General features: G+C 39.5%; 53 protein-coding genes and 1 riboswitch (2 of these 54 cut by a window edge). Of the genes, 27 read left to right on the forward strand and 26 right to left on the reverse strand.

The genetic code is table 11. The features are described from left to right. A protein-coding gene (locus tag RMA94_RS01555; protein ID WP_311081558.1) for a protein adenylyltransferase SelO family protein crosses the window boundary here: on the reverse strand, positions 1–577 show its 5' portion. It extends 866 nt beyond the left edge of the window; the window shows 577 of its 1,443 coding nt (coding positions 1–577); it begins with the start codon at positions 575–577; the stop codon falls past the left edge of the window. A gap of 99 nt (positions 578–676) precedes the next feature. Then, positions 677–1,849 carry an acyl-CoA desaturase gene (locus RMA94_RS01560; RefSeq protein WP_002116208.1) on the reverse strand — a complete coding sequence of 391 codons (1,173 nt, stop codon included), beginning with the start codon at positions 1,847–1,849 and terminating at the stop codon, positions 677–679. Between the two features lie 208 nt (positions 1,850–2,057). Between RMA94_RS01560 and RMA94_RS01565 the strand changes: the two genes are divergently transcribed. Continuing rightward, entirely contained in the window at positions 2,058–2,591 is a 534-nt protein-coding gene (locus RMA94_RS01565) for an META domain-containing protein (RefSeq protein WP_005064230.1), read from the forward strand. 27 nt (positions 2,592–2,618) lie between these two features. Here the strand turns inward: RMA94_RS01565 and RMA94_RS01570 are convergent, their stop codons facing one another. From RMA94_RS01570 to RMA94_RS01580, 3 genes are all read right to left on the reverse strand, one after another. Beyond that, positions 2,619–3,332 (reverse strand): glycerophosphodiester phosphodiesterase, encoded by a 714-nt coding sequence (locus RMA94_RS01570; protein ID WP_311081561.1) that lies wholly within the window; start codon positions 3,330–3,332, stop codon positions 2,619–2,621. Between the two features lie 75 nt (positions 3,333–3,407). Further along, positions 3,408–3,986 (reverse strand): cob(I)yrinic acid a,c-diamide adenosyltransferase, encoded by a 579-nt coding sequence (locus tag RMA94_RS01575; protein WP_311081563.1) that lies wholly within the window; start codon positions 3,984–3,986, stop codon positions 3,408–3,410. Between the two features lie 95 nt (positions 3,987–4,081). Further along, complete coding sequence (locus RMA94_RS01580; protein ID WP_086393585.1) at positions 4,082–5,953, reverse strand: TonB-dependent siderophore receptor; 1,872 nt, start codon at positions 5,951–5,953, stop codon at positions 4,082–4,084. A 35-nt stretch (positions 5,954–5,988) separates the two neighbouring features. Then, positions 5,989–6,196: riboswitch (cobalamin riboswitch) on the reverse strand. Positions 6,197–6,322: 126 nt separating this feature from the next. Here RMA94_RS01580 and RMA94_RS01585 point away from each other — a divergent pair. Genes RMA94_RS01585 through RMA94_RS01600 form a run of 4 tightly spaced genes read left to right on the forward strand, consistent with a single transcriptional unit; the run spans position 6,323 to position 9,753 of the window. Further along, on the forward strand, positions 6,323–6,991 hold the full coding sequence (locus RMA94_RS01585) for a phosphoribosylanthranilate isomerase (protein ID WP_311081565.1): 669 nt from the start codon (positions 6,323–6,325) through the stop codon (positions 6,989–6,991). Next, positions 6,966–8,195 carry a tryptophan synthase subunit beta gene (gene trpB, locus RMA94_RS01590; RefSeq protein WP_003655197.1) on the forward strand — a complete coding sequence of 410 codons (1,230 nt, stop codon included), beginning with the start codon at positions 6,966–6,968 and terminating at the stop codon, positions 8,193–8,195. The genes RMA94_RS01585 and trpB overlap by 26 nt, the downstream gene beginning before the upstream one ends. A 12-nt stretch (positions 8,196–8,207) precedes the next feature. Then, positions 8,208–8,720 carry a DUF1543 domain-containing protein gene (locus RMA94_RS01595; protein ID WP_311081566.1) on the forward strand — a complete coding sequence of 171 codons (513 nt, stop codon included), beginning with the start codon at positions 8,208–8,210 and terminating at the stop codon, positions 8,718–8,720. 37 nt (positions 8,721–8,757) lie between these two features. Then, complete coding sequence (locus RMA94_RS01600) at positions 8,758–9,753, forward strand: DUF2804 domain-containing protein (RefSeq protein WP_311081568.1); 996 nt, start codon at positions 8,758–8,760, stop codon at positions 9,751–9,753. Positions 9,754–9,761: 8 nt separating this feature from the next. On the opposite strand, the gene RMA94_RS01605 is transcribed toward RMA94_RS01600, so the two are convergent. After that, positions 9,762–10,637, reverse strand: coding sequence for a metal-dependent hydrolase (locus tag RMA94_RS01605; protein ID WP_005050101.1), 876 nt, complete (start codon positions 10,635–10,637; stop codon positions 9,762–9,764). 121 nt (positions 10,638–10,758) lie between these two features. Here RMA94_RS01605 and RMA94_RS01610 point away from each other — a divergent pair, with 121 nt between their 5' ends. The 5 genes from RMA94_RS01610 (at position 10,759) to RMA94_RS01630 (ending at position 16,083) form a co-directional block, all read left to right on the forward strand. Then, entirely contained in the window at positions 10,759–11,808 is a 1,050-nt protein-coding gene (locus tag RMA94_RS01610; protein WP_311081569.1) for an AraC family transcriptional regulator ligand-binding domain-containing protein, read from the forward strand. 246 nt (positions 11,809–12,054) lie between these two features. Further along, positions 12,055–12,858 (forward strand): tryptophan synthase subunit alpha, encoded by an 804-nt coding sequence (gene trpA, locus RMA94_RS01615; protein ID WP_174723105.1) that lies wholly within the window; start codon positions 12,055–12,057, stop codon positions 12,856–12,858. Continuing rightward, the gene (gene accD, locus RMA94_RS01620; RefSeq protein ID WP_005804699.1) at positions 12,855–13,751 is read left to right on the forward strand and encodes an acetyl-CoA carboxylase, carboxyltransferase subunit beta; all 897 of its coding nucleotides are present in this window, start codon (positions 12,855–12,857) and stop codon (positions 13,749–13,751) included. Before trpA ends, accD begins: the two co-directional genes overlap by 4 nt. Next, a complete protein-coding gene (gene folC, locus RMA94_RS01625; RefSeq protein ID WP_002116034.1) occupies positions 13,748–15,034 on the forward strand; it encodes a bifunctional tetrahydrofolate synthase/dihydrofolate synthase in 1,287 nt (428 codons plus the stop codon). Before accD ends, folC begins: the two co-directional genes overlap by 4 nt. Beyond that, on the forward strand, positions 15,025–16,083 hold the full coding sequence (locus tag RMA94_RS01630) for an SPOR domain-containing protein (protein WP_270907481.1): 1,059 nt from the start codon (positions 15,025–15,027) through the stop codon (positions 16,081–16,083). Before folC ends, RMA94_RS01630 begins: the two co-directional genes overlap by 10 nt. Positions 16,084–16,112: 29 nt before the next feature. Here the strand turns inward: RMA94_RS01630 and RMA94_RS01635 are convergent, their stop codons facing one another. The 3 genes from RMA94_RS01635 to RMA94_RS01645 form a co-directional block, all read right to left on the reverse strand. Next, on the reverse strand, positions 16,113–16,691 hold the full coding sequence (locus RMA94_RS01635) for a dual specificity protein phosphatase family protein (protein WP_063099579.1): 579 nt from the start codon (positions 16,689–16,691) through the stop codon (positions 16,113–16,115). Next, positions 16,688–17,500, reverse strand: coding sequence for an MBL fold metallo-hydrolase (locus RMA94_RS01640; protein ID WP_311081632.1), 813 nt, complete (start codon positions 17,498–17,500; stop codon positions 16,688–16,690). The genes RMA94_RS01635 and RMA94_RS01640 overlap by 4 nt, the downstream gene beginning before the upstream one ends. A 215-nt stretch (positions 17,501–17,715) precedes the next feature. Beyond that, positions 17,716–18,366 (reverse strand): peroxiredoxin, encoded by a 651-nt coding sequence (locus RMA94_RS01645; RefSeq protein ID WP_005050084.1) that lies wholly within the window; start codon positions 18,364–18,366, stop codon positions 17,716–17,718. Positions 18,367–18,772: 406 nt separating this feature from the next. Here RMA94_RS01645 and secA point away from each other — a divergent pair, with 406 nt between their 5' ends. Continuing rightward, complete coding sequence (secA, locus tag RMA94_RS01650; RefSeq protein ID WP_262442249.1) at positions 18,773–21,493, forward strand: preprotein translocase subunit SecA; 2,721 nt, start codon at positions 18,773–18,775, stop codon at positions 21,491–21,493. A gap of 131 nt (positions 21,494–21,624) precedes the next feature. Further along, positions 21,625–22,068 (forward strand): hypothetical protein, encoded by a 444-nt coding sequence (locus RMA94_RS01655; protein WP_311081576.1) that lies wholly within the window; start codon positions 21,625–21,627, stop codon positions 22,066–22,068. A gap of 67 nt (positions 22,069–22,135) precedes the next feature. Here RMA94_RS01655 and RMA94_RS01660 read toward each other — a convergent pair whose 3' ends face one another. Next, a complete protein-coding gene (locus tag RMA94_RS01660; protein ID WP_016143091.1) occupies positions 22,136–23,446 on the reverse strand; it encodes an MFS transporter in 1,311 nt (436 codons plus the stop codon). 132 nt (positions 23,447–23,578) lie between these two features. Beyond that, positions 23,579–24,220: a hemolysin III family protein gene (locus RMA94_RS01665; RefSeq protein ID WP_031944657.1), complete on the reverse strand. Its 642-nt coding sequence runs from the start codon at positions 24,218–24,220 to the stop codon at positions 23,579–23,581. A gap of 128 nt (positions 24,221–24,348) precedes the next feature. Between RMA94_RS01665 and RMA94_RS01670 the strand changes: the two genes are divergently transcribed. Together RMA94_RS01670 and RMA94_RS01675 are read left to right on the forward strand one after the other, a co-directional pair. Next, the gene (locus RMA94_RS01670) at positions 24,349–25,560 is read left to right on the forward strand and encodes an SAM-dependent methyltransferase (protein WP_167563063.1); all 1,212 of its coding nucleotides are present in this window, start codon (positions 24,349–24,351) and stop codon (positions 25,558–25,560) included. 12 nt (positions 25,561–25,572) lie between these two features. Then, entirely contained in the window at positions 25,573–25,992 is a 420-nt protein-coding gene (locus tag RMA94_RS01675) for a GNAT family N-acetyltransferase (RefSeq protein ID WP_005804690.1), read from the forward strand. Positions 25,993–26,021: 29 nt separating this feature from the next. Here RMA94_RS01675 and RMA94_RS01680 read toward each other — a convergent pair whose 3' ends face one another. From RMA94_RS01680 to RMA94_RS01700, 5 genes are all read right to left on the reverse strand, one after another. Continuing rightward, on the reverse strand, positions 26,022–26,882 hold the full coding sequence (locus tag RMA94_RS01680) for a patatin family protein (RefSeq protein WP_044100268.1): 861 nt from the start codon (positions 26,880–26,882) through the stop codon (positions 26,022–26,024). Between the two features lie 15 nt (positions 26,883–26,897). Continuing rightward, on the reverse strand, positions 26,898–27,155 hold the full coding sequence (locus RMA94_RS01685; RefSeq protein ID WP_001280981.1) for a hypothetical protein: 258 nt from the start codon (positions 27,153–27,155) through the stop codon (positions 26,898–26,900). 165 nt (positions 27,156–27,320) lie between these two features. After that, positions 27,321–29,456 (reverse strand): 3-hydroxyacyl-CoA dehydrogenase NAD-binding domain-containing protein, encoded by a 2,136-nt coding sequence (locus RMA94_RS01690; RefSeq protein WP_311081585.1) that lies wholly within the window; start codon positions 29,454–29,456, stop codon positions 27,321–27,323. Positions 29,457–29,474: 18 nt separating this feature from the next. After that, positions 29,475–30,680, reverse strand: coding sequence for an acetyl-CoA C-acetyltransferase (locus tag RMA94_RS01695; protein ID WP_311081587.1), 1,206 nt, complete (start codon positions 30,678–30,680; stop codon positions 29,475–29,477). Positions 30,681–30,849: 169 nt separating this feature from the next. After that, positions 30,850–31,860: an AraC family transcriptional regulator gene (locus tag RMA94_RS01700; protein ID WP_311081589.1), complete on the reverse strand. Its 1,011-nt coding sequence runs from the start codon at positions 31,858–31,860 to the stop codon at positions 30,850–30,852. A gap of 210 nt (positions 31,861–32,070) precedes the next feature. Between RMA94_RS01700 and RMA94_RS01705 the strand changes: the two genes are divergently transcribed. From RMA94_RS01705 to RMA94_RS01730, 6 genes are all read left to right on the forward strand, one after another. Further along, positions 32,071–33,189: a CaiB/BaiF CoA-transferase family protein gene (locus tag RMA94_RS01705; protein ID WP_032006043.1), complete on the forward strand. Its 1,119-nt coding sequence runs from the start codon at positions 32,071–32,073 to the stop codon at positions 33,187–33,189. A gap of 155 nt (positions 33,190–33,344) precedes the next feature. Continuing rightward, entirely contained in the window at positions 33,345–34,577 is a 1,233-nt protein-coding gene (locus RMA94_RS01710; RefSeq protein ID WP_081035415.1) for a carbohydrate porin, read from the forward strand. A gap of 174 nt (positions 34,578–34,751) precedes the next feature. Then, positions 34,752–37,157, forward strand: a complete 2,406-nt coding sequence (locus RMA94_RS01715; protein ID WP_005064285.1) for a glucose/quinate/shikimate family membrane-bound PQQ-dependent dehydrogenase — start codon at positions 34,752–34,754, stop codon at positions 37,155–37,157. Positions 37,158–37,323: 166 nt separating this feature from the next. Then, the gene (locus tag RMA94_RS01720; protein WP_004789205.1) at positions 37,324–38,967 is read left to right on the forward strand and encodes a nitrite/sulfite reductase; all 1,644 of its coding nucleotides are present in this window, start codon (positions 37,324–37,326) and stop codon (positions 38,965–38,967) included. After that, positions 38,960–39,445, forward strand: a complete 486-nt coding sequence (locus RMA94_RS01725) for a DUF934 domain-containing protein (RefSeq protein ID WP_017385604.1) — start codon at positions 38,960–38,962, stop codon at positions 39,443–39,445. Before RMA94_RS01720 ends, RMA94_RS01725 begins: the two co-directional genes overlap by 8 nt. An 81-nt stretch (positions 39,446–39,526) precedes the next feature. Further along, positions 39,527–39,880 carry a multidrug efflux SMR transporter gene (locus tag RMA94_RS01730; RefSeq protein ID WP_086265202.1) on the forward strand — a complete coding sequence of 118 codons (354 nt, stop codon included), beginning with the start codon at positions 39,527–39,529 and terminating at the stop codon, positions 39,878–39,880. A gap of 51 nt (positions 39,881–39,931) precedes the next feature. Here RMA94_RS01730 and RMA94_RS01735 read toward each other — a convergent pair whose 3' ends face one another. The 3 genes from RMA94_RS01735 to RMA94_RS01745 all read right to left on the reverse strand — a co-directional run bounded on the left by RMA94_RS01735 (position 39,932) and on the right by RMA94_RS01745 (position 42,297). Beyond that, positions 39,932–40,375: a VOC family protein gene (locus tag RMA94_RS01735; protein WP_311081593.1), complete on the reverse strand. Its 444-nt coding sequence runs from the start codon at positions 40,373–40,375 to the stop codon at positions 39,932–39,934. A 122-nt stretch (positions 40,376–40,497) separates the two neighbouring features. Further along, on the reverse strand, positions 40,498–41,673 hold the full coding sequence (locus RMA94_RS01740; RefSeq protein WP_130173374.1) for a thiolase family protein: 1,176 nt from the start codon (positions 41,671–41,673) through the stop codon (positions 40,498–40,500). Between the two features lie 108 nt (positions 41,674–41,781). Next, complete coding sequence (locus RMA94_RS01745) at positions 41,782–42,297, reverse strand: GspH/FimT family pseudopilin (RefSeq protein ID WP_311081594.1); 516 nt, start codon at positions 42,295–42,297, stop codon at positions 41,782–41,784. A gap of 379 nt (positions 42,298–42,676) precedes the next feature. Here RMA94_RS01745 and omp38 point away from each other — a divergent pair, with 379 nt between their 5' ends. After that, positions 42,677–43,702, forward strand: coding sequence for an outer membrane protein Omp38 (gene omp38, locus RMA94_RS01750; protein WP_017385600.1), 1,026 nt, complete (start codon positions 42,677–42,679; stop codon positions 43,700–43,702). Between the two features lie 121 nt (positions 43,703–43,823). On the opposite strand, the gene RMA94_RS01755 is transcribed toward omp38, so the two are convergent. The 5 genes from RMA94_RS01755 to RMA94_RS01775 form a co-directional block, all read right to left on the reverse strand. Next, on the reverse strand, positions 43,824–43,982 hold the full coding sequence (locus RMA94_RS01755) for a hypothetical protein (protein ID WP_165382233.1): 159 nt from the start codon (positions 43,980–43,982) through the stop codon (positions 43,824–43,826). A gap of 3 nt (positions 43,983–43,985) precedes the next feature. Beyond that, complete coding sequence (locus tag RMA94_RS01760) at positions 43,986–45,191, reverse strand: RtcB family protein (RefSeq protein ID WP_130173372.1); 1,206 nt, start codon at positions 45,189–45,191, stop codon at positions 43,986–43,988. A gap of 266 nt (positions 45,192–45,457) precedes the next feature. Beyond that, positions 45,458–46,918, reverse strand: a complete 1,461-nt coding sequence (locus tag RMA94_RS01765; RefSeq protein ID WP_311081598.1) for an amino acid permease — start codon at positions 46,916–46,918, stop codon at positions 45,458–45,460. Between the two features lie 21 nt (positions 46,919–46,939). Continuing rightward, positions 46,940–47,953: a methyltransferase gene (locus tag RMA94_RS01770; RefSeq protein WP_130173371.1), complete on the reverse strand. Its 1,014-nt coding sequence runs from the start codon at positions 47,951–47,953 to the stop codon at positions 46,940–46,942. A gap of 63 nt (positions 47,954–48,016) precedes the next feature. Beyond that, positions 48,017–49,375 (reverse strand): uracil-xanthine permease family protein, encoded by a 1,359-nt coding sequence (locus tag RMA94_RS01775; protein ID WP_130173370.1) that lies wholly within the window; start codon positions 49,373–49,375, stop codon positions 48,017–48,019. A gap of 178 nt (positions 49,376–49,553) precedes the next feature. On the opposite strand from RMA94_RS01775, the gene typA reads away from it, so the two are divergent. From typA to RMA94_RS01795, 4 genes are all read left to right on the forward strand, one after another. Further along, entirely contained in the window at positions 49,554–51,389 is a 1,836-nt protein-coding gene (gene typA, locus RMA94_RS01780) for a translational GTPase TypA (protein WP_002116501.1), read from the forward strand. Positions 51,390–51,644: 255 nt separating this feature from the next. Then, positions 51,645–52,076 (forward strand): large conductance mechanosensitive channel protein MscL, encoded by a 432-nt coding sequence (gene mscL, locus RMA94_RS01785; protein WP_002116334.1) that lies wholly within the window; start codon positions 51,645–51,647, stop codon positions 52,074–52,076. Positions 52,077–52,211: 135 nt separating this feature from the next. After that, positions 52,212–52,553 (forward strand): gamma-glutamylcyclotransferase family protein, encoded by a 342-nt coding sequence (locus RMA94_RS01790; protein ID WP_130173369.1) that lies wholly within the window; start codon positions 52,212–52,214, stop codon positions 52,551–52,553. A gap of 199 nt (positions 52,554–52,752) precedes the next feature. Continuing rightward, positions 52,753–53,934: a carbohydrate porin gene (locus RMA94_RS01795; RefSeq protein ID WP_130173368.1), complete on the forward strand. Its 1,182-nt coding sequence runs from the start codon at positions 52,753–52,755 to the stop codon at positions 53,932–53,934. A gap of 88 nt (positions 53,935–54,022) precedes the next feature. Here RMA94_RS01795 and RMA94_RS01800 read toward each other — a convergent pair whose 3' ends face one another. Beyond that, positions 54,023–54,313 (reverse strand): peptidylprolyl isomerase, encoded by a 291-nt coding sequence (locus RMA94_RS01800; RefSeq protein ID WP_002051379.1) that lies wholly within the window; start codon positions 54,311–54,313, stop codon positions 54,023–54,025. A 19-nt stretch (positions 54,314–54,332) separates the two neighbouring features. Continuing rightward, a complete protein-coding gene (mutM, locus tag RMA94_RS01805; protein ID WP_311081602.1) occupies positions 54,333–55,157 on the reverse strand; it encodes a bifunctional DNA-formamidopyrimidine glycosylase/DNA-(apurinic or apyrimidinic site) lyase in 825 nt (274 codons plus the stop codon). A gap of 75 nt (positions 55,158–55,232) precedes the next feature. Between mutM and RMA94_RS01810 the strand changes: the two genes are divergently transcribed. Both RMA94_RS01810 and RMA94_RS01815 read left to right on the forward strand, forming a co-directional pair. Next, the gene (locus RMA94_RS01810; protein ID WP_311081604.1) at positions 55,233–55,799 is read left to right on the forward strand and encodes a DNA-3-methyladenine glycosylase; all 567 of its coding nucleotides are present in this window, start codon (positions 55,233–55,235) and stop codon (positions 55,797–55,799) included. A 134-nt stretch (positions 55,800–55,933) separates the two neighbouring features. Beyond that, positions 55,934–57,671, forward strand: the 5' portion of a protein-coding gene (locus RMA94_RS01815) for a TonB-dependent receptor (RefSeq protein ID WP_311081606.1). Its footprint extends 467 nt past the window's final position; the window shows 1,738 of its 2,205 coding nt (coding positions 1–1,738); its start codon is at positions 55,934–55,936; its stop codon lies beyond the right edge, outside the window.

Here is a 57,671-nt window from a genome sequence, read left to right on the forward strand (position 1 = left end):
ATTCTGGTAGCAATTCAGGCGCATATTGATTAATCCATTCGAAGTGTCCTAAACGAATATGACATTCAGATGTTCTAAGTAGCATTGCGCCTAACTCTAATTTTTCACGCTGTACGCCTTGAGTCGAGGTTGTAAAACCGACTGCATGACTAGATGCGACGCCTAAAGCATTTAAAGCATGTCCTGCTAAATATTCACGGACCACAGAACGTAATACTGCTCGCCCATCTCCCATTCTTGAATAAGGCGTAGGACCTGCACCTTTGAGATGAAGGTCGATGGTTTGGCCCTTTGTATTTAGTATTTGCGCAATGAGTAAGCCACGTCCATCGCCGAGTTGTCCTGCCCATTGTCCGAATTGGTGGCCAGCATAGACCATCGCAAGAGACGGAAATTCAGGGAATGTACGCTGTCCACTACAGATCTCAACCCATGCATTTTTATCGTCTTCTGACCATTGCAGTTCATCAGCCAAAGCACTGTTAAAATGTCCTGCTTTTGCACCACGTAAGGGTGATGGCTGCTGAACATGAAATAATTTAGACGGAAGTGAAGGGTAGAGCGGATTAAACTGCATAGGCTTAGCAAAATAGAGAGAGCGAATTTCACTATAACACAGTTAAAAAGCAGGCATAAAAATAGCTCCCGAAAGAGCTATTTTAGATCAGAATTTATTTTAGTCTGACACCACGTTGGTATTCTTTTTAACACTACGCATAAGTGTTTCTAAGCATTCGCGGTGATGACTTAAACGGTGTTCAAGCAATTGGAAATCAACTTTAAGCTTATGATCCATTCTATGAATCTTTTCAGCCATTGCTGCTTTTTTCGCTTGTAACTCTTGTTCTTTAAGTTTTGCCCAATCATTTAATGTGTGTGTAAATGCTTCGTACTCTTGTGCAATACGTTGCTTCATTTGAGTAATGTCTGCATTTACATCATGACCATAAATAGCGAGGTCTTGTTCAGCGTATTTAAATTTCATCGCCAGTTCTGCTTTTTTAATATTAAAGCTTGGAATACGACGTAAATTTTTAGCTAAACCAATTTTAGAACATGACCAGATTAACCATTTTGTTGGGTCATATTGCCACCATTTCACACCATTACGATAGTCGTATTGGAAGATATGGTGATAGTTGTGGTAACCCTCGCCCCAAGTGGCAATGGCTAACCAGAAATTATCACGTGCTGAGTTTTCGTCTGTATAAGGACGTTTACCAAACATATGGCAAAGCGAGTTAATAAAGAATGTAACTTGATGGCTAATGATTAAACGTAACAAACCACCTAAAAGGACTACACCCCATAGGTCGCCAGTTGCCCAACCGATTAAACCTAAAATACCAACATGAACTGCAACTACAAGTAGCGCGTAATATTTATGCTGGAACATGACCAATTTATCATTGAGTAGGTCTGGTGCATTTTTAAAGTCTGGCTCAGATGGTGAATGATCGCGGATCATCCAACCCATATGGGCATACCAAAAACCACGCTCAATCGAATACGGATCTTCATCAACATCATCAACATGTCGATGGTGAGTACGGTGACCAGATGCCCAGAACAAAATACTATTTTGCACGGCAAATGTTCCACCGATCATTAAAAGAATTTTAAGCGGTAACGACGCTTCATAAGCTCGGTGAGCCCAAAGGCGATGGTAACCAGCAGTAATCCCCATACTACTTAGAGCTAAAAGAAAAAATAAGCTTACCCATGCGCTTACACTAAAATCATAATAATACGCATAAATCGGGATTATGATTGCGGCAAGAATTGGTAAACCAATTAAGGTAATGCTAGCGGTCCAGTTAATTGGGGCTTTGAGTGGGGCGGAAGTCATATCCGGCAGCGCTCCTAGAATCCTTGTGAAACAAGGTACAAAGACAAAACGACATAGCAAAACCAATCATCAAGATATATTGCTATTCTATCCTTCATATTAGCACGTGCTTAGTGAGAATCACTAGCATTATTGTACAGATGTATTGAAAGAACCGTAACAGAATTAAACTATGTCAAAGAGTTTTTCAAGCAGGAGAAGTTGTTTAATGAACGTACAACGATTGAAAAAAAAGAACAGCATTGATATTTCAAGAAAATTATCATTGAAGTGTGTCTTGGTCACAATCAGTCTTGTATTAGCCGCATGTCAAAGTGCACCCGAACAAACTACGAAAAAAGTTCAAACAAAAAGAACAGTTCATCAGACTCAAACCCCTATTGTAAAAAAGCGAGTGAGTCCAGATGGCATTCAAGATATTGATTGGCAGATCACTCAGATCAGTGGTCATAAGGCAAAATTTTTTAACCAATGGCCAACCCTTTCACTGAACTCAGCAGTCAAAACAGTATCGGGACATACTGGCTGTAATGCTGTTTTTGGCCGTTACACCTTTAATTTCAGCCAGCAAAAACTTGATATGCAAGTAAATGCAGGTCATTCAAGTTGTGATGGTGCTTTGGCTCAAGAAGCAGAGCTGGTAGATGCTTTGCAACGTATTCAACGCTTCCAACTCGTAGGTAATACGCTATATCTACTTGACCAGAGTGGTCAGCGCCTCATTCAGGCACAAAAGAAATAAAAGGTGGTTTTACCACCTTTTTTATATTTATAGGGCTTCTAACATCGTAGTTGGAATATCTGTAATTAAGCCCTGAATCTCTAAATCACGCAGCCTTTTTGCTCTTTCTACATCATTGACTGTCCACACACTAATGTTCAAACCAGCTTGAAGTGATAATTGAATCATTTCATCTGTTGCCAGTTGGTCGTGCCAACCAATATGACCGCAACCATATTGATGCGCGAGTTCAATTGCCGTTGCTCCAACAGGAAGTTCAACTAACAATCCGCGTTTAAATTGAGAGTTGATATCGCGTAAGGCTGTTAGAATTTGAAGGTCAAAACTTGTGATGGTGACGACTTTTTCAAAGCCCTGTAATTCCGTCTCAAGCTTTTGAACGAGTTTTTCGGCCAACGCCATATCTCTTACAGCTTTAACTTCAACTTCAATATGATCGAAGTTATCAAGTAAGTTTAAAACGGCTGTGAGTGTAGGTGTTGGCTCTGAATTTGGCCAGTCAGGCCAGTTTTGACGATGGTCAAATGATAACGCTTGAGCCAAAGTCGATTGCTCTACAATTTGATCGACTCCGGCTGTACGCAAAAAATTGTCATCATGAATAACAACTAACTCTTGGTCTTGAAGCTGACGAATATCGAATTCGACACCACGAATACCTAAATTTTTTATGTGCTGAAACCCACCAAGTGTATTTTCAGGAGCTTCTCGGCGTGCACCACGATGACCAATAATGCGCATAATTTTCTTCTATGAAATCTTTTGATTATGGTCTCTTTAAAAAAGAGCAGAGACCATGTTTAATCTAATCTATTTTTAAATAATCTCATTAATATTTTTTTGCCAAAGCACTTCTTGCCCGCCTTCGGCACGCTGTAAAGCACGCGATGCGACAAATAACCAGTCAGATAGACGGTTTAAAAGTTGGAGTGCTGTAGCTTGAATATTTTGATCACGAGTTTGTACTGACATGAGCGATCGTTCTGCACGACGACAAACGGCACGAGCTTGATGAGCGTAACTGCACGATAAAGTGCCAGACGGTAGAATGAATTCTTTCAACATAGGCAAATCTTCATTCATACGGTCAATTTCTTTTTCAAGAAATTCAATACAAACGGGCTGGAGTAGATGGTAATTTGGAATACAAACTTCTCCACCTAAGTCGAATAGCCAATGTTGAATCAAACTTAAGCTTTTATCCCAAGTGGCCTTATCAGTTACTTGGCTATCTGTGATTTGAGCACGAAGTACCCCAATAATGGCATTGAGTTCATCAACATCACCAAGCGCGGCTACTCGTAAGTCATCCTTGGCAACACGAGAACCATCGCCTAAACCAGTGGTGCCTGAGTCGCCTGTACGTGTATAGATCTTGCTTAAACGGTGTCCCATGATGGATATCCTGAACATAAAAAAGGGATAATGTCGGTCAGAACATTACCCCGAAACTGGAGTTAAGAAAATATTTTTATAGTTGGAGTGAGAAATTAATAACGGAAAGTGACTCCAACAGAAGCTTGGCGGCCACCATTAATGTAATAGTAACCGCTACCATAAGCTGTAGTCTCATATTGAACATCACCAATATTTTGGATGTTTGTAAATAGTTTTATATTGGGATTCACATTCCAAAATGCATTCACATCGACAGTAGCATAGCCTGAGATTGCACTATTTTTAGGTCTAGATTTTGCAGAAAGTGACGTGCTTATGCCATAAACTTCGTTTTGTAAACCAGCAGTCAGCGTCAGACTTTGACGTGAACGACGACTTAAATCTTGATCTGTCTCTTTATCTTTAGGCTGAACGTATGCATAAGACAGGTGAGTAAATAATTCATCATTTACCCAATTTAGATTGAATTCACCACCTGTAAAGGTTGCTTTTTTGACATTGTATAATCTGCCTTCATATGTAATTGGATCTGTAACAAATGTAATTAAATCATCAACTTCATTACGATATGCAGATAATCCTAAACTTAACTGATCAGTAATTTTTTGATCTAAACCAATTTCATAAGAAACACTTTCTTCAGGCTTTAAATTAGGATTTCCCCCCCAATTAAGTGCATAAAGATCATTGTTGGTTGGTGCACGAAATGCTGTACCGATATTAGTATAAATACTTGTAGTAGGTAAAACTTGATAGCGAACAGCGGCTTGTCCAACAGTATGAGTGCCAAATGTTTCGTGATCCTCTACACGTAAACCTAATTGGGTGTGGAGTTTATTGGATTGATATTGATGCTGTACGAAATAGCCCGTACTGTCGACCTCTTTATTATAATCAACTTCATAGGGAGCAGTACCTGAAAGGACATCAGACTTTATATTTTTAGTTGCAACGCCTGCTAAAATATTCTGATTTGGTGTAAATTGCCACTTGCTATAAAGTTCAGCTTCTTTTGTTGTGTTATAGATAGCATCGTGTGAGTCATTTTGTTTTAAGTCATCTTTAAATTGTGATAAGCGCGCATTCACTGATACGTTATCATTAATGTTTACACGACCTTTAATATTAATGATCTCATTCTTAAAATCTTGAGATACATTCTTTAATCCTAGTAAAGTATAATTGGCGTCTTGAATGGATTGGACATATACAGAATTACCTTGGTTTTGTGAATAGTCTACAGAGGCAGCATACTGTTCTTTTTCAACACCAATTTTTGTACTAAATCCTTTTTGATCATAAGATCCAGTTTTTACATTAGCATTTTTAAAGTCTGTAACTTGAGTACCATCAGATTCTAAACGTTGTCCACGAATTTGTGCATAGAATCCATTTTCAGCGAGATCAGCACCGACCACAGATTTATAAGTATTTTGTTCACCTATTTCACCAGTGATGAAAGCACCAGTTTTCTCAGGGGTTTTTGAAATTAGTTGTACTACCCCTCCAATAGCATCTGTACCATATAAAACAGATGCTGGCCCTTTTAATACTTCAATTTGTTTAATATCTGTTGTGTCAATAAAAGCCAATGATGCAGAGCCAGCAGAACCTGTATTTAAACGAACACCATCACGAAGTACTAGTGTATGGGTTGAATTTGTACCACGTGTAAAGATAGATGCCGCTTGCCCGTAACCACCATATTGCATCATATCAATAGAGGCATCACTCATAAGTAAGTGTGGTAGCTCTGCGATTGGTGATTGTTCAAGTATCTGTGGCTCAATAATTGAGATACGAGCGGGTACATTTTTAATTTTTTCTTCTGAACGAGTGGCAGTCACTACAATTGGATCAAGCTGAGTTACATTCGTTGTATCTTCAGCAAAAATAACAGGTGAAAACCCCATCGCAATAGCGATAGCCCCTACCAGACGAGTAGGTTGAAAAGACTTAGACATAACATGCTCCATACATTCACCCCACGTGAATGATCGGGTAGATAGATGAAACAAGTAGGTCTCCGGACTTCAGCGCCATATGTATGTTATGGACATATTCACCTTCCCACATTACTGCAGTGGTGTAAGTCGAGAACGACTTAAAAAATATGCTTTACATTGTTACCGTTGCGGGGGCAGTGCCGGACTTTCACCAGCTTCCCTAAAGCATGAATTGCTTACACTTGCTTCCAATTTTACGCAGTATAAAGTGGCGATTTACTTCATACAATGTCATTTGGAGCAATTCCCAGAGAACTTTTACGCAAGGGACAAAAATTGCATTACAATGGCGCTTATTTTAAGAAATGGTTGTAGTTTAGGCAGATCATGAGCCAATCAAACCAAAAACGTACACGAGCAAAAATCTGTGGAATTACTCGCATTCAAGATGTTCAGTCAGTAGTTGTGGCTGGAGCTGATGCAATTGGTTTTGTATTTTTTCCACCAAGTCCAAGACATGTCACACTCGAGCAGGCACAAGAACTAGTTAAACTTATTCCTCCTTATGTACAACTTGTTGGTTTGTTTGTGAATGCAAGTGCTACTGAGATTCAGTCAGTACTTGATTGTGTTCCCCTAGATGTATTACAACTACATGGCGACGAAACTCCAGCACAATGTCAGGAGATAGCTCGCCATTGTAAGCGTCGCTGGTATAAAGCGATTCAGGTTAAGCCTGACCTTGATGTTATTGCTGAAATTCAAAAATATCAGGCGGCTGGAGCCAGTGCTGTCTTGCTCGATGCGTGGCATCCTGAGCTTAAAGGAGGCACAGGACATCAGTTTGACTGGTCTAAATTTCCAAAACTTGATATTCCACTAATCTTGGCAGGTGGTTTAACCCCTGACAATGTCATTGACGCTATTCATACTACCGGTGCTTTTGCAGTAGATGTGAGCGGAGGCGTAGAGTCCGCAAAAGGTATAAAAGACCAACAACTCATTGAACGATTTATGCAAGGAGTCCAACGTGGATCAGCAAAACAATGTGATTGACTATACACAGTACCCAGATGCTGCAGGGCATTTCGGTATCCATGGCGGACGTTTTGTGTCAGAAACTCTAATGGCGGCATTAGAAGATTTAGAAAATCTCTATTCCCGCATGAAAAATGATGAACAGTTTCTGGCAGAATTCGACCGCGATCTCGCCTACTATGTAGGTCGTCCTAGTCCACTTTATTATGCTGAGCGATGGTCAAAAGAGTTAGGTGGTGCACAAATTTACCTTAAACGTGAAGACTTGAACCATACAGGCTCACATAAGGTAAACAACACGATTGGTCAGGCGCTATTGGCAAAGCTTTCTGGTAAAAAACGTATTATTGCCGAGACTGGTGCAGGGCAGCATGGTGTGGCAACTGCAACAATTGCAGCGCGTTTGGGCCTTGAATGTGTTGTTTACATGGGTGCTGAAGACGTTAAGCGTCAAGCGATGAACGTTTATCGTATGCGTTTATTGGGCGCGACTGTTGTGCCGGTGCAAAGTGGCTCAAAAACGCTTAAAGATGCCATGAACGAAGCGATGCGTGACTGGGTAACCAATGTTGATAGTACTTACTATGTGATTGGTACGGTGGCAGGTCCTCACCCATACCCACAACTTGTACGTGATTTCCAGTCAATTATTGGGCGTGAAGCGCGTAAACAGATTTTGGAACAAGCGGGTCGCTTACCAGATGCATTGGTTGCTTGTGTCGGTGGCGGTTCAAATGCAATGGGCTTGTTCTATCCGTTTTTAAACGATGCCAATGTAAAAATGTATGGTGTTGAAGCTGCTGGTTTTGGTATTGAAACTGGTAAACACTCTGCGCCGTTAAATGCAGGTCACGTTGGCGTGTTACATGGTAACCGTACTTACTTGATGAGTGATGAACAAGGTCAGATTATCGAAACACATAGTATCTCAGCAGGCTTAGATTATCCGGGTGTTGGTCCTGAACACAGCTTCTTGAAAGATATGAAGCGTGTTGAGTATGTGCCGATTAACGATACAGAGGCTCTACAAGGTTTCCGTGATTTAACCAAAATTGAAGGAATTATTCCTGCTCTTGAAAGCTCACATGCCATGGCTTATGTCTCTAAGCTTGCACCAACGATGTCTAAAGATCAGATTATTATTGCGACTGTTTCAGGCCGTGGTGATAAAGATTTAATGACTGTTGCACGCATTGATGGCGTAGAAATGGTTGAGATGTAAGCGGGAATAAAAATGCCAAGTCTGTTTATGGTAATGTTGGGTGGGCGTCATGCACGCGCAAATACAGAAGTTCATGATGTTGTCATGGCTGTAGGAGATACTTTGGAAGAAGTTTATCCTCAACTTAAACAGGTTTGGTTTGGTGAGGCTCAAGGATTACATATTGATGCTTGGGCCAAGCTCTCTGGTGTTTACTCTCAAGGGAAAAATTATCAAATTCATTTTACAGATGCAGCACCCAAACCAGATGATTTAAAATTATATTTAATTAATCTGGGCGGATATAATGCTCATGAGTTCGGTGAGTTCCATCGGTATGAGTTTGTTGTTGCACCCAATGCCGTTATTGCAAAACAATTGGGTAAACAATTTATAGATCAACAGTGGCAAAAAGCGCATACAGATCGAGTCATTGATATTGATGACTGCTTAGCGATAGATTGTGTAGCAGGGCGCTATATTCATTTAATAAAAGGCGATTTTGCTGCAACAGTTTGGGAAAATACGTATTTGACTGTGGTATAGGTCATTTGAAATCTAATATTCATATGGAAGTGGGTAAATGGATTTAATTCAAGAAAATGGACAGCCTCGTTATGGGCGTTTTGAATCTGTACCGTCAACCATTCATGTACAACATTATATTTATAAAACCCCTTATGGTAAGGTCTTAAAAGGCTGGCGTAAGCAATTAAAATACAAGAAATTTAAATTCTGTGGCATTCAACATAAACACTATAGTATTGGTCTAGCAATTGCAGATATCGGCTGGGTCGGTCATGGTTTTTTCTATATTTATGATCATGAAACCCAGCAGGTCATTGAATGGAATGCGATTCGGCCTTTAGGGCATAAAACCTATCTTGATGAACAGCCGTTGTTTAATCAAAGCTATTTTTCTAAATCGCCTTATCAATTTGATATTCAGCATGCGAATGGTGTGCGGTACATTCGAGTCACTAAATATGGTGAGATTAAACTCAGTGCTCGGATTTTTTGTGCTGGCACCGATATATTAAGTTTGTGTACACCGACAGGAATTAATGGTTGGACCTATACTCAAAAGCAGACGACGCTGGGTGTAGAAGGGATGTTTATTAATAAACAAAACCAAGTTGTACAATTTGATGAAAAGACTTTTGCATCTTTAGACGATACTTGTGGTTTTTTGCGACCTGAAACGGCTTGGTTCTGGCTTTCATGTAATTTCTGGGATGAGCAAGGGCGGCGTATTGGTTTAAATTTAGCTTCTGGTGTTAATGAAAGTTTTGGTAATGAAAACTGTTTATGGATTAATGGGGTTTTATTTCCATTAACTGATGTTTTATTTGAAAAAGTAAATGATGAACTTTGGCAAATTAGTTCTCTAGATCAAAAGCTTAATCTGCAAATCCATATTGGTTGGTGTAGATACGAAAATATTAATTTAAGAATGATTGGAAGCCAGTTCAATCAGTGGCAAGCTAAAATTAGTGGCACGATTGAGCATGAGGCAACCGATATAATCACTTGCAATGAGCAATATGGTTTACTAGAACAACATTATGCAAAATGGTAACAAGCAGGTTATAAACCTGCTTGCCAAAATGCTTCGCCAGCTGCAATTGGGTCATTTGTCTTTTCGAGTGTTTCAATCCAAACAGGATATTGACGAATTACCGGATGCTGACTTGGATGAAAATCTTTTTTAAACCAGTCTAGATATTGGCTTTTCATGGCTGTTAATGTGCCATTTTTACCGAAAAACCAAGGCAAACCTTTAAGTGTCATCAACAGTCTTTCTCTAGAACTAAAACCATCACATTTCAACATGACATTGGTGCGATAAAGCGTAAAACCAAACATCAATACTGTTGTAGCAACTAATACAAAGCGACGTGTTGACTCTGGTACTTCACCGACTTGTTTCATTACATCAAATGCAACATCTCGATGCTCCATCTCTTCAATGGCATGCCATGCAAACAGCGCTCGAACATACGGATGCGCATTTTCCAATGTTTTTTTGTTGCTATAAAACGTTTCTGCCATTAAAGCTGTTAAATGTTCGGCAGCAGCAGTCATGGCAATGTTGTATTGAGGTGAGCGTTTTGTCAGTTCAAAACGGAAAATCCTTTTGAGGGTGGTTGTGAACTGGTCAACGGGCATGCCTTGCTCTTTCATGATCTGATTCATTTTGTCATGAGCAATACCGTGTTGGGCTTCTTGTTTAATAAAGTCCACAACTCGTCTTTGTAGTTCTGGATCATCAATTTTGTCACGGAACATACGAACACATTCGATAAAATAACGCTCTCCATCTGGAAAGGTTAAGCTGAGTGCATCGAACATACGAGTCAAAAAAGGATCATTATTAAACCAAAAGCGAGGTGCTTCGTTTAAATGAAAATCTAGATCTTTACGAACCACTGGATCGACCTGATAAGAAACATGTGCGTTCATATTTTTATTTCTCGCATCTAACTTGTTCACTAGTATGTCGCGACTGGTCGGCTTTGTTTTGACAGTTATTGCCAATTTTTATACAGTTTACGACAAGGTGGCAGTAAAAAAAGGATGCGCCATGCAGGAATTTACGATTTCAAATGGTTATTTTTACCTTTGGAATACTTACTTAAAAGAAAAGGGGATGGACTGGCAGGCATTAAATCTAACAGATGTTCAAGTTCGCCAAGTTCAAAACATTTTATCTGCATCTATCGATGCTCAATCACCTTTAACTTTTTTTCTTGAGCTTTTAGAGCTGACCGAATCTCGACTACAAGTTTCCAATTTAGCTTTGGAAATGGCAACTTGTATTACACCTGCCAATTTTGGTGTATTGGGCTATATGGCATCCCGAAGTGGTAGCTTTGCAGAGGTTCTTGAATATATCATGAAGTTTCACCGTCTGGTGATTGACGGTGAGCAAGTCGTGCCTATGCAAATCGAGCAAGATGCTTCTAAAATTCGTTTGTATTGGCCGTTGGTTGATGACAGTAATATCATACTTTGTGAATTGACCTTGGCAGCTATGGTACAACTTGCTAAACAAATAGCCCCACTGCATGATTTTCTCTTGCAACAAGTTGAGTTTGTGCACAGCGCACGTGGTCCGTTAGTGCACTATCAGCGTTTCTTTCAATGCAAATTATCATTTGGAAAACCTTACTATGCATTAACTTTTGCAAGTGAGGGACTAAGTATTCGCCCTCAACATGCAGACCCGACCTTAATGCAACTTTTGGTGAAACAGGCAGAAGAGGCGTTAGCTCAGCGTAAAATACAAACAGATTTAGCTCAGCAAATACATTGGATCGTGCATGAATATTTTAAGCAAAGACAGCAAGCGCCAAAAATAGAAGATATTGCTATTGAGTTGAATATTTCAGTAAGAAGCTTACAACGCCAGCTACAGTCATTAAACACTTCATTTAAATTAATTTTAGATGCAGAGCGTATGAGACGTTGTGAGATATTACTCAACCAAAATGCAAGCCTCACTTTAATTGCTGAACAGCTGGGATATTCGGATCAGTCGGCACTTGCACGGGCTCATAAAAATTTGACAGGACAAACTTTACTCATGCGGAAAAGGGAATTACAACTCGCCAATAAAAATATTGAGAAATAAGTTTTGCGTGATTGTTTTTTGATCTGATGGCGATCTAATAATGGCTCGAAAATAGGAAGCTTTGATCATTGAGAAAAGTTTCAAAATATTGATAAATGTACACCATGGGTTGTATGAATCATACAATCGAATATCGCCATAACGTTAGACCTGTTCAATGGACAAAAAATAGCGTTAAAATGCGATGTTCTTGTATTTCTACAAACAACTCCTCAATTTTAAATAATTCAAGGAAAGCACAACCCTATGTCACGTCTTGCCACCCGTTTTGAAAAGCTTAAGTCCCAACAACGTAAAGCGCTTGTATCTTATGTTATGGCGGGTGATCCACAGCCACAAGTAACGGTTCCGTTACTGCATAAAATGGTTGCAGCAGGAGTAGATGTCATTGAGCTTGGTTTACCATTTTCAGATCCAATGGCTGATGGTCCGGTAATTGCGCTTGCAGCTGAACGTGCGCTTGCAGCAGGGACTAACACGTTGGATGCACTCAACATGGTAAAAGAGTTCCGTGAGCAGGATCAGGAAACACCTGTTGTTTTAATGGGTTATCTGAATCCGGTTGAAGTGATTGGTTACGAGAAGTTTGTTTCTCATGCGAAACAATGTGGTGTAGATGGCTTATTACTTGTGGATTTACCACCAGAAGAGTCAAAAGAGTTTGGTGCTGTGTTGAAACAACATGATATGGACCAAATTTTCTTACTTGCGCCAACTTCTACAGATCAACGCATTCAACATGTGACTAATCAGGCAGGTGGTTTTATCTACTATGTTTCACTGAAAGGTGTAACTGGAGCAGCAACACTTGATACGGCAGAAGCTGCTGCACGTATTCAAAAAATCAAAAATGCCACTGATATTCCAGTGGGTGTTGGTTTTGGTATTAGTGATGCCGCTTCAGCAAAAGCAATGGGTAATGTTGCTGATGCCGTGATTGTAGGTAGTGCTTTCGTTAAAAATTTTGCAACGTTGGCAGCGGATGACGCTGTTGAACAGACGGTGAGTAAAGTCAAGGAGCTTCGAGCAGCGCTCGATGAGTTAGTATGAATCAAGAAGTGAAACCAGGGAAAGTTCTTAGCCCTTCGACACCATGGACAAAACGTCCGGTTCCAGGTATTGAAGTCGCAGATGAGCAACAAATTCTCAAAGCAACATTTACTGAGCCAACGATTGAATGTCCTGAATGTCATGCACTAGTGACACGTACAGCAATATCTTTCAATGCATATGTTTGTCCGCAATGTGATGAACACTTACGAATGAAAGCTCGTGACCGCTTGAACTGGTTCTTCGATAATGTTGTAACTGAATTGGGTCAAGAATTTACTGCAAAAGATCCATTAAAGTTTGTTGACTCTAAACCGTATCCAGATCGTATGCGTGAAGCGCAAAGCAAAACTGGTGAAACGGAAGCGTTAATTGCCATGCAAGGTAACTTAAATGGCGTAGATATGATTGCATGTGCTTTTGAGTTCGACTTTATGGGCGGCTCAATGGGTACAGTTGTAGGTGACCGTTTTGTACAGGCTGCCGAGCTTGCAATTGCAAAACGTCAGCCATTAATCTGTTTCGCAGCTTCTGGCGGCGCGCGTATGCAAGAAGGTATGTTATCGCTTATGCAAATGGCGCGCACTTCTGCTGCGATTCAAAAATTAAAAGATGCTGGCTTACCATATATCGTTGTGTTAACACATCCTGTGTATGGTGGTGTAACAGCTTCTTTAGCAATGTTGGGTGATATTCATATTGCTGAACCTAAAGCAATGATTGGCTTTGCTGGTAAACGTGTAATTGAGCAGACTGTACGTGAAACTCTTGAAGAACCGTTCCAACGTGCTGAATATTTGCTTGATCATGGTGTAATCGATCAGATTGTTCATCGTCATGCTTTACGTGATACTGTATCTCGACTTGTATCGAAATTGATGAACTTACCTTGAACCAACAAGCTCCACTTTCAATAGACTCTTTAGATACATGGCTCAATTATTGGAGCCATGTTCACGTTACAGGGATAGATCTTGGTCTGGAACGTGTAATTCCTGTTGCAGAAAAGCTGGGTGTAACTCAGCCTAATGCTAAAGTTTTTACAGTAGCCGGAACGAATGGTAAAGGCTCAACCACAACCACACTGGCTGCGATATTAAACGCACAGGGTTATAAAGTTGGGTTATATCAGTCACCGCATATCTATCGCTTTAATGAGCGAGTTAAACTAGGTGGAGTTGAAGTCGATGATCAAAGTCTGATTGATGCTTTTGTTCAAGTCGATCAGGCTCGTCGCGATTGTGATTTAAGCTTATCTTTTTTTGAAGCAACCACTTTGGCTGCTTTTGTTATTTTTAAACAACAACAATGTGATGTATGGGTGCTCGAAGTCGGTTTGGGCGGGCGTTTAGATGTCGTCAATGTGATTGATCCCGACATTGCAGTGATTACTAATATTGGCCTAGATCACATAGACTGGTTAGGCGATACCATTGAAAAAATTGCTTTTGAAAAAGCAGGCATTATTCGTCCACATATTCCGGTTATCTTCGCTGGTGAGCAACAATTACCGCAAGCAATTCAAGATAAAGCACAAAGTTCACAAGCAGACTTATATACCGTTAATCGTGATTATTTTTATAAGCTCGCAGAAGATGGACAAAACTGGTACTTTGCTTCAGAAGGAACCACTTTAAAACTTCCTTTAGGTACATTAGCGATTGAAAATATTGCAGGAGCAGTTGCGGCCATTTTAAATAGCGGACTTGAGATTTCTCAGTCAGCATTAGAAAAAGGTATTCAATCTGCTCGCTTAGCAGGGCGTTTTGAACAGCGTCAAGTAGATGGGAAGACGGTCATTTTTGATGCTGGGCACAATCCACATGGTGTTGAATTTTTGTTAAAGCAATTGCGAAATTTCTTAGAATACAATAAACAGTACACAGAAGTTGTCGCAGTATTTTCAATGCTGGCAGATAAAGATATAAAATCAGTAGTCGATTTATTGAAACCTACTGTTTTACATTGGAAAATTGCTGAATTGAATGTGCCGCGTGCTGCACCGATTCAGCAACTCAATGATGCCTTGCAAGGCCAGACAGTACAACAATATGGCAATATCAAAGAGGCTTTTAAATCAGCGCTTGAGCAAACAAATAACAATCAGCTGATTTTGGCCTGTGGTTCGTTTCATACTTTAGAAGCGATTTGGGAGTATTTGGAAGAATGTCAATGAATAACAAACAACGCTGGATGGGTGGCGTTGTTTTACTAGGAGGTGGTGTTTTATTGGCAGCATTACTTCTAAAAGGAAATGAGGAAATAAAACAGGTTGAAGCTCAACCATCCGCATCCACATCGCCAAAAACTCAAACTAAACCAAAACAGACAACTGAAGGGCAAATGGTACAACTACAACCTCTTGCGGTTGATGTTGAAACTGAAAAACGTTTGCTAGAAGAACAGCGTCGTGCACGTGAAAAGGCCGTTGCTGAACAAGAAGCACGTGCAGCTGAGTTCTTAGCAATGCAGCAGCAAGCTGAAGCTGATGCTGCTCGTAAAGCTGCAGCAGAGTACGCTGCGATTAATGCGCGCCGTACAGCGGCTCAAGAAAGTTCAGATAATATTCCACCGGAGTTAGTGGGTGAGGCGAAAGCTAAAAACCAGCAAGCTAATACGGTGAATAAAACAACTGATACTTCAAAAATAGATACAGACAAAAAAGCTGCTGAAGCAAAACGCCAAGCAGAAGCAGACAAGAAAGCGACTGATGCTAAGCGTCAAGCAGAAGCAGACAAAAAAGCAACTGAAGCAAAACGTCAAGCAGAAGCAGACAGGAAAGCAGCTGAAGCTAAACGACAGGCAGAAGCTGATAAAAAGGCTGCAGAAGCGAAACGCCAAGCAGAAGCAGACAAAAAAGCTGCTGAAGCCAAACGACAAGCAGAAGCTGATAAAAAAGCCTCTGATGCTAAACGAAAAGCTGAAGCTGAGAAAAAAGCTGAAGCTGAAAAAGCACGTGAACTGCTTGAAAATGGCGATAAAAAGTGGATGGTTCAAGTCGCTTTGGCTGCTAACCAAGCAAATGCAGATGCCGTTGTTTCTAAATTACGAGCTAAAGGCTACAAGGTCACTACAAGCCCAACCAGTAAGGGAATTCGTATTATGGTTGGTCCTGCAAAAGACCGTGATACCGCAGATGCTGCTCGTAAGAAAATTACTTCTGATTCAAGCTTAAATATGAAATCAGCTTGGGTAATTGACTGGGTACCGTTAGACCAACGTTAACCAGAGTAAAAATTCTACTCAAGATGTCATTAAGATGGATTCGACAGTTGTTGTTGAATCCATCTTACATTTTCAGGGGTAAATAATCGGTCAATGTTCTTCCAAATAATATGATAACCGTAACCCCCTTGTTTCATTTCCTTAACCGCATCATTAATTGCCCAATTTTCAAAAATAATGCGATACATGGCAACGCTGGCCCCTGTACGATCTGAACCATGGTAGCAGTGCAATAAAACGCGCTGATCATTCTGCTTGGCAATTTTGATTTGTTGCATGACTTCTAAAAGATCTTGTCGGTCAATTGCCCAAGTGTTGATAGGAATATGTACAAGATTAAAATTTTCATTTTTAAAAACTAAACTATCTGCGTCTTTGGCTCTTAAATTAATGATCGTTCCAATTTGATGATTCTTTAATTCAGAAATCATTGCTGTATCAGGTTGTTCACTGCGATAAACATCATTACTAATTTGATAAAAGTTATGAGTCTGAGAAACTAAGCTTCCCCAATCTTGTGGTCGATGCTCATGGGCGATACTTTCGTGCTGCATACATCCTTGTAAACTTATACAGATGACAAGTGTAAGGAGCGATAATTTCTTCATGTTTGATACCGTTTAAGCTCATCAGGGTCGTGAGCACAAATTATTTCAATCGTGGGTTCATGTTGAGCTAAATGCTGTAAACGCTTGAGATTAAAAAGACGCTTTTGATTGTCTTCTGCAAATGTTTTTTCCACCAGATCAAGTGATCTTAATTTATTTTTAGGGTTTAACTCTAGGTGTGAGTAGTAGGCATCTCCACAAAATAATACCCATTGATTTTGTTGCTTTATGGCAATCCCGCAATGTCCAGCTGTATGTCCTAACAGCGGTATCATTAAAATTTCATCTTGAAACAGCGGAAAACCTTTAACTTTTTCGAGGTTGAACCATGCTTCACCTTTTTGATATTCAACGAAGTTCCAATACCGATGATCTTTATATTGATTGGTTCTATAGCGAAGTTTGCCTTTAAAATTTGGAAGTTGGGCAGCGTTGTATTCTGCTGCTAAAACATGAACTGTGGCATGAGGAAAATCTGAGATACCACCAGCATGGTCGAAATCAAGATGAGTGACAAAAATATGCTGTATATCTTTGGGACTAAACCCGAGCTTTTGGATTTGTTGGATCGCACTAAATTCAAGATTATGCTCAATATTGCCTAAGCGTTTAACTAATGAGCCTAGGCGTTGCTTCATATGTAAGTAATCTTGCAAGCCAAAGCCAGTATCGATAAGCACTAAGCCTCGATCAGTTTCAACTAAAAGACAATGACAGATTACTTCAGCTCGGAAGCCTTTTTGTCCAAATAAGGGGGCACAGACCGGGCACATGCTGCCACACTTTAAATGATGAATTTTATAGATCATGATTTTTATTTTTTTACCAAATCGTTTCGAGTTATAACTGATCTGAGCAATAAAAACCATGAGTATTCAATACATAAATAAAAAAGCCATCACTATGGATGACTTTTTCGGGTGTGATATTTAATCTAAGTGTTCCTACGCGCTTCGCTTATCTTGTAGTCAACTTTTCAAATGTTTGCCTACGCACTGCGTTTGTCTTGCAAGCAATAAAACCTTTAGTCGGTTTTATTGCTTTCAGGCTGTGGCGTGAGGCGTAAATAAGGTTTAACAGCCGTATAACCTTTAGGGAAACGTTGTTTAATTTCTTCTTCATCTTTAAGTGATGGCACAATAACGACATCTTCACCTTGCTGCCAGTTCGCAGGCGTAGCGACTTTATGCTTATCTGTTAATTGTAATGAATCCACAACACGTAAGACTTCATTAAAATTTCGGCCCGTCGAAGCAGGGTAGGTAATGATTAAGCGAACTTTTTTGTTAGGATCAATAATCACTAATGAGCGTACCGTCAGTGTTTCGCTGGCATTAGGGTGAATGAAGCCATAGAGCTCAGATACTTTACGATCTTTATCTGCAATGATTGGAAAGTTTACAGTTGTGTTTTGTGTTTCATTAATATCGTTGATCCAGCCCTTGTGCGACTCTACATCGTCTACAGATAAAGCAATCGCTTTAACATTACGCTTCGTAAATTCATCTTTTAATTTTGCTGTATAACCTAATTCAGTTGTACATACGGGAGTATAGTCGGCTGGATGTGAAAATAAGATTCCCCAACTATCCCCTAAAAAATCATAAAAATTAATTGTGCCTTCACTCGATTCTTGTTGAAAATCGGGAGCAGTATCTCCTAATCGTAGTGTCATGATCTTTCCTCAATTGCTCATAATTTGTTATTCGATTGAATGAATATGCAGCATTTACTTTATGATTAAAATTATTGTTTTTGTATTTTATTATGAACTTTTTATATAAGTGTAAATATATATGACTAAAACTCATTATTTTAAGTGCTTAATCAATGTAACTTTAAGGTAAATTTGCTAAATTAGATTTCTCGGAAGTTATGCTTAATCGATGAGCGTTAATGGTGTGTTTTTGGTGCTCGGCACATTAAGGGGAGATTAGATGAGTGAAAAACCATTCGTCTAACTATCAGATTTTTTTTAGGGGTTTTGTGCAAACCCCTTGTACTTCAAATTTCTGGCACCATAATAAACGACTGAGAAAAAGTTTATTCATTTGACCAAGCAAGATTTAGAGAGTTTATCCATGTTGGCAAGTCTGATCGGAGGTATCTTCGGTACAAAAAATGAGCGTGAACTCAAACGCATGCGCAAAATTGTTGAGCAAATCAATGCGCTCGAGCCGACGATATCAGCTTTAAGCGATGCAGACTTATCTGCAAAAACTCCAGAATTCAAACAACGTTATAATAATGGCGAAAGTTTAGATAAATTACTTCCAGAAGCGTTTGCAGTTTGTCGTGAAGCTGCTAAGCGTGTGATGGGTATGCGTCACTATGACGTTCAGTTAATTGGTGGTATTACCTTACATGAAGGTAAGATTGCCGAGATGCGTACTGGTGAAGGTAAAACCCTTATGGGTACTCTGGCGTGTTATTTAAACGCTTTGAGTGGCCAAGGTGTACATGTCATTACTGTAAACGATTATTTGGCACAGCGTGATGCCGAGTTGAACCGCCCATTATTTGAATTTTTGGGTCTATCAATTGGTACGATTTATTCAATGCAAGGTCCGTCAGAAAAAGCGGAAGCTTATCTTGCAGATATTACTTACGGTACCAATAACGAATTCGGTTTTGACTATTTACGTGACAACATGGTGTTTTCTTTAGCAGAAAAGAAACAACGTGGTTTGCACTATGCCATTATCGATGAAGTTGACTCCATCTTAATTGACGAGGCTCGTACACCATTAATTATTTCTGGTCAAAGTGAAGACTCTTCGCATCTGTATTCTGCAATCAATACGATTCCTCCTAAATTACATCCGCAAAAAGAAGAAAAAGTTGCAGATGGTGGGCATTTCTGGATTGATGAAAAGCAGCGTTCAGTTGAAATGACCGAGGTTGGTTATGAAACTGTTGAACAAGAACTTATTCAGATGGGCTTGTTGGCTGAAGGCGAAAGCTTATATTCAGCAACAAACCTGAACCTTGTTCACCATGTATCTGCTGCTATTCGTGCGCATTTCCTATTCCAACGTGATGTTCACTATATTATTCATGATGGTGAAGTGGTTATTGTCGATGAACATACGGGTCGTACGATGCCGGGTCGTCGTTGGTCAGAAGGTTTGCATCAAGCTGTTGAAGCAAAAGAAGGCTTAGAAATTCAGCCTGAAAACCAAACTTTAGCGACAACAACATTCCAGAACTATTTCCGTCTCTATAAAAAGCTTTCAGGTATGACAGGTACTGCTGATACTGAAGCTGCGGAAATGAAAGAAATTTACGGTCTTGATGTTGTGATTATTCCAACTCACCGTCCAATGATTCGTAACGACCAAAACGATTTAATTTATTTAAACCGTAACGGCAAATATAACGCGATTATTCAAGAAATTATGAATATTCGTCAGCAGGGTGTTGCTCCTATTCTGATTGGTACAGCAACCATTGAAGCCAGCGAAATTTTATCTTCTAAGTTAATGCAAGCTGGTATTCATCATGAAGTTTTGAACGCAAAACAACATGAGCGTGAAGCTGACATTATTGCTCAAGCGGGTAGCCCGAATGCAGTAACGATTGCAACTAACATGGCTGGTCGTGGTACGGATATTATCTTGGGTGGTAACTGGAAAGCTAAGCTTGCCAAACTTGAAAACCCAACTGCAGAAGATGAAGCACGTCTAAAAGCACAATGGGAACAAGACCACGAAGATGTATTGCAAGCAGGTGGTTTGCATATCATTGGTTCTGAACGCCATGAATCACGTCGTATTGACAACCAGTTACGTGGTCGTGCCGGTCGTCAGGGTGACCCTGGTGTTTCTCGTTTCTATTTATCTCTTGAAGATGATCTGATGCGTATTTTCGCAGGCGACCGTGTCGTTGGTATGATGCGCGCGATGGGTTTGAAAGAAGACGAAGCGATTGAACATAAAATGGTGAGCCGTTCGATTGAGAATGCTCAGCGTAAAGTTGAAGCACGTAACTTTGATATTCGTAAAAACTTATTGAAATACGATGATGTGAATAATGAACAGCGTAAGATCATTTACTCACAACGTGATGAAGTATTAGCTGAAAACACCTTAAAAGAATACGTTGAAGAAATGCATCGTGAAGTGATGCAAGGCATGATTGCCAACTTTATTCCACCAGAGTCAATTCATGACCAGTGGGATGTGGAAGGTTTAGAAAATGCTTTACGTATTGATTTAGGTATTGAGCTGCCAGTTCAGGAATGGTTAGACCAAGATCGTCGTTTAGATGAAGAAGGTTTGGTTGAGCGTATTAGTGATGAAGTAATTGAACGTTATCGTCAGCGCCGCGCTCAAATGGGTGATGAATCAGCAGCAATGCTTGAGCGCCATTTCGTTTTAAACTCTCTTGATCGCCATTGGAAAGATCACTTGGCTGCAATGGATTATTTGCGCCAAGGTATTCACTTACGTGGCTATGCGCAAAAGAACCCTGAACAGGAATATAAGAAAGAAGCTTTCAACCTGTTCGTAAACATGTTGGGTATTATTAAAACTGATGTTGTGACTGATTTGTCTCGTGTACATATCCCAACACCAGAAGAACTTGCAGAAATGGAAGCTCAACAGCAGCAGCAAGCTGAATCAATGAAGCTTTCTTTTGAACATGATGATGTAGATGGTTTAACTGGTGAAGTTACACTTTCTCAAGAAACCATGAACGAGTCTGCTGAACAGCAAGCTTTCCCTGTTCCAGAAAGCCGTAATGCACCATGCCCATGTGGTTCAGGACTAAAATATAAGCAATGTCACGGTAAGATCTAATCTGCCTTCACAAAAAAAGCAGAACAATTGTTCTGCTTTTTTTATGTTTGTAGTAAGCCTGTGAATAATGTTTGCAGTTTTAAGCATTAAATGCTATTTACTTCTCATCCAGAGTGTATGTTGGAAAGACAATGAAAAAAGTATTACAACCTTTATTTTTAACTGTTCTTGCTGTACCAAGTTTTGTTTTTGCAGCAGAAGCAACTTCAGCCCCTCAAACGACAACGGTTGATAAAGTACTTGCAGCAAAAGGCCCAACTTCGGCTCAAGCTGTAGTGAAGCAAGAAAATACTACAGTGATTAGTCCACGTACAGGTATTCGCTATACGTTGGGTAACACAGGTAATCGCCCAATTATTTTACAAACTACTGCGATTGCTCCAGCAAACTCAGCAAATATTAATCGTATTGTGGCAAGTAACCCAGCTCTCTCTGCAAAAAGCCAAGAAAAAGCAAAAGTTGCTTTAATCGGTGAAGCAGCTGTAGCAGGACCAGCGGCAGTTGCAGCAAGCAATGTGACAACGTCAGCTGCAACAAATAGTGTTGCTCCAGCAAATCCTGCATCAATGAATTAATTCATTTACGTATAAAAAAAGCCAGTTCAAATTGAACTGGCTTTTTTATGGGGGTGTCTTTAAAACTTTAAATCTGATTATTTACATCATCATTTTTTGTTTCACGAATGAGTAAGAATGCGATAAGTGATAAAAGTGATGCAGCAGTAAGATAATAACCAACCGCATATAAACCATAAGTTTCAGCAAGTTTAGTCGCAATGAGTGGGGCAAAAGATGCACCAAAAATACCAGCCAAGTTAAAAGTTAATGCTGAACCTGTATATCGAACTGAAGTTGGGAAAAGTTCAGAAAGAACTGTACCAATTGGACCATATGTTAAGCCCATAATTGCTAAGCCAGTACATAAGAAAAGGAATACGATTAAGGTATTTCCAGACTCTAACATACTAGAGAAAAACAAGCCGAAAATCGCAGCAGCAATACAAACGCCAATAGAAGTTGTTTTACGACCAAATTTTTCTGCAAAAATAGCCGATAAAGGAATGAATGCGGCGAAGCAAAGGGTGGCAAAGAGTTGAAGTTCTAAGAATTCACCACGCGCATAACCCAGTTTAGTGGTTCCCCAGTTTAAGGCAAATACGGTAGTAAGATAGAACACAACAAAGGTACAGATTGCTGCAACTGTACCAAGAATAAGCTTACCGGTATGTTTGGTTAAAACTTCTTTAAATGGAATATTAACTTCTTTTTGCTTATCTAAGACTTTCTGGAAAGCTGGAGTTTCATGAAGTTTTAAACGGATATATAAGCCAACAATAACCAATACAGCACTGGCAATGAATGGAATACGCCAGCCCCATTGCATGAATGCTTGCTCAGGAATAACTGCGCTTAATAGTAAGAATGAACCTGTTGCCAAAATAAAGCCAATTGGGGCACCTAGCTGCGGAAACATGCCGTACCATGCTCTTTTTCCTTCTGGGGCATTTTCAGTCGCTAATAATACTGCACCGCTCCATTCACCGCCTAGGCCTAAGCCTTGTCCTAAACGACAAACAGCTAATAGTAATGGTGCGACAATCCCGATTTGGGCATAGGTTGGAAGCAAACCAATACATACAGTTGAAATACCCATAGTCAGTAAAGCTGCAACTAAAGTTGCTTTTCGCCCAATACGATCTCCTAGATGGCCAAATAATGCGGCACCGATAGGACGAGCAATAAAGGCAATTGCAAAGGTTGCCAGAGATTGTAAGACTGCGGCACTGCCACTACTAGCAGGGAAAAATAGGTGAGGAAAGATAATCACGGCAGCTGTTGCATAGATATAAAAGTCGAAGAACTCAATAGTTGTACCGACTAAGCTTGCAAACAAAACTCGTGTTTTTGAATTAGTGGCTACTACAGGAGCAGCAGTCGCAGAGGTTGACTCCATATAAGTCCTTATATCCGTTAAAATTTATTTTTAATGACTATTCTTTTTAAAGACGTATTTTTCTCAAAGAATAGCGTGAAAGAACATCATCCATGACTCTTTCAGGATCACTGAATATGAGTGAAAAATGGACTAAACTACGTACCAATAGATTGCAAGAAAATGTGCCCCTGCACCTAAAAGCACAAAAATATGCCAGATCGCATGGGTATATCTTACCTTTTTTAACGCGTAAAACAATGCTCCAACCGTATAAGCTAATCCGCCAATAATTAACAAAATCAACGCGTCTTTACTCAGATAGGTGCGCATATCATCCATAACAAATACAGCAAGCCACCCCATAAGAACATAAGCAAGTAGCGAAATTTTCTGAAAACGATGAATAAAAACTAACTTGAAAAGTGTACCAATTGCAGCAATGCTCCAGAGAGCAATAAGTAAAATATGAGCTTTTTGTGTAGGTATAGCAATGCTTAAGAACGGGGTATATGTTCCAGCAATTAAATAATAAATAGCAGTATGGTCGAGTTTTTTATACCAGTAGCGTAGGTTTTGTGTTTGAGCAAAATGATAGAGTGTAGAACTGGTAAAAACTAAAATTAGGCTAAATGAATATACCCATAAGCCCACCCATTGAGCAGTGGAAAGATAAGATCCCTTTATAATTAAAAAGATAGAAGCTACAACCGCCATAACAACGCCAGCACCATGACTATAGGCATTAAATAGTTCTTCTTTTGGATCGTAAGTTTCCAACACAGATTTACTCATAACTTTAATTTTTTTGATTAAAAATACAAATGTATAGAAATACAAAACAGTCGTAAAGTTATTTTATTTTTAATCCTAGACCCTTTAAACTTCTATTTTATATGAGTCTTCATTTTTCAGGTATATCCGTGTCGGTTTTCTCCTTTGAGCAAGAACAGCAATTCTTTCATGAAATCAAGCAAATGCTTGACCAACAAGCTTTTGAACGTTTGATCTTGAGCCAATATAAGGGAGAGCTGGCGCAGCTGGAAAAAATCACTTTCCGCGTTGTAGAGCTACATGGACAAAAACAGCTTTCAGCTCTATACCATCACACGACTCAAGATATGACTAAAAACTATTCATTTCAAGAGGGCTTGCAGCAGATTGAGCAATTAATCACTCAGTGTAAGCAAGCAAACTTATTTTCGACTACTCAAGAAATTCAACTTAAAAAAAATAAGAAAAAAGCCATATTAAATATGGGTAAAAAACAGGCAGTAAATGCGACACAAACGGTTCAGGCGCATGACCGTGAAAAGCAGCGCTATGTACAGCAAGGGAATGCATTTTTAAAAGAGCTGGGTATTACTGATGAGAAAGCCCAAGTTATTCCAAGCATGGCTCGTAAATGGAAACAGATTAATAAATTTATCGAAATTTTTGCGAGTGCCTATGAACAGATTGATGCATCTCAACAAGAGTTACGCATTGTCGATTTTGGCTCGGGGAAAGGTTATTTAACTTTTGCGTTATATGATTATTTGCAAGAGCAGCAAAAAACACCGTTGATTACTGGTGTTGAATTGCGCCCGAATCTGGTTGAGTTTTGCCAGAATGTTGCAGACAAAGTGCATTTTAACCACTTAGACTTTTTTGAAGGTGACGTTCGTAGTTATCAACCGGAAAAGCTGGATGTAATGATTGCCTTACACGCATGTGATATTGCGACAGATTTTGCTATTCATACTGGAATCCGTTTAAACGCTTCGATGATTATGTGTGCGCCATGTTGCCACAAAGAGTTACGCCCTCAATTACATAGCCCAGAAGTTTTACAACCAATGCTACAGTTTGGTATTCATGCTGGACAACAAGCCGAGATGTTGACTGACACTTTACGTGCTTTACTTTTAAAAGCGTATGGTTATGAAACCAAAGTTTTTGAGTTTGTATCGCTTGAACATACCAGCAAAAATAAAATGATTTTGGCGACAAAACGCAAAAACGTTTCACAGCCTGACACCAAGATTATGGCTCAAATCCAAGCATTGAAAGAAATGTACGGAATTAAAAAACAAACGTTGGAATTATTATTGCAAGATCAGTTGCCGATCGAAAATATCGGCTGTAAGTGCTAGGACGGTGAATGGATGTATAAAATTGTAGAGGGTGGTTGGGAACAGCTTGAGCAAGATGCCAAATACATCCGTGAACAAGTCTTTATCCAAGAACAGGGAATTGCACCTGAAGATGAATGGGACGACTTGGATGCCACAGTTCTACATTTTATTGTCTATGACAAAGAGCAGCCTATCGCTACAGCACGTTTGTTGCCGCAGCATAGCGTAGGGCGTGTTGCTGTTTTAATGCCTTATCGAAAGCAGGGTATTGGTAAAATTTTAATGCAGCATATTATTGACTATGCACGTCGTCATAAGCTGCCTTACTTAAAGCTTTCAGCGCAAACCTATGTGACCGCTTTTTACGAAGCTTTAGGCTTTAAAGTACAAGGTGAAGTTTACCAAGACTGTGGCATTCCACATATTGATATGGTTTTGAAGTTAAATTGAGACTTCTTTTTAGAAATCTCAATTTTAATTTATTTCATTGCATTCCAACTTTCGATGGCCTGTAAGCCAGTTTCTAAACCGACTTCATAACTGTAGCGAAGCTTTTTTGGATTGGTAGTTAAACGGCCAGCCATATTTTTAAGAGGCGGTGGACACACTTCTAAAATTTGCTGGTCTGGATTTTCACCACGAACAAAATCGACCGAAGCGTTATAACGAGCACAGCGGCTACGCAAGCTACTAGCGAAACCATAATGATATTTAAACGCATATTTTGCGAGGAATTGATCACCTCGACTACTTGCTTTGAAATAGTTTTTCGGACGAGTACGTAAAACTAACAGTTTTTTGACGCCACTTTGCTGAGCCGTCCAGCGAACGGGTAGGGCATCTGCAACACCACCATCAAAATAAGGTTCACCCATAATATCGACGGGATGACGCGTTAAAACTGGAATTGAGCTAGAAGCACGAAGCGCATTGAGTAAATTGTCTTTACCCGCACGAAGATATTCTGCATGACCTGTTTTGGCATGCGTCAACACCATATAAAAATCAGGATTTTTGGCAAAAAGACTCTGTTGATCAAGTGGATGTTCTTTTTCACCAATTTCCCACATCCATTTTAAATCAAGTAAGTCGCCGCCTTTAAAAAAGCGTTTGTAATCGATAAATTCAGGACGCAGTGAATGATCAATATAAAATGTTAGCGTGCGGCCTTGCTGGCCTGCTAGGTAGTTGGCGACATTAGTTGAACCAGACGACACACCAACATATAAATCGAATGGGTTGAACTGTTGTTGTAAAAACGCGTCAAGTACACCACTGGTAAAGGCACCACGCATGCCTCCACCCTCTACAACCAGTGCGTTGCGGGAAAAATCTGTCATTTGAAAAATATCTGATTACTGAGTTGATTGCTTATGTTCTTGCATATCCATTTCAGGCATGTTGTCACTATGTTGAGCGTGTTGCTCTGTAGAGTGCTCAGCCTTTTGCTGCATTTGCTCTTGTTGTGCTTTGCGCTGTGCACCTGGCATATAGTCAGGTTCATTACTCATTGCTAAATAAAAAAAGCCAAGGAAAATTGCACTTAAAACACCAACGATCAGAACAAATTTCCAGCCTAAAATTGCTGACTCGGAAGAATTTTTATCGGACATAAGAATTTCTCGAATGTGCTGTAGAAGCACAAAAATGAAGTCTATTTATAGCATATTTAGGCAGGGGGCTGAAATCTTAAAGGTCATAAAGAAAAACCCATATAAATAAAATATATTTATATGGGTAAGGTTTATGCAGTTTTTTAAATATTCAATAGGACTAAGTTACTGAATATCTTGTTTCTGCTCAGCTTTGGTTTTTAGTAAAGCTGGTGGTGTAAAACGTTCACCATATTTGGCAGCCAATTCTTCGGCGCGTTTTTGGGCTTTATCAGTACCATATTGATTTAGGAATTGAATTGCTCCTCCAGTCCAAGGTGCATAACCAATCCCAAAGATAGAACCGACATTGGCATCAATTACAGACTCTAATACGCCTTCTTCATAACAACGTAAAGTATCTAAGGCCTGTACAAACAGAATGCGATCAATCATATCTTGTTCAGAAATATCATGATCTTTTTTCCAGCGGTTTAAGCCTTCCCATAGATGCTTTTTACCATTTTCAGGGTATTCATAAAAACCAGCTCCAGCAGCTTTACCTTTACGGTTTAACTCATGAATCATGGTGTGAACCACTTCATCTACAGAAGTTTTAGGTAAATCTTTTCCTTCGGCTTGTAGAGCTTTGCGTGCTTCACTGGCAACATGTTCGGTTAATGTTAAAGATACTTCATCTTGAATAGCGAGGGGGCCAACTGGCATACCCGCTTTCAGTGCAGCCATTTCAATACGCGCTGGGTGGACACCTTCGGCAAGCAAGCGCATACCTTCTTGAATGAATGTACCAAACACACGACTGGTAAAGAAACCACGGCTATCATTAACAACAATCGGTGTTTTTCCAATTTGTTGTACAAAGTCGTAAGCTTTGGCAAGCGTCTCTGCGGAGGTGTTTTTACCTTTAATAATTTCAACCAACTGCATTTTGTCGACAGGGCTAAAGAAATGCAGACCGATAAAAGCTTTATCATCCTTACTTGCCTGAGCTAAACCTGTAATTGGCAGGGTTGAGGTGTTTGATGCCATCACACCGTTAGGCGCTAGATATTGCTCGGCTTCTTGAGTGACTTTAGCTTTGAGTTCTTGATTTTCAAATACCGCTTCAATAATTAAATCACAACCTTGAAGATCTTGAGCGGAAGCTGTCGCCGTGATGAGAGATAAAATCTGATCACGTTTTTCTGCGGTCATGCGGCCTTGTGAAACACGTTTATCTAAGAGCTTTTGTGAGTAAGCTTTACCTTTCTCAGCATTTTCAACAGATACATCTTTAAGGATAACAGGAATGCCTTTAATGGCTGTTGAATAAGCAATACCTGCACCCATCATGCCTGCACCCAATACACCCACTTTAGTCGCTTGCCATTTTGGAACGTCGGCAGGACGACTAGCACCAGACTTAATTGCATTTAGACCATGCCAGAAAGTGCCGATCATATTTTTAGAAATTTGACCTGTTGTAAGCTGAGTAAAGTAGCGAGACTCAATACGCAGTGCAGTATAGACATCAACTTGTGCACCTTCAACTGCGGCAGCCATAATTGCTTCAGGGGCAGGGTAACAACCTTTGGTTTTGTCTTTTAACATGGCTGGTGCAATTGCAAGAACTTGTGCAACTGCTGGAGTTTTTGGATCGCCACCCGGAATTTTATAACCCTTCACATCAAATGGCTGCTGAGATTTTGGATTGGCCTTGATCCAAGCAATTGCTTTATCTAAAAGTTCTTGTTCATTTTCGGCAGTGTCATGAATTAAGCCTAAAGATTTTGCTTTATCAACACCGAACTGTTTGCCTTCCATTAAAAATGGGAACGCATTTTGAAGCCCAAGTAGGCGTACCATACGCACAATACCACCACCGCCTGGTAGTAAACCTAAAGTAACTTCTGGTAGACCAAATTTACTTTTAGGGTCATTAATCGCGATACGGTGATGGCAACTTAATGCGATTTCCCAACCACCGCCAAGTGCAGTGCCATTTAATGCTGCAACGACTGGAATGCCTAGCGTTTCAATTGTACGTAAATGACCTTTTAGCTTTTCAACCATATTGAAAAAGTCAGTCGCATGTTCAGGCTGAACTTGAATTAGTTCATCTAGATCGCCGCCTGCAAAGAAAGTTTTTTTAGCTGAGCGGAAAATAACACCTGAAAGTTCTGTTTCTGCTTTAAGTTTCTGAGTTGCCTCATCGAGCGAGTCACGGAACTCGGCATTCATGGTGTTCGCAGATTGACCAGTTGAATCAAGCGTTAAAATGACAATATTGTCGGCATTTTTTCCGTATTGAATTGCACTCATCTTTTATATCCCTAATTTTTATACGCGTTCAATAATGGTGGCAATACCCATCCCACCGCCAACACAGAGCGTCGCTAAACCGCGCTTTTTATCTTGTCGTTCAAGCTCATCAAGTAAAGCGCCTAAAATCATGGCACCTGTTGCACCTAATGGATGACCTAAAGCAATCGCACCACCATTTACGTTGACTTTTTCAGTAGGGACATTGAGCTCATTAATAAAACGCATAACAACTGCTGCAAATGCCTCGTTGACTTCAAATAGGTCAATATCATCAATCGTAAGCCCAGCTTTTTCTAAAGCTTTACGTGCAGCAGGCGCAGGGCCAGTCAGCATAATGGTTGGGTCAGTACCAACCAGTGCGGTCGCTAAAACTTTAGCCCGTGGTTTTAAATTTTGTTCTTTTACCGCTTTTTCAGAAGCTAATAAAACTACAGCTGCTCCATCGACAATGCCTGATGAGTTACCAGCATGGTGAACATGAGTGATTTTTTGTGCTTCTGGATATTTTTGTAAAGCCAGTGCATCAAAGCCCATTTGCCCCATCATTTCAAAACTTGGGTTGAGCTTCGTTAGACCTTCGAGTGTGGTATTACCTTTAATAAATTCATCTTTTTCTAAAATCACCACACCTGCGTGATCTTTGACTGGTACGACAGATTGGTCGAAATAACCATTTGATTGAGCTGCTGCAGCTTTTTGTTGTGACTTCACTGCGAAATTATCAACATCTTCACGGCTATAGCCATCTAAGGTTGCAATGAGGTCGGCCCCAATACCTTGCGGAACAAATGATGATTTAAGGTTTGTTTCAGGGTCTAACGCCCACGGTCCGCCATCGGAACCCATTGGAATGCGTGACATTGATTCAACGCCACCAGCAACCACTAAATCTTCCCAACCAGAGCGAACTTTCATGGCTGCCATATTGACTGCTTCTAAACCTGATGCACAAAAGCGATTGATTTGTACCCCAGCAACATCATCATTCCAACCTGCTGCAATCGCTGCTGTTTTTGCAATATCACCACCTTGATCGCCAATTGGTGTTACGCAGCCCAAAACAATGTCATCGACTTTAGACGTATCGATTTGATGGCGCTGCTGTAATTCATTTAATAAGGTGGTAAGTAAGGTAATTGGTTTTACTTCGTAAAGAGAGCCATCTTTTTTTCCTTTTCCGCGTGGGGTGCGAATGGCATCAATAATATAAGCCTCGCTCATAACAGTTCCTTTTTTATTACTTAAACTTTGTTGTGTTTTGAGTGTACTGGTTTTAAAAGGCAACGCAATGACGATAAGCGCACCAGTCAGGTGATGATTTTTGCCAATAGAAATACAAAAAAGCCCAAGTTGAACTTGGGCTAAATGTGAAGCTAAATAGATTTAAGAATTAGTGATAACCATGTAGCTGGCGATATAGGCCAGGGGTTACACCCGTCCACTTTTTAAATGCACGGTGGAAAGTACTGGTTTCACTAAAGCCAACTTGTTGGGCAACATCTTCAAGTGTTAACTCAGGGTTGAGTAACAAGTGAATCGCAGCATCTCGGCGTAAAGCATCTTTTACGCCTTGGTAGCTTTTACCTTCGGCAGCTAAGCGGCGGCGTAAGGTTTGAGGAGATAAATATAACATTGATGCAACGTCATTAAGCGTTGGCATTTCTTCACCAATTTGGCTTTTGAGTACTTCACGAATACGAGAAGTTAGCGAGTTGGTGTTTTTGAATTTTACTAAAAGCTGAGCAGGAGCTGCTTTTAAGAATTCTTCTAGCGTTTTCTCATCTTGGCGGATTGGCAAATCAAGATAATCAGCTGCAAAGGTAATTTCAGTACGCGGTGTATCAAACTGCATAACTGGTGCAAAAAATAGTGCATCATATTCATCTGCATGAGCAGGACGTGGATAGCTAAAATGAACACGTTCTAATGGTAAACGGCGTTCAATCAACCATGATGCTAGACCGTGCCAAATCATGAGCATACTTTCAGTAATGAAATGATCTGGATCTAAAGTTTTTGGAATAAGAGGAACGAGACGTGCTTCGTGTTTGTCACGTTCTAGTGTTACCGACCATTCATCGCCAAATAATTTGTAGAATTGAGATGACAGTTCAAGGGCTTGACCTAATGTTTTTGCGTGAATAATCAATTGACACATAATGGCAAAAGTGCCCAGACGACGCGGTTGTACGTCAAATCCAACGTGTTCATCCTGTGTGACCATCCACAACATTTTTATAAAACGAGTGTATTGTTCTGGTGAGATTCGAGCTTTAGGTTGACGTAATAATTCCGCTTCAATACCCACATGTGAAAGGAGCATTTCAACATCCATGCCAAGGCGTTTTACGCCTGTCAAAGCCGCATTCACGAAGTGGATGCTAATCGTATCGCGACTCATATTGAATCCTTCAGTCTCTTTGATGTTCACTTTAAATTGACCTAAATGACCGTCTAAAAAAATAAATTGGCGATTTACAACAGAGTAAAAGCACTTTTTACATGTTAAATTGCCGAAATGATCAAGGTAAATGGCTGAACATGACATTGTTTTAGTATATTTGCTTAACTAATATAAAAGAAAATTCGAATAATAGTGGTTAAAAATACGATGACGACAGCATTAAATGGACTTAAAGTTCTCGATTTCTCGACGCTCTTACCTGGACCTTTTGCCACAATGTATCTGGCCGATATGGGAGCAGAAGTCATCCATATCGAATCTCCATCACGACCAGATCTAATCCGAATCATGCCACCATATGCAAATGGTCAAGCAACAGCACATAGTTATTTAAACCGAAATAAACAGTCGATTGTTCTGGATTTAAAAGATAAAGCGAGTATTGATCTGATTAAAGCCAAAATTTCTGAGTTTGATATTGTCATAGAGCAGTTCCGACCTGATGTTATGCGTCGTCTCGGTTTAGACTACGCGACACTTGCCGAAATTAACCCACGTCTCATTTATTGTTCAATTACAGGTTATGGACAAACAGGGAGCTATAAAGACAGAGCTGGGCATGACATTAACTATTTAGCTTTAGCAGGTATTGCTGGATATAGCGGCCGACAAGACAGTGGTCCACCACCACTCGGTATTCAAGTTGCAGACATTGCAGGTGGTTCACTTCATGCTGTCATTGCAATTTTAGCTGCGGTTGTCGAACGTGGACGTAGTGGAATGGGACAATATATTGATATTTCCATGACCGATTGTGTTGCTAGCCTCAATAGTATGGCCGCATCCGCTACACTTGCGGCACAAGTTGAACAGGCTCCAGAGCATGGCATGCTCAATGGCGGTATTTTTTATGACTATTATATGACTCAAGATGGTCGTTATCTTTCAATAGGTAGTCTTGAGCCACAATTTATGTCTGGTTTATCAGTGGCGCTTGATTTGCCTTTATTATTACAAAAAGGTGCTTCCTTAGATGTCGAAGACCGACAGGAAGTTAAACAAGCTATTCAAGAGAAAATTAAAACGAAATCATTTAAAGAATGGCATGAAATTTTTGCAAATCTTGATGTGTGTGTAGAACCTGTTTTAAGCCTAACTGAGTCCTTAAACTCGCCTTTAGCACAAGAACGTGGATGGATTGTGGATGTACCTTTGCAAAATAATACAGTGGATACAGAACCACAATTGGCTTGTCCAATTAAGTTTTCAAGATCGAAAATGAGATATTCCTTTATAGGTCAAAAACTTGGTGAAGGGCAGTGGTAAAGAGCTGGGGCCATTTTTCATACAATGTGTATTAAGATTATTATTAGATTAATCAATCGATTAACATTTTGAATAATTTCTTTACATAAAATTAGCGTACCCTTTATAAACAAAGACATAAAAGGTATGTAAACATGAAAACACATAAATCCTTGATGGCTTCCTGTTTATCCGTTTTATCAATTACTCTTTTTATACAGCATGCACAAGCTGCTGCTGCATTCGACCCAAATAGTCCTTGGATGTTGGGTGATTGGAACGGTCAACGCACCGCGTTACAAGCACAAGGTTATGATTTTTCTTTTGGATATACCGGCGAATATGCCGGTATTTTAGATTCAAAAAATACGTCTACGCATGGTAGTGCTTATACGGGGCAACTTGCACTAGGAACTCATTTTGACCTAAATAAAATTTTAGGTTGGCAAGATACTGAAGCTCAAATCACATTAACATATCGTGATGGGCAGTCGCTTTCTGAACATTCACCAGCTTTAGCAGGGCACTTAAGCTCGGTGCAAGAAGTGTGGGGGCGTGAGCAAACTTGGCGTTTAACAGATTTGTGGATTAAGAAAAAATTCATGGATCAAAAATTAGACGTTAAAGTAGGTCGTTTTGGTGAAGGTGAAGACTTTAATAGTTTTGACTGTGATTTCCAGAACTTGGCACTTTGTGGTTCGCAAGTCGGTAACTGGGTGGGCGATCAGTGGTATAACTGGCCAGTAAGCCAATGGGCAATGCGTGTTAAATATAACTTGCAACCTGACTTATATACGCAAGTTGGTGTATATGAATACAACCCGGAAAATCTGGACCGAGGTAAAGGTTTTAACTTAAGTACTGATGGTTCTCACGGTGCAATTATTCCTGCTGAAGTGGTTTGGTCACCTAAATTAGGTGTTCAAAGTATGGCTGGTGAATACCGTTTAGGTTATTACTACAGCACTGCTGACGCTGAAGAAATCACGAATAAGGCTCAAACATCTCATAAACAAGGGGTGTGGGTAACTGCAAAACAAAAATTATTCCAGCCTGCTGATCAAACTGATCGCGGTTTGACAGGTTTTGTGAACCTGACTTTCCACGACTCTGATACCAACAAAATTGATAACATGCAAAATGTAGGCTTGGTCTATAAAGGTTTGCTCAATCAACGTCCTCAAGATGAGTTGGCACTCGGTGTTGCTCGTATCCATATCAATGATGATTGGAACGATGTTCAAACTAAAGAATATGACACTGAATACAATACCGAGCTTTACTACGGTATTCATGCCACTAACTGGTTAACTATTCGTCCAAATGTGCAATATGTTCGTCATGTTGGTGCATTAAAAAATGGTGATAACACTTGGGTTGGCGGTATTAAATTCTCAACTGCATTCTAAGCGTAATTACTCCGAAAAACGGATTGTCGAGGGCTAACTCATTGATTGAATTATCCTGACCTTCCGTTTTTTCTTGATGCCTGAATTTGTTTTAGATGTATTGGTGATGCCATTTTTCTATAAGGTTCTTGGCACATCTTTCCTATAAAAATGATGATTGATAAGAGGTGGTTTATGAATCAACCTACTTCAAGATCAGGTTTAACGACTTTTACCGTAATTATTATTGGGTTACTGGCGTTATTCCTGTTAATTGGAGGTATTTGGCTCGCTACACTAGGCGGTTCAATTTACTACATTATAGCTGGAGTATTACTCCTCATTGTTGCATGGCAACTCTACAAGCGTGCTTCTACTGCTTTGTGGGTTTATGCTGCATTAATGCTAGGAACTATTATCTGGAGTGTCTGGGAAGTTGGAACAGACTTTTGGGCGCTTGCACCACGTTTAGATATTTTAGGTATTCTTGGTTTATGGTTATTGGTTCCGGCTGTAACTCGTGGAATCAACAACCTTGGATCAAGTAAAGTTGCCTTATCTTCAACTTTAGCAATTGCAATCGTGTTGATGGTTTATTCTATCTTCAATGATCCGCAAGAAATTAATGGTGAAATCAAAACGCCTCAACCAGAAACAGCTCAAGCCGTGCCTGGTGTTGCTGAAAGTGATTGGCCAGCTTATGGTCGTACTCAAGCAGGCGTGCGTTATTCTCCATTGAAACAGATCAATGATCAAAACGTAAAAGACTTGAAAGTTGCTTGGACTTTACGTACTGGCGATCTTAAGACAGATAACGACTCTGGCGAAACGACCAATCAGGTTACACCGATTAAAATCGGTAACAACATGTTTATCTGTACAGCTCACCAGCAGTTAATTGCGATTGATCCTGCTACAGGTAAAGAAAAATGGCGTTTTGATCCGAAACTTAAAACGGATAAATCGTTCCAGCATTTAACTTGTCGTGGTGTGATGTATTACGATGCAAACAATACAACTGAGTTTGCAACGAGTCTTCAAAGCAAGAAATCTAGCTCTACACAATGTCCACGTAAGGTATTTGTACCAGTCAACGATGGCCGTTTAGTGGCTGTAAATGCTGACACTGGTAAAGCATGTACTGACTTTGGTCAAAATGGTCAAGTGAACTTACAAGAGTTTATGCCATATGCTTATCCAGGCGGTTACAACCCAACATCTCCTGGTATCGTGACTGGTTCAACTGTTGTTATTGCGGGTTCTGTAACAGATAACTACTCAAATAAAGAGCCATCTGGTGTGATTCGTGGATACGACGTTAACACTGGTAAACTTCTTTGGGTATTTGATACTGGCGCAGCAGATCCAAATGCAATGCCGGGCGAAGGTACTACTTTTGTTCACAACTCACCAAATGCGTGGGCACCTTTAGCATACGATGCCAAACTTGATATTGTTTATGTACCAACAGGTGTAGGTACACCAGATATCTGGGGTGGTGACCGTACCGAGCTGAAAGAGCGTTATGCAAACTCAATGTTAGCGATTAATGCTTCTACTGGTAAATTAGTGTGGAACTTCCAGACAACCCATCACGATTTATGGGATATGGATGTACCATCACAACCATCTTTAGCTGATATCAAAAATAAAGCTGGCCAAACTGTTCCTGCAATCTATGTATTGACGAAAACAGGTAATGCCTTTGTGCTTGATCGCCGTAATGGTCAACCGATTGTTCCTGTAACTGAGAAACCAGTTCCACAAACAGTTAAACGTGGACCACAAACTAAAGGTGAGTTCTATTCAAAAACTCAGCCATTCTCTGACTTGAACTTGGCGCCACAAGATAAATTGACTGATAAAGACATGTGGGGTGCCACTATGCTTGATCAGCTCATGTGTCGTGTATCTTTCAAACGTCTAAATTACGATGGTATTTATACGCCACCATCTGAAAACGGTACTTTAGTTTTCCCTGGTAACTTAGGTGTGTTTGAATGGGGCGGTATGTCAGTTAACCCTGATCGTCAGGTTGCTGTAATGAACCCGATTGGTCTGCCATTCGTCAGTCGTTTAATTCCTGCTGATCCAAACCGTGCACAAACTGCAAAAGGTGCGGGAACTGAGCAGGGCGTACAACCGATGTACGGCGTACCGTATGGTGTTGAAATTAGCGCATTCTTATCTCCGCTTGGTTTACCTTGTAAACAACCGGCTTGGGGCTATGTAGCTGGCGTTGATTTGAAAACTCATGAAGTGGTATGGAAAAAACGTATTGGTACAATCCGTGACAGCTTGCCGAACTTGTTCCAGTTACCAGCTGTGAAAATTGGTGTGCCTGGTTTAGGTGGTTCAATTTCTACTGCCGGTAATGTCATGTTTGTTGGTGCAACTCAAGATAACTACTTACGTGCGTTTAACGTTACTAACGGTAAGAAACTTTGGGAAGCGCGTTTACCAGCAGGTGGACAAGCAACACCAATGACTTATGAAATCAATGGTAAGCAATATGTTGTGATCATGGCTGGTGGTCATGGTTCATTTGGTACGAAAATGGGCGACTATTTAGTGGCTTATGCCTTACCAGATAACAAATAAAAAGCTTTTATAGAAAGGGCCTGGATTTATCCGGGCTTTTTTTATGTCGATTTATATTAAAGCTTATCAATAAAACCGTTATTAAATATGCAAAAAAAGCATTTTATTGATGAATAAAAGCTCGCTATGCTATCCGCCTTAATAATGAATCTACTAGCCATACGCCATGTATTTATATACCGATTTCGACCAGCAGCTGGTTAATGAACGAGTTGCTCAGTTCCGTGATCAAACAGAACGCTATTTAGCTGGCAAACTTTCTGAAGACGAATATCGTCCATTACGTTTGCAAAATGGTTTATATGTGCAACGTTATGCGCCTATGCTGCGTATAGCTGTGCCGTATGGCTTAATGAATTCTAAACAATTACGTAAAGTTGCTGAAGTTTCAACTGCTTATGACCGTGGTTATGCACATGTATCTACACGTCAGAACATCCAGTTGAACTGGCCTGCGCTTGAAGATGTGCCAGATATTTTGGCTGAACTTGCAACTGTACAAATGCATGCCATTCAAACCAGTGGTAACTGTATTCGTAACACCACAACTGACCAATATGCAGGTGTGGTTGCTGGTGAAATTGCAGACCCACGTCCAACATGTGAGTTGATTCGTCAGTGGAGTACATTCCACCCAGAATTTGCATTCTTGCCACGTAAGTTCAAAATCGCTGTTTCTGCACTTGAAGAAAAAGATCGTGCGGCAACTGCATTCCACGATATTGGTGTTTATATCGTGCGTAATGAAGCAGGCGAGATCGGCTACAAAATTATGGCTGGTGGTGGTTTAGGCCGTACTCCAATCATTGGTAGTGTGATTCGTGAGTTTTTACCACGTGAAGATTTAATTGCTTACTTAGAAGCGGTTTTACGTGTTTATAACTTGCATGGCCGTCGTGATAACAAATATAAAGCACGTATCAAAATTCTAGTTAAAGCATTAACTCCTGAAGTGTTTGCACAGAAAGTTGAAGCTGAATTTGAACATACACGTGAAGCATTGAAGATTCAGCCAGAAATCTTGAAAAAACTGGATGAAGAATTCACCCCGTTTGATTATCAAGATTTGGCAGATGAAGACTTTACAGCTTTATTTGCTGAACATCCAAAATTCAAACAGTGGTTCAACATCAACACGCATGCGCATAAAGTGAAGGGCTATCGTATTGTTACGATTTCTCTAAAACGCGCAGGTATTGCGCCAGGTGATATGACCACCGAAGAAATGAATTTTATTGCAGACCTTGCTGATAAATATACTTTCGGCGAACTTCGCACGACTCATGAGCAAAACATTGCTTTGGCAGATGTGCCTCAAAAAGATTTGTTTGATGTATGGCAAGCGCTTGAACAACAAAATATGGCGCGTGCACATATCGGCTTTATTACCGATATCATTAGTTGCCCAGGCGGTGATTTCTGTTCACTTGCAAATGCGAAATCAATTCCAATTGCTGAAGCAATTACACGTCGTTTTGATGACTTAGACAAAGTTTATGATCTTGGTCATTTAGATCTAAATATTTCTGGTTGTATGAATGCTTGTGGTCACCACCACGTAGGTAACATCGGTATTTTAGGTGTAGATAAGAAAGGTGCTGAATTCTACCAAATTACATTAGGTGGTAATTCTGATCATGATGCATCGATCGGTGACATCTTAGGCCCATCATTTGCAGCAGATGCAGTGCCAGATGTCATTGAAGAAGTATTGAATACTTATCTTGATCTACGTACTGAAGGTGAGCGTTTTGTTGATACATATCGCCGTGTAGGAATTCAACCATTTAAGGAGCGTGCATATGCTTAATACAGCTCTACCAGTGCTTTATAAAGATGGCACGATTACAGATAATACTTATCAAATCATTGCTGAAGATGGTGTTATTCCCCAAGGTGATGTTGTTGTAACAACAGCTCAACTCGATCAATTAGCTAACGTTCAAGGCAAAAAAGCTTTGTATGTGACTGTAAATGATTCACCTGAAGAGCACACATTTCCATTAAATGAACTTGATGCAATCTTCATTGAGTTCGCGGGTTTTGGTGATGGTCGTGGTTATTCATTCGCTGCACTACTACGTCGTCAAGGTTTTCAAGGTGAGTTGCGTGCAACTGGTGATGTGTTTAAGGATGTCTTAAACTATTTAAAACGTTCAGGTTTTGATAGTTTTGTGATTAAAGAAGGTAAAGATGTGCAAGAAGCGGCAGCTGGTTTGCAAGACTTTACCAACCCATACCAAGCCTCAACAGCCGTACCGCAAGCAAGTTATCAAACTGGCGCTTAAATAGTTTTTAAATATAAAGGCTGAACTCAGGTTCAGCTTTTTTTATGAATAATTTTTAAATGACTCAACTGAAGAACAACAATGTTTGGTTTAATTTCAAAAATAAATCCTGGTGCTTGGTGGCTACTTTTTGCTATTGCGACAGATGTACTCTCAACATTTTATTCTGCTAAGGGGAATGGCTTAGTCAATAAAACAGCTCAAGGCATTGCTCTGGTTTTGTATATTATTTCTTTTGCATGCGCTGCTATTGCTTTGAAATATATGCAAGCTGGAATCTTATATGTACTTTGGTCTGGGATAGGTGTATTAGCAACAGCTTTTTTGGCAAAGATTTTTCTTGGTCAGAATATTGATATGGCAGGATGGGTGGGAATTGGTTTTATTACTGTAGGTTTAATGATTATTGCACAATATTCCAATATCGATGTTTAAAGCCCTTATAGAAATATTAAGTATCTCTATAAGGGCTAAATATTGAACATATTAGGTATCGAGCTGGCAGTTAACCATCCACTTTATACCGAACTGATCGGTAAAAGCACCGTACAATGCGCCCCAGAACGTTTTTTCTAAAGGCATTTCAATTTGCCCATTAACAGATAAAGCATCAAAAAGTTGTTTTGCTTTTTCGTGCTCATCTTTTTCAAGGTTGATTGAGATGTAGTGATTATTTCCTTGGGTAAAAACGCTGTTAGGGGCACAAAACTGATCATTTGTATCTGAGGCCATAAGCACAGTGTACTCATTAATCGGTAAAGAAACATGTAGAACCAGATTTTTGTCGGCTTCCGATAACGTCACACCCTCAGGCGCTGGCATATCACCATAACGGCTTAACATACCGAATTCACCACCAAATACTGATTTATAAAAGTTAAAGGCTTGTTCTGCTTGACCTTGGAAATTGAGATAGTGATTGAGTTGCATTGTTATTGTCCATTGTTGTTTTCGTTTAAAGGAATAAGTTAAAACTTAAAAGTGATTTTGTGGGTCATTTTTTGTAGTTTTTTCATAAAAAATCCCACCGAAGTGGGATTTTCGAATTTGGATTAAATGAGTTCAATTGCAACTGCTGTTGCCTCACCACCACCAATACAGAGTGCAGCAATACCTTTTTTACCGCCAGTACGTTTCAGTGCATGAATAAGTGTAAGAATAATACGAGAGCCCGTAGAACCTACAGGGTGACCTAGTGCACAAGCACCACCATTGATATTTACTTTCTCTGCATCAAGTTTGAAATCATCAATTGGGCACATAGTAACCATAGCAAAAGCTTCGTTGATTTCCCAAAGATCGACGTCTTGAGCATTCCATCCCGCTTTTTTAAGAACTTTTTCAATAGCACCAACTGGAGCGATCGTAAATTCTGAAGGATGCTGAGAGTTTGACGCTGTCGCGATAATTTTTGCAAGCGGTTGCAAACCACGCTGTGCTGCAACTTCACTTGAAGTTAATACTAATGCAGACGCACCATCCGAAATAGAACTTGCATTTGCGGCGGTAATCGTACCGTCTTTTGCAAAAGCTGGTTTGAGTGAAGGAATCTTGTCAATCTTGGCATTTAAAGGTTGTTCATCCTGATCAACAATGACATCACCTTTACGACTAGGTACGGTAACTGGAACGATTTCGTCTTTGAAATAACCTTCAGTAATTGCTGTTTGAGCACGTTTCAAAGAGCGAATCGCAAAGTCATCCATTTGCTCACGTGTATAGCCACGAGTATTTGCCATATCTTGAGCAAAAGAACCCATTAAACGCCCAGTTTCAGCATCTTCAAGCCCATCAAAGAACATATGATCTTTAATTTCGCCATGGCCCATGCGGTAGCCAGCTCGTGCTTTTGGTAAAACATAAGGTGCATTTGTCATAGACTCCATGCCACCAGCAACAACAACTTCAGCACTACCTGCTTTAATCATATCAGCGGCTTGCATAACAGCTTTCATGCCAGAACCACAAAGCTTGTTAATCGTTACTGCACTTGTAGAGTCTGGTAAGCCAGCTTTACGCATCGCTTGACGTGCTGGACCTTGTTTTAGGCCTGCAGGCAGTACACAACCCATAATGACTTCTTCGACATCAGTAGGTTGTAAACCTGCTCGTGCGATTGCTTCTTTAATCGTTACAGCACCTAATTCAGGCGCTGTAAGTCCTGATAGTGATCCTTGAAAACCACCCATGGCAGTACGAGCACCATTTACAATTACGATGTCAGTCATTGTTGTAATCTCCGATTGTTCTTAATCTCAAAATAAGAAATGTTTAAAACCTAGGCAGTATATTGCAAAAATCAAAGAGAGATATCTTCTGCATTAGACTGTAGAGTTCTAACAATTTTTAAGGTCTTCTAAACGGGTGTGTCCCATTTTGCTGAGAATTAATTTAAAGTTTTTAAGCTGGTTATAAGAACAGTAAGTAAAAGTGCCGTTAGATTCGCGTGGAAGTCCTGTGTCGCCCTGAAATACAATACTATTTAGTTTTTTTCCAAACTTTTGAAATTTTAAAGAACCGTAGCGATGAGCAAGTTCAACATTGGTTAATACTTCTTCATTGTTTTCTCTTTGTAGATTCTGATTCGTGTCTACAAAGCTTATAAGACTTGTATCCCAGTTACTATTACATGTAGACAAATCAACACTTGGGCAAAGTACGACACTCTTATGTCGTAGAATTGCGTCGTATTTGGCTTTTTGTATATGAATTGTGAGTAGTCGAGACGAATTTTTTAATTCTACAGAAGCCATAAATTGATGATATAAAGGAAGCGCTATAGTGACCATGATCATAAGAATTGCGAGCGTTATAGTGAGTTCCAACAACGTGAAACCGGGAGTTTTAAACATTAAAATTCCTTAATATATAAAGAAATATTTTGATTTTATGCTTTCTATCAATGATTTATAATGATTTTTATAGTGAGGAAACACAAAATTAAATAAAGGTTATCAGGATGCTAGAATACTGGTAAAATCACCGTAAGCGAAAGAAAGAAGTTGTTCATATTTGCTAGTTGAGTGAAAAATTACCGAATTACAACGGAAATTGTAAGTAATTTTGTCAATAATTTACTTGATTAAAATTATCAAGCACTTGGAAAGTCTATCAAGTGTTTGTATGATTCAAATGTGAATAGCTTAAAAATAATACTGGGGTGAAAATATCTCAGGGGCCAATAAATTTAGGCTGAGCTTGAACAACAATTGTTATCTCTGGAGGATATCCATGAAATTGAGTCGTATTGCACTTGCTATGCTTGTCGCTGCTCCATTAGCTGCTGCTAATGCGGGCGTAACTGTTACTCCTTTACTAGTAGGTTATACTTGGCAGGATAGTGACCACAACAACGATAAATTAACAAGTCATGCTGAATTACAAGATGATTTATTCGTTGGTGCTGCACTAGGTGTTGAGTTAACTCCTTGGTTAGGTTTTGAAGCTGAATATAACCAAGTTAAAGGCGATCTTGAAGGTACTGGCGTAGCTGGTTCTGAATATAAGCAAAAAACTATTGCTGGTAACTTCTACGCAACTTCAGACTTAATCACTAAGAACTACGACAGCAAATTCAAGCCGTATGTATTATTAGGTGCAGGTCAAACTAAAACTGAGTTTGATGGTATCTATGAAGACAAGAAAGACACTATCGGTAATGCCGGTGTTGGTGCTTTCTACCGTTTGAACGACGCACTATCACTTCGTACAGAAGCTCGTGGTACTTATGATTTTGACGAAAAATACTGGCGTTATACAGCTCTTGCTGGTTTAAACGTAGTTCTTGGTGGTCACTTGAAGCCTGCTGCTCCTGTAGTAGAAGTTGCTCCAGTTGAACCAACTCCAGTTGCTCCACAACCACAAGAGTTGACTGAAGACCTTAACATGGAACTTCGTGTGTTCTTTGATACTAACAAATCAAACATCAAAGACCAATACAAGCCAGAAATCGCTAAAGTTGCTGAGAAGTTAACTGAATACCCTAACGCTACTGCACGTATCGAAGGTCACACAGATAACACTGGTCCACGTAAGTTGAACGAACGTTTATCTTTAGCCCGTGCTAACTCTGTTAAATCAGCTCTTGTAAACGAATACAACGTTGATGCATCTCGTTTGTCTACTCAAGGTTTCGCTTGGGATCAACCGATTGCTGACAACAAGACTAAAGAAGGTCGTGCTATGAACCGTCGTGTATTCGCGACAATCACTGGTAGCCGTACTGTAGTAGTTCAACCTGGTCAACAAGCTCAATAATTTGAGTTCTTGAACAGTAAAAAAGCGACTCGTTAGAGTCGCTTTTTTTATGGCGATTTTTAAAATATTTAGCCATTTCTGTGTCTCCTTAATAATGACTTTCGATCTTGGTTTAAATTAGTTACCAATTACCTTTCTTCAATTGCTGTTTAGTGTCTTGTCTATCTCTGCGATGTTGAGCACGAGGTTTTTCCGTTTCGTGCATACCACCTTTGTGAAGTAAAGGGGATAGAGCTACTTGATTACGGACTTTGATCTTTGGCACTTCTTTAATTTTCATGCTTTAACCTTTAATACATAAAACTTGCTTTAGGGTATGAACGACTTCAATGAGATCTGACTGATTGGCCATGACTTCATCAATGTCTTTATAGGCGCTTGGAATTTCATCGACAACGCCATTGTCTTTACGGCATTCAATACCTTGGGTTTGTTCAATAAGATCTTGCTGATTAAAAAGAACTTTTGCTTTACTTCTGCTCATCTTGCGACCAGCGCCATGAGAACAAGAACAAAATGATTCAGGATTTGCTTTGCCTTTAACGATATAAGATCGTGCTCCCATTGAACCTGGAATAATACCTAACTCATCTAAGCCTGCTCTAATTGCACCTTTTCGGGTAATCAATAGATTTTCGCCAAAATGTGTTTCACGGCTTACATAATTATGATGACAATTAATCGCTTCTTTTGTCATTTGAAAAGAAGGTAGAAGAGGGCGGATCGCTTCTAAAATTAATCGCATCATCTCTTTGCGATTTTCAAAAGCATATTCTTGTGCCCACTCTACAGCTTCTACATAATCATCAAAACTTTTTGAGCCTTCAGCAAAATAACTTAAGTCTTTATCTGGAACATGGCCAAAGCGATGTTGTGCTTCTTTCTTGGCAAGTTCAATAAAGTAAGTACCAATGACGTTACCCAGTCCTCTGCTACCTGAATGCAGCATCACCCATATGTCTTGATTTTCATCAATACATAATTCTATAAAGTGATTGCCACCACCTAAAGTACCAAGTTGCTTTTGCCATGTTGCATCAAATTGTCGAAGCATTCGGACAAGACCAGGATGCTTTTTGATAATTGGTTCTAAGCGTTTTTCAAGTGGAATAATGCTAGAAGCTTTCGCTTTGACTTGTTTATGCAAAGCAAAGCCAACAGGGACTTTACGTTCGATCGCATCACGCAAACGACTTAAGTTATCAGGTAATTGTGAAGCCTTTAAACTCAAGCGAATTGCATTCATCCCACATCCAATATCAACTCCTACAGCAGCAGGAATAATGGCGTGTTTGGTTGGAATAACACTACCTACAGTAGCGCCTTTACCCACATGCACATCAGGCATAACTGCAATGTGAGAATAGATGAATTGCAGCTGAGCCATTTTCTTGAGTTGTTCGACACTTTCACTATCTATATCTTGAGTGAAAATTTTAACAGGGACACCATAGAGTGCCTCTTCGTTTAATATTTTTTGTATGCCCATAATTTTTCTCTTATTTTTCCGTCCGAATAGGCATAAAAAAACCTAGCGAATGCTAGGTTCTAAGTTTAAGCATTCGGACAAGTGGTGTGAATTTGTACACTTGTCCGTGAGCTGACATCGTGCCAAATTATTTAATCTGTTTTACCTTGTACTAATGGCATGATGTCCTCCTTATTTAAAAGTGCCGTTGAAAATCTGAACGGCATTTTACGCTTTTTAAATCAAAGATCAAGCTTTTGATCTTTGATTTACTTTAATGACGAGTTTTAATCTTGCTCAGGTTTGACGTTCATTTGATCGTAAGAGATCAATTTGGTTTTATTTTTCAACTTATAACCTAACCAAATGATCAAGAACAATGGCAAGCTAATATAAGTTGAAAGTAAGCCTAACCAATCGATTTTTCCACCTAAAATGGCTTGATAGTTCTGCCCTAAGATGATGATTGAACAGAGAATAAATGCAAACCAAGGTGCAAATGGGAAAAACTTGGCACGATATGCTAAATCTTCTAATTTATAGCCTTGAGCAATATATCCTTTACGGAAGCGATAGTGTGAAATCGCAATTCCTAACCAAACAATGAAACCACACATACCAGACATATTGAGTAGCCAGTTAAATACTTGCTTTTCTCCAATAAAAGTCGTCAAGAAGCAAAAAGCGGCAATAAATGTGGTGGCATAGAGTGCATTCATCGGAACGCCACGACCATCGAGTTTTGCAAACCACTTTGGTGCACGGCCTTCTTGAGCCATTTTAAACAACATGCGAGTTGAAGAATACATGCCTGAATTACCTGCTGATAAAATAGCGGTAAGAATGACAGCATTCATTAACCCCGCAGCGAAAGCAAAGCCTACTCTTTCATAAAGCAATGTAAACGGAGAAAGTGCGATATCTTCAGTGGCAGCTGCTTGCAATAAATTTGGATCATCATAGGCAATCAGAGTGCCGATAATGAAAATACATAGGATATAGAATAATAAGATTCGCCAGAAAATCTGTTTGATTGCAAGTGGAATTGTCTTCTTTGGATCTTTTGATTCGCCAGCAGCAACCCCAACCATTTCAGTTCCTTGGAAAGAGAATCCGGCAATCATTGCCACACCAATCATGGCTTGTAAACCACCTACAAAAGGTGCCTCTTTGTAAGTCCAGTTCCCGAATGTTGCAACACCAGGAGTTAGCATAATCTTGATGATCATGGCTAAGCCAATAATAATGAATGCAACAATCGCAATCACTTTTACCATTGAGAACCAGAATTCGCTTTCGCCAAATCCCTTTACTGTCATTGCGTTAATCATAAAAATAACGGCAAGGAATAGAGCACTCCAATAGAACCCCGGAATATCAGGGAACCAGAACTTCATAATGAACTGGACCGCAACAAGTTCGAATGCAACTGTGATGGCCCAGTTATACCAATAGTTCCAACCTAGAGCGAAACCAAAACCTTCTTCAACATAACGACTGCCGTAAGTAAAAAAGGCACCGGATGTTGGTGTATGAGTTGCAAGCTCACCTAAGCTGGTCATTAAGAAGTAAATCATAATGCCAATAAGTGAATAGGCGAGTAGCGCTCCACCAGGACCAGCATTTGCAATGGTTGATCCAGAAGCAAGGAAGAGGCCTGTACCAATGGAACCACCAATGGCGATCATATTCAGATGACGAGCCCCAAGCTTACGCTGGAGTTTTTCAGGAGCATGTGTTTCGCTCATGGAGATTCCTTACATAGTTTGTTATGCACAGGCATATAACACCTTAAAGCCTTGATGATCAGTTTTAATCTGGCACTGACCAAAGTGCTTCTCAATTAAGATCGGATAGTTTAAAAAACGGTTTGCTACAATCCATAGCTCACCTGATGCCTTTAAATGTTTTTTAGCGTTTTGGCAGAGTCCTTCACTTGCATCATAGTTGGTATGAATACCTTGATGGAAAGGGGGATTACTGACAATGGCATCGAGTTCTGTTGGAGCGTCTGCAATACCTGTGACAGGCTGCAATCTCAACTGGTCTGACCCTATTCCATTTCGACTAAAAGTCATTTCCGTTGACCGTAAAGCGAAAGCATCAATATCTAGGGCATGAATAATATTACTTGAATTTATTTTTGCCAAATAGCAACTGATAATTCCAGCACCACACCCGAAGTCGGCAATTCTACCTGATTTCACCTGATTAAGATAAGGGAGTAAAACAGCTGTTCCGACATCTAGATGATTTTGGCTAAATACACCGGGAAGGGCACAAATCGTAAGCTCTTGTTCATTAACATGAACATTGTAAGTTTTAAGCCAACTTTCGAGAGGTTTAATTTGTTCTGTTTTTTCAATTTTTAAGTGCCATAGCTGACAGTGACGTGCACTATCAAGTTTAAGTACTTTGCCGAAGCTTTGTAATTGTTTGGCAGCGCGTTCAACACCACCTTTTTTCTCACCGACTAAAAAAACAGACTGAGCAGTTTTAAGATTGCTCATTACGACATGCAGTATGTAATTTAACAGTTCTTTAGATTTGGGAACAAAAATGATCGCTTGATCGAATTCTTGTAATGGAAACTCAACTGAGAAATGCGCATTTGTTCCACTATTTATAAAGCTCTGGTAGTCGGCATAGTTCCATGTCCAGACTGACGCATCAACCTCAGTAGGTAATTGACTGACTAAGGCATCATTCGGTGCATTAATTAACAAGATTCTACCTTTTAAATAGTCTTGTTGTCTTAATACCACTTCACTTCTAGGATCCATGTACATCTCTCATGAAGAAGAATGCCCAGTGGAAACTGGGCAGTAATCAAAATTAAAAAATAGTTATTTGTGTGTTTCAGGGAGTACAACATTTAAAATTAATGCTGCTATACCACCTGTCGCTACGCCAGAGCTAAAAATATTTTTAAATAATTCTGGTAGGTGTTCCAAAATTTGAGGAACTTGAGCAACACCTAAACCTAATGCAAGTGAAATTGCGATAATTAAAAGTGCTCGGCGATCTAAATGAATCGATGAGAGGATGTTAATACCTGATGCTGCCACGGCACCGAACATGACCATCACTGCACCACCTAAAACCGCTTGAGGAACTGCTTGTATTACACCGGCTACTGCTGGAAATAAACCTAATAAAATAAGTAAAGCAGCAATCCAGATACCCACATAACGACTAGCGACACCAGTGAGTTGAATTACACCATTATTTTGAGCAAAAACAGAACTAGGGAAAGTGTTAAATAAGCCTGCGAGTAAAGAGTTCGCGCCATTCACTAAAACGCCACCTTTAATACGCTTCATCCATTCAGGGCCATTAACGGGTTGGTTTGAAAGTTTACTGGTCGCAGTAACGTCACCAATCGCTTCTAAAGATGTGACTAAATAAATAAAAGCCATTGGAATGAATAAGCCCCAAGAAAAGCTTAAACCAAAGTGCATCGGTGTTGGAATCTGCACAAGAGGCGCATCTTTAATGCCTGAGAAATCTAGGTAACCCATAAATCCTGCAAGAATGTAACCAATCACTAAAGCAATTAAAATTGCTGAGCTTTTAATCCACACCACTTGGATACGGTTTAGCACAATAATAATAGCAAGTACGGTGCATGACATAATAAGGTTGTCTGCACTTGCAAAAGTATGGTCTTGCATGGCTTGGTAGCCACCACCCATACTAATCAAGCCTTCCTTAATAAGCGTTAAGCCAATTAATAAAACAACAATTCCAGTCACCAAAGGAGTAATTAGTCTTTTTACCCATGGAAGAATTTGCGAAACACCCATTTCAATAAAGGAGCCAGCAATTACTACACCAAAAATTGCAGCCATAACCTGGTTTACAGGAATCCCTGCGGCAACCATTGCACTACCAATACCAATAATTGGACCAATAAAGTTAAAGCTTGTGCCTTGTACAATCAGAAGGCCAGCACCAAATGGGCCAACTTTTTTACATTGTAGGAACGTAGCAATACCTGAAATCACCAAAGACATCGATAAAATCATGTTGGTTTCAGTGCGTGATACACCTAAAGCTAAACAAATTAGAAGCCCAGGTGTAACAATTGGTACAATAATCGCAAGCAAATGCTGGAAAGCTGCTAAAAAAGCGATCAGGGGTTTTGGTCGATCATCTAAGCCATAAACAAGGTCAAGATGGTCTTGAGAGTGTTGATTGGACATGGGTGTAGGTCCGCCGCAATTTCGCAAATTGGCGCTATTCTAATCGAGATACCTATCTTTACAAAACGAAATACAAGCTATTGGAAATTTTTTTTGTCAATGTCAATAAACTGTCACTACTCAAGAGTAGTGTTTTTCTGTATAATTTGCCCTCAAATTTCAGGCGTTTCGAATTTTCATGTCAGATATCAAAAATCTCCGTAATATCGCAATTATTGCGCACGTCGACCACGGGAAAACCACACTTGTCGATAAACTACTTCAGCAATCTGGTGCTCTCGGTGAACGAGCAGGCGAGATTGAGCGTGTCATGGACTCAAATGCGCTTGAAAGTGAACGTGGTATTACCATTCTTGCAAAGAACACTTCTATTACTTGGTTAGATAAACGTACTGATACAACTTACCGTATCAACATCGTGGATACCCCGGGACACGCCGACTTCGGTGGTGAAGTAGAACGTGTTATGTCGATGGTTGACTGCGTATTACTTTTAGTTGACTCTCAAGAAGGCCCAATGCCACAAACTCGCTTTGTGACACAAAAAGCCTTTGCTCGTGGTTTAAAACCAATTGTTATTATCAACAAAGTTGACAAACCAAGTGCGCGTCCAGATTGGGTTATTGATCAAGTATTTGATTTATTTGATAACCTTGGCGCAACTGATGAGCAATTAGATTTCCCAATCGTTTATGCATCAGGTTTACGTGGTGTAGCGGGTCCTGCTCCAGAAGAACTTGCAGAAGACATGACTCCGTTGTTCGAAACGATTGTAGACATCGTTGAACCACCAGCAGTTGATGTTGATGGTCCATTCCAAATGCAGATTTCATCACTTGACTATAACAGCTTCGTAGGTGTTATCGGTGTTGGTCGTATTCAACGTGGTTCCGTAAAATTAAATACTCCTGTTACTGTAATTGACAAAGAAGGCAATACACGTAACGGTCGTATCTTAAAAATCATGGGTTACCATGGTTTAGAGCGTATTGATGTTGAATCAGCATCTGCTGGTGATATCGTATGTATTACTGGTATCGACGCACTTAACATTTCTGACACGATTTGTGATCCGAAAAATGTTGAAGCATTACCAGCTTTATCTGTAGATGAACCTACAGTATCTATGACTTTCCAAGTAAACAACTCTCCGTTTGCTGGTAAAGAAGGTAAGTTCGTAACTTCACGTAATATCCGTGAACGTCTTGATCGCGAATTAATTCATAACGTAGCTTTACGTGTTGAAGATACTGACAGTCCAGACCGTTTCAAAGTATCTGGCCGTGGTGAACTTCATCTTTCAGTTTTAATTGAAAACATGCGTCGTGAAGGCTTCGAAATGGGCGTATCTCGTCCACAAGTAATCATCAAAGAAATTGATGGTGAAAGACAAGAGCCTTACGAAAACGTAACTTTTGACGTTGAAGAACAGCATCAAGGTGCTGTAATGGAACAAATGGGTCACCGTAAAGGCGAGATGACCAATATGGAAGTTGACGGTAAAGGCCGTATCCGTATTGAAGCAACTGTACCTTCACGTGGTTTGATCGGTTTCCGTTCTGAATTCTTGACCATGACTTCTGGTACAGGGATCATGACTTCAAGCTTCTCGCATTATGGTCCTGTTAAACAAGGTACTGTTGCGAAACGTCAAAACGGTGTATTGATCTCTATGGTTCAAGGTACTTGCTTGGGCTATGCATTGTTCAGTTTACAAGACCGTGGTCGTTTATTCGCTAAACCACAGTTAGAAGTTTACGAAGGTATGATCGTGGGTATTAACTCTCGTTCAGACGATATGGTTGTAAACCCGACTAAAGCGAAACAATTAACTAACGTTCGTGCATCTGGTACAGATGATGCTTTAACTTTAGTACCTGCAATTGAATATACGCTTGAACAAGCGCTTGAATTCATTGAAGACGACGAATTAGTTGAAGTAACACCTAAATCAATCCGTATCCGTAAGCGTTATTTGACTGAAAATGAACGTAAACGTAACCGTGATAAATAATTTTTCTTAATTGAAAAAGAAAAAACCGCTAAATTAATTTAGCGGTTTTTTTAATCGTTATATTTGAAATTAAAGTAAGCTTAAAATCATATTTTTCTTGTAAACGAATATGTTGTTAAAGTGTGAAATAGCTTTCTTTTTTTGATAAAAATATTAAATTATCAATATCATGGCGAGAACTATCTAATTCGATAAGATGCCAATGAAAAAGAAAAATATGACGTGTTTCTGCCCCCGACATCTGGAGATGTTTAGATGAGTATTATTCAAGAATTTAAAGAATTTGCCGTTAAAGGCAATATGATGGATTTAGCCATTGGTGTGATTATTGGTGGTGCTTTTGGCAAAATCGTGGACTCTTTAGTAAAAGATATTATCATGCCACTTATCACTGTAATTACTGGCGGTGGTGTTGATTTTTCACAAAAATTCATTGTATTAGGTGCAAACCCTAATAACTTACAATCTTTAGATGCTTTGCAAAAAGCAGGTATTAATGTTTTAACTTATGGTAATTTCCTCACCATTTTAATTAACTTTATTATTCTGGCGTGGGTTGTGTTCTTAATGGTGAAATTATTAAATAAACTTCGCCGTAATAAAGAAGAGCCAGAGGCTCCAGCTGCAACTCCAGAAGACATTCAATTGTTGCGTGAAATTCGTGATGAGTTAAAAAAGCAAGCTTAATAAGATTTGAAATAAAAAACGGTGCCTTGAGTACCGTTTTTTATTACTTAGTATTTTATGTTGTACTAAAACTATTGGTAACATTGCCAGTAGAGAGAATTTCAACTCAGCATATTGTAAAAGGTATATAAATTAATGAATCAGCTTTTTGTGTATGGCACTTTATGTCCGAATAAAGCAAATGCTCATATTCTCGAACAAATTGGCGGTAGTTGGACCAAAGCCAGTGTAAGAGGTGTGATTCATATTTTAGATTGGGGGCCAGACAAAGGGTTAAAAGCGCTTGAGTTAGATTCGGAAGCAGATTGGGTAGAGGGCTATTTGTTTAGCACAGAAAAACTTGCTGAAAACTGGCAGATGCTTGATGACTTTGAAGGCTTTCAATATGAACGAGTTATAGTAGATGTAATGCTTGAATCAGGGGAAACTGTTAAAGCTTGGACATATCAAATGAATGCTCATGCTAAAAATATTTAAATACGAAAGCTGACTTCACGAACTCAATTTTTTTCTTTTAGATCTAATTTTTAAAATAATATATAGAGGCTCTTGTTTGAGCCTTTTCAAATCAATCAAATAGTCTTCGTTTTCTTTCTAATAACCATTAGTCCTTTTATCCAACCTTGCTTGGAATATAAGTGAGTGTGGAAAACTCACACTTAAAAAGGAATTTTAAATGAAGAAGTCTCCTTGGATTATTGGAACTACGTTTTATGCCATATCGCAAATTACTTTCGCTACTGAAATTGGAGGATATGTACGTACAGGTATAGGAGTTACAGATAGCGGGGAATTACAAGAATGTTTTCAGCTCACTGGCGCACCTTCAAAATACCGTCTTGGAAATGAATGTGAACAATATGCGGAGCTATTTGCCAAACAGAATCTTCTAAAATTGAATGATAATTCTGAGATTAGTATTAATGGAATGCTTCAATTTTATAACCAGTATGGTCAAAGTTTAAGTTTTAGTGGTGACGATGGCTATACGCGCTTAAACCAGATCTATCTAGATTGGAAAAATATTTCTTATTTAAATGGAGCAAATCTTTGGTTAGGCAGAAGATTTTATAATCGAAATGATATTCATATGTCTGATTTATTCTATTGGAACCAAAGCGGAACAGGGTTCGGGATCGATAATTATAAAATTAATGATCTGTCATTAAGCTATGTTTTCTCTAGAAAAGATAATGTATTTCAGAAAAAATATATTAATAGACATGACTTTACCATAAAAGACATTCAGCTAAATGGTACAAATAAACTCAATACAGGCTTATCTATTATTGATGCAGATCATACAGGTTGGGCCTTAACATTGCAGAATATAACTTCCGATGTCTTAAATGGTAAGAATACAGTTGCTTTGCAATATGGCGAAGGAACAGGTATAGGACTAAGTTATACTGGCAACCCTGAGTTGGACCGAGATAATTCTTCTTTAAGATTCATTGAAGTTTTAGATTGGGAATCTGAAAATAAAGTTTTCAATGGACAGGCTCAATTTATATATCAAAAAGATAAATTTAAGAATCAGAATGATAGCGAATGGTTTTCGATAGGCTCCCGAATGGCTTATGTTGTACAAGACCATTTTAAAATATCGACCGAAATTGGCTATGACCAGATAGATAACAATGATCAAAATCGAAGTCTAACAAAATTGACTATTGCACCAACTTGGTCACTAAAAGGAACAGGATTTTACGACAGACCTGAACTTCGGTTGTATTACACCTATGCTTTTTGGAACAAGGATGAACAAAATTTGAGAGATCGTTTATATCCTGATAGTGATTTTTATAACACAGGACATGGGTCAAATTTTGGCATGCAACTAGAATATTGGTGGTAAATTTAAAAAATAAAAGAGGTCGGTAATGGCCTCTTTTATTGAGTAACTGGGCTATTGTTTATGAATTTAAATTAACTTGTGAGGGGGCTTATCTTAAGCTACCCATTCTGAATTTAACTTCTAAAAGATGATAGCCAAACTGACTTTTGATCGGACCTTGTAACACACGTTCAGCAGCTGTAAAAACAACTTTGTCGATGACGGGCACCAATTGCCCTTTTTTGACTTCACCAAGTTCACCACCACGTTTTGCCGAATTACAGGTAGAGTATTGCTTGGCAAGTTTGGCAAAGTCAGCGCCACTTTGTAACTTCTTTTTTAGCTGCTCAGCTAAGTCTTTATCTTTGACTAAAATATGTCGGACAATTGCTGTTTGCATGTTGTCTTCCTCCAAAAAATTAAGGCTTTCTCAGCTTTTTAAGCGGTTGGCACTGTGGGCAAAATACGCTGGCACGCTGACCAAGTTTTAAGTTTTCTAATGTGGTTTCACAGTTAACGCACATTTCTCCAGCACGACCATACGCGAGCAAGGTTTGCTGAAAATAACCATTTTCTCCCATGGCATTGCTGTAGTCTCGTAATGTCGAGCCACCTAAATCAATTGCCGACTTTAAAATGCGCTTAATCTCGACAACAAGTTTCTCAATTTGTTGCATGCTTAAGTCACCAACGGGCTGTGCTGGGTGAATACCAACATTAAACAAACTTTCAGTTGCATAAATATTGCCTACACCGACGACTACATGATTATCCATGAGTGCAATTTTTATGCCGACAGATTTATTTTTGAGTTTGGAAGCTAGATATTCTGCATGAAAGTCGTCACTTAAAGGTTCAGGCCCTAAAGTATCTATAAGTTTGCCTTGAGTTTGTGGGTTAAGCCAAAGAATACAGCCAAAACGACGTGGGTCATGGTAACGTAATTGCTGATCTTCAAATTGAATAATTAGATGGTCATGCTTTCTCAGTTCGTCATTTGGCTCGGTTAGACGAAAGCTTCCTGACATGCCCAAATGCCAAAGCATTTGATCTTGTTCAAACTCTGCCAAAATATATTTTGAACGTCGATTTAACCCAATGAGACGTTGTCCAACAAGTTTCTGAACATCATCTGGTATAGGCCAGCGTAAGCTAGGATTGCGTACTTCAACACTTAGAACTTTTTGATTCAATAATGGAAATAAACTAGTTTTAGTGGTTTCGACTTCGGGTAACTCAGGCATGCCAACTCGCAGAATTAACAGATATACTGGATTAATCAAGTATAACGTGTGGTATGTAATATTTCAGAGATTACTATGTCAGATATTTTACCATTAAGCTGGTTTCAACGTGAAACCTCAGAAGTAGCTTATGATTTAATCGGCTGCGTATTGTGTAAGCGACAACCTGATGGCCAAGTGATCCGCTGTACAATTAGTGAAACAGAAGCTTATTTGGGCGTTCGCGATAAAGCCTGCCATAGCTACACTGACAAACGTACCGCACGAACAGATGTAATGTATCGCTCTGGCGGTACGATTTATGTTTACTTAATTTATGGCATGTATGAAATGCTCAACCTCATTACTCAGACAGAAGGTGTGCCTGAAGGGGTAATGATTCGTTCTGCATTTTTAAATGGTGCTTCAACCAAAAAAGACTATAAGCTTTTAGCTGGACCTGGCAAATTGACACGCTATTTGGGTATTGATCGGACTTTAAAAGGACAAACCTTAGGAGAGGAATCTGGACTATGGGTTGAAGCGGCATCAACGCAACCAGAAGTAGTGCTAACGCCACGTATTGGAATTGATTATGCCGAAGAAGCAAAACATTGGCCTGAACGATATTGCTGGAAAGATCATCCATCTTTGAGTCGATAATTTTAATCTGGAAATAAATTTTTAGATATTGATGAAGAGTGTTCCAGATTTACAACAATGCAGATCGAATTCAATATCCAGACAAGACACTGCTTTTTGTTATCATAACTACAATATAAATAAAGGAAATAAGCATGTCCTTATTACGCTTAGACCGACTTCATTACTGTATTTTGATGAGTATGGGCTGTATTTCTAGCCCACTTGTTTGGGCAGAAGATTTAACACAAGACGTAACTGTATTGCCAACATTACATGTGGAAGCAACCCGTACCGATACAACCTATTTGCAGACGCCGGCTTCGGTTTTTCGGATAGATGCACCTAAAGTTGATACTTCTTCACAAGTAAATTTAACCGAAGTTGTGAAAGGTGTACCGAGTTTACAGATTCGTAATCGTGAAAATTATGCCCAAGATTTACAGCTCTCTATGCGTGGTTTTGGTGCACGTTCTACTTTTGGTGTCCGTGGTATTCGCCTTTATGTAGACGGGATTCCTGCAACAATGCCAGATGGACAAGGCCAAACGTCTAATATCGATTTAAGTAGTTTGGACCATGTTGAAGTTCTAACAGGACCTTTTTCTTCACTTTATGGAAACTCATCGGGTGGGACGATTTTAACTTCTACTAAAGAAGGGCAAGGCAAAGATTCAATTGAGCTGAGCTATTCGGGAGGCAGCCACGATAAAAGCCGAGCAGGACTTGTGCTACAAGGTGGAGCAAAGGGCGCGAATGAACCAAGTTATGTTATTAGTTCATCATACTTCGATACTGATGGTTACCGAGAACATAGCGGTGCAGAAAAAGTGCTAAATAATGCAAAGCTCAGTTGGAATCTTGATGATGGTAGTAAAATCAACTGGGTAACCAACTATGTAAAAATTCATGCAGACGATCCAATGGGGTTGGAGCGTAAGGATTGGCAAGCAAACCCAAAACAGATTGCTCCTTATGTAAAAAAAATGGGGTTTAACGCGCGCAAAGATATTGAACAAACTCAAACAGGTATAACTTGGTTTAAGCCGATTAACGATAAAAATGAACTCTATGCCATGGCATATTTAGGCAATCGCCAAGTTACTCAATATCAATCTATCCCACAAGGACAGGTAGTAGTGGAAAATGGCAAGCCAGTTTATACAGGTCAAAAGAGCCCTAAGCATGCTGGCGGAGTCATTGATTTTGAACGTAATTATTATGGTGCTGATTTCCGTTGGACAGGAAAAGAACTACTACCAAATACCACTGTAAGTATCGGGGTTGCACTCGATGCAATGGATGAAGATCGTAAAGGTTTTGAAAATTTTAATGCGGATGGTATTTATGGTGTCAAAGGTAATTTACGCCGTGATGAAGATAATACTTTATGGAATATTGACCCGTATTTACAAGCTTCATGGCAGTTTTTACCAACATGGCGTTTAGATACGGGTGTGCGTTATAGCAATGTCCATTACAAGTCAAAAGATCATTTTACTTCAAGGCCTGATGAGTATGGCACTGTTAACGGTGATGATAGTGGCAAAATAGATTACGATAAAGTTTTACCTTCTGCTGCTTTAAGTTGGCAAATTTTACCTAAACTCCTGGCCTATGTGAGTTATGCCAAAGGCTTTGAAACACCAACTTTTACTGAAATGGCTTATCAGACTGATACTTCAAAGTCAGGTTTTAACTTTGATTTAAAACCATCCACAAGCGATACCTATGAAACAGGCTTAAAGTCACAAAACCATTTAGGTGATTTTACGTTAGCAGTTTTCCAAACAAAAACTAAGAATGATATTGTTTCAGCTGGAAGCTTAGATGGGCGTTCAACATTCCGTAATGCAGATAAAACCTTACGTGAAGGTGTAGAGTTTGCATGGA

Source organism: Acinetobacter sp. V115_6 (assembly GCF_031799025.1).
In the GTDB taxonomy this organism is placed as follows: Bacteria; Pseudomonadota; Gammaproteobacteria; order Pseudomonadales; family Moraxellaceae; genus Acinetobacter; species Acinetobacter pittii.

What these genes read in the sequence shown, in the direction of transcription:
- RMA94_RS01560 (WP_002116208.1), bottom strand. Translation starts at nt 1,849, where the DNA reads ATGACTTCCGCCCCACTCAAAGCCCCAATTAACTGGACCGCTAGCATT.
- RMA94_RS01565 (WP_005064230.1), top strand. Translation starts at nt 2,058, where the DNA reads ATGAACGTACAACGATTGAAAAAAAAGAACAGCATTGATATTTCAAGA.
- RMA94_RS01570 (WP_311081561.1), bottom strand. Translation starts at nt 3,332, where the DNA reads ATGCGCATTATTGGTCATCGTGGTGCACGCCGAGAAGCTCCTGAAAAT.
- RMA94_RS01575 (WP_311081563.1), bottom strand. Translation starts at nt 3,986, where the DNA reads ATGGGACACCGTTTAAGCAAGATCTATACACGTACAGGCGACTCAGGC.
- RMA94_RS01580 (WP_086393585.1), bottom strand. Translation starts at nt 5,953, where the DNA reads ATGTCTAAGTCTTTTCAACCTACTCGTCTGGTAGGGGCTATCGCTATT.
- RMA94_RS01585 (WP_311081565.1), top strand. Translation starts at nt 6,323, where the DNA reads ATGAGCCAATCAAACCAAAAACGTACACGAGCAAAAATCTGTGGAATT.
- RMA94_RS01595 (WP_311081566.1), top strand. Translation starts at nt 8,208, where the DNA reads ATGCCAAGTCTGTTTATGGTAATGTTGGGTGGGCGTCATGCACGCGCA.
- RMA94_RS01600 (WP_311081568.1), top strand. Translation starts at nt 8,758, where the DNA reads ATGGATTTAATTCAAGAAAATGGACAGCCTCGTTATGGGCGTTTTGAA.
- RMA94_RS01605 (WP_005050101.1), bottom strand. Translation starts at nt 10,637, where the DNA reads ATGAACGCACATGTTTCTTATCAGGTCGATCCAGTGGTTCGTAAAGAT.
- RMA94_RS01610 (WP_311081569.1), top strand. Translation starts at nt 10,759, where the DNA reads ATGCAGGAATTTACGATTTCAAATGGTTATTTTTACCTTTGGAATACT.
- trpA (WP_174723105.1), top strand. Translation starts at nt 12,055, where the DNA reads ATGTCACGTCTTGCCACCCGTTTTGAAAAGCTTAAGTCCCAACAACGT.
- accD (WP_005804699.1), top strand. Translation starts at nt 12,855, where the DNA reads ATGAATCAAGAAGTGAAACCAGGGAAAGTTCTTAGCCCTTCGACACCA.
- RMA94_RS01630 (WP_270907481.1), top strand. Translation starts at nt 15,025, where the DNA reads ATGTCAATGAATAACAAACAACGCTGGATGGGTGGCGTTGTTTTACTA.
- RMA94_RS01635 (WP_063099579.1), bottom strand. Translation starts at nt 16,691, where the DNA reads ATGAAGAAATTATCGCTCCTTACACTTGTCATCTGTATAAGTTTACAA.
- RMA94_RS01640 (WP_311081632.1), bottom strand. Translation starts at nt 17,500, where the DNA reads ATGATCTATAAAATTCATCATTTAAAGTGTGGCAGCATGTGCCCGGTC.
- RMA94_RS01645 (WP_005050084.1), bottom strand. Translation starts at nt 18,366, where the DNA reads ATGACACTACGATTAGGAGATACTGCTCCCGATTTTCAACAAGAATCG.
- secA (WP_262442249.1), top strand. Translation starts at nt 18,773, where the DNA reads ATGTTGGCAAGTCTGATCGGAGGTATCTTCGGTACAAAAAATGAGCGT.
- RMA94_RS01655 (WP_311081576.1), top strand. Translation starts at nt 21,625, where the DNA reads ATGAAAAAAGTATTACAACCTTTATTTTTAACTGTTCTTGCTGTACCA.
- RMA94_RS01660 (WP_016143091.1), bottom strand. Translation starts at nt 23,446, where the DNA reads ATGGAGTCAACCTCTGCGACTGCTGCTCCTGTAGTAGCCACTAATTCA.
- RMA94_RS01665 (WP_031944657.1), bottom strand. Translation starts at nt 24,220, where the DNA reads ATGAGTAAATCTGTGTTGGAAACTTACGATCCAAAAGAAGAACTATTT.
- RMA94_RS01675 (WP_005804690.1), top strand. Translation starts at nt 25,573, where the DNA reads ATGTATAAAATTGTAGAGGGTGGTTGGGAACAGCTTGAGCAAGATGCC.
- RMA94_RS01680 (WP_044100268.1), bottom strand. Translation starts at nt 26,882, where the DNA reads ATGACAGATTTTTCCCGCAACGCACTGGTTGTAGAGGGTGGAGGCATG.
- RMA94_RS01685 (WP_001280981.1), bottom strand. Translation starts at nt 27,155, where the DNA reads ATGTCCGATAAAAATTCTTCCGAGTCAGCAATTTTAGGCTGGAAATTT.
- RMA94_RS01690 (WP_311081585.1), bottom strand. Translation starts at nt 29,456, where the DNA reads ATGAGTGCAATTCAATACGGAAAAAATGCCGACAATATTGTCATTTTA.
- RMA94_RS01695 (WP_311081587.1), bottom strand. Translation starts at nt 30,680, where the DNA reads ATGAGCGAGGCTTATATTATTGATGCCATTCGCACCCCACGCGGAAAA.
- RMA94_RS01700 (WP_311081589.1), bottom strand. Translation starts at nt 31,860, where the DNA reads ATGAGTCGCGATACGATTAGCATCCACTTCGTGAATGCGGCTTTGACA.
- RMA94_RS01705 (WP_032006043.1), top strand. Translation starts at nt 32,071, where the DNA reads ATGACGACAGCATTAAATGGACTTAAAGTTCTCGATTTCTCGACGCTC.
- RMA94_RS01710 (WP_081035415.1), top strand. Translation starts at nt 33,345, where the DNA reads ATGGCTTCCTGTTTATCCGTTTTATCAATTACTCTTTTTATACAGCAT.
- RMA94_RS01715 (WP_005064285.1), top strand. Translation starts at nt 34,752, where the DNA reads ATGAATCAACCTACTTCAAGATCAGGTTTAACGACTTTTACCGTAATT.
- RMA94_RS01720 (WP_004789205.1), top strand. Translation starts at nt 37,324, where the DNA reads ATGTATTTATATACCGATTTCGACCAGCAGCTGGTTAATGAACGAGTT.
- RMA94_RS01725 (WP_017385604.1), top strand. Translation starts at nt 38,960, where the DNA reads ATGCTTAATACAGCTCTACCAGTGCTTTATAAAGATGGCACGATTACA.
- RMA94_RS01730 (WP_086265202.1), top strand. Translation starts at nt 39,527, where the DNA reads ATGTTTGGTTTAATTTCAAAAATAAATCCTGGTGCTTGGTGGCTACTT.
- RMA94_RS01735 (WP_311081593.1), bottom strand. Translation starts at nt 40,375, where the DNA reads ATGCAACTCAATCACTATCTCAATTTCCAAGGTCAAGCAGAACAAGCC.
- RMA94_RS01740 (WP_130173374.1), bottom strand. Translation starts at nt 41,673, where the DNA reads ATGACTGACATCGTAATTGTAAATGGTGCTCGTACTGCCATGGGTGGT.
- RMA94_RS01745 (WP_311081594.1), bottom strand. Translation starts at nt 42,297, where the DNA reads ATGTTTAAAACTCCCGGTTTCACGTTGTTGGAACTCACTATAACGCTC.
- omp38 (WP_017385600.1), top strand. Translation starts at nt 42,677, where the DNA reads ATGAAATTGAGTCGTATTGCACTTGCTATGCTTGTCGCTGCTCCATTA.
- RMA94_RS01755 (WP_165382233.1), bottom strand. Translation starts at nt 43,982, where the DNA reads ATGAAAATTAAAGAAGTGCCAAAGATCAAAGTCCGTAATCAAGTAGCT.
- RMA94_RS01760 (WP_130173372.1), bottom strand. Translation starts at nt 45,191, where the DNA reads ATGGGCATACAAAAAATATTAAACGAAGAGGCACTCTATGGTGTCCCT.
- RMA94_RS01765 (WP_311081598.1), bottom strand. Translation starts at nt 46,918, where the DNA reads ATGAGCGAAACACATGCTCCTGAAAAACTCCAGCGTAAGCTTGGGGCT.
- RMA94_RS01770 (WP_130173371.1), bottom strand. Translation starts at nt 47,953, where the DNA reads ATGGATCCTAGAAGTGAAGTGGTATTAAGACAACAAGACTATTTAAAA.
- RMA94_RS01775 (WP_130173370.1), bottom strand. Translation starts at nt 49,375, where the DNA reads ATGTCCAATCAACACTCTCAAGACCATCTTGACCTTGTTTATGGCTTA.
- typA (WP_002116501.1), top strand. Translation starts at nt 49,554, where the DNA reads ATGTCAGATATCAAAAATCTCCGTAATATCGCAATTATTGCGCACGTC.
- mscL (WP_002116334.1), top strand. Translation starts at nt 51,645, where the DNA reads ATGAGTATTATTCAAGAATTTAAAGAATTTGCCGTTAAAGGCAATATG.
- RMA94_RS01790 (WP_130173369.1), top strand. Translation starts at nt 52,212, where the DNA reads ATGAATCAGCTTTTTGTGTATGGCACTTTATGTCCGAATAAAGCAAAT.
- RMA94_RS01795 (WP_130173368.1), top strand. Translation starts at nt 52,753, where the DNA reads ATGAAGAAGTCTCCTTGGATTATTGGAACTACGTTTTATGCCATATCG.
- RMA94_RS01800 (WP_002051379.1), bottom strand. Translation starts at nt 54,313, where the DNA reads ATGCAAACAGCAATTGTCCGACATATTTTAGTCAAAGATAAAGACTTA.
- mutM (WP_311081602.1), bottom strand. Translation starts at nt 55,157, where the DNA reads ATGCCTGAGTTACCCGAAGTCGAAACCACTAAAACTAGTTTATTTCCA.
- RMA94_RS01810 (WP_311081604.1), top strand. Translation starts at nt 55,233, where the DNA reads ATGTCAGATATTTTACCATTAAGCTGGTTTCAACGTGAAACCTCAGAA.